Origin of the sequence: Streptomyces xylophagus, from assembly GCF_000716435.1 — a bacterium.
Classification (GTDB): Bacteria; Actinomycetota; Actinomycetes; order Streptomycetales; family Streptomycetaceae; genus Streptomyces; species Streptomyces xylophagus.
Window position 1 is genome coordinate 170,795 of sequence record NZ_JNWO01000016.1, and the last position, 56,948, is coordinate 227,742.

50 protein-coding genes, 1 pseudogene and 1 riboswitch (2 of these 52 running past the window's edge) are annotated in these 56,948 nt (G+C 71.0%); of the genes and pseudogenes, 25 read left to right on the forward strand and 26 right to left on the reverse strand.

Going from position 1 to position 56,948, the window contains the following annotated elements; translation table 11 throughout:
* The 4 genes and pseudogenes from OO70_RS32300 to OO70_RS32315 all read left to right on the forward strand — a co-directional run.
* A pseudogene (locus tag OO70_RS32300) lies at positions 1-37 on the forward strand (VOC family protein); it begins 971 nt to the left of the window's first position.
* Between the two features lie 69 nt (positions 38-106).
* The gene (locus OO70_RS32305) at positions 107-811 is read left to right on the forward strand and encodes an oxidoreductase (RefSeq protein WP_051741843.1); all 705 of its coding nucleotides are present in this window, start codon (positions 107-109) and stop codon (positions 809-811) included.
* Positions 808-1,641, forward strand: coding sequence for an EthD domain-containing protein (locus tag OO70_RS32310; RefSeq protein WP_043678929.1), 834 nt, complete (start codon positions 808-810; stop codon positions 1,639-1,641). The genes OO70_RS32305 and OO70_RS32310 overlap by 4 nt, the downstream gene beginning before the upstream one ends.
* 304 nt (positions 1,642-1,945) lie before the next feature.
* Positions 1,946-2,779, forward strand: a complete 834-nt coding sequence (locus OO70_RS32315; protein ID WP_043678933.1) for a PIG-L family deacetylase — start codon at positions 1,946-1,948, stop codon at positions 2,777-2,779.
* A 39-nt stretch (positions 2,780-2,818) separates the two neighbouring features.
* Here the strand turns inward: OO70_RS32315 and OO70_RS32320 are convergent, their stop codons facing one another.
* Positions 2,819-3,346, reverse strand: a complete 528-nt coding sequence (locus OO70_RS32320; protein WP_043678936.1) for a peptidoglycan-binding domain-containing protein — start codon at positions 3,344-3,346, stop codon at positions 2,819-2,821.
* 143 nt (positions 3,347-3,489) lie between these two features.
* Here OO70_RS32320 and OO70_RS32325 point away from each other — a divergent pair, with 143 nt between their 5' ends.
* The 8 genes from OO70_RS32325 to OO70_RS32360 all read left to right on the forward strand — a co-directional run bounded on the left by OO70_RS32325 (position 3,490) and on the right by OO70_RS32360 (position 10,254).
* A complete protein-coding gene (locus tag OO70_RS32325; RefSeq protein WP_051741845.1) occupies positions 3,490-4,539 on the forward strand; it encodes a winged helix-turn-helix domain-containing protein in 1,050 nt (349 codons plus the stop codon).
* Between the two features lie 221 nt (positions 4,540-4,760).
* Positions 4,761-5,738, forward strand: coding sequence for a metal ABC transporter solute-binding protein, Zn/Mn family (locus tag OO70_RS32330; RefSeq protein WP_043678939.1), 978 nt, complete (start codon positions 4,761-4,763; stop codon positions 5,736-5,738).
* The gene (locus tag OO70_RS32335; protein WP_234336998.1) at positions 5,735-6,646 is read left to right on the forward strand and encodes a metal ABC transporter ATP-binding protein; all 912 of its coding nucleotides are present in this window, start codon (positions 5,735-5,737) and stop codon (positions 6,644-6,646) included. The genes OO70_RS32330 and OO70_RS32335 overlap by 4 nt, the downstream gene beginning before the upstream one ends.
* Positions 6,643-7,566 carry a metal ABC transporter permease gene (locus tag OO70_RS32340; RefSeq protein ID WP_043678942.1) on the forward strand — a complete coding sequence of 308 codons (924 nt, stop codon included), beginning with the start codon at positions 6,643-6,645 and terminating at the stop codon, positions 7,564-7,566. Before OO70_RS32335 ends, OO70_RS32340 begins: the two co-directional genes overlap by 4 nt.
* Positions 7,563-8,402, forward strand: a complete 840-nt coding sequence (locus tag OO70_RS32345; protein ID WP_043678944.1) for a metal ABC transporter permease — start codon at positions 7,563-7,565, stop codon at positions 8,400-8,402. Before OO70_RS32340 ends, OO70_RS32345 begins: the two co-directional genes overlap by 4 nt.
* Positions 8,402-8,821 (forward strand): Fur family transcriptional regulator, encoded by a 420-nt coding sequence (locus OO70_RS32350; protein ID WP_043678947.1) that lies wholly within the window; start codon positions 8,402-8,404, stop codon positions 8,819-8,821. The genes OO70_RS32345 and OO70_RS32350 overlap by 1 nt, the downstream gene beginning before the upstream one ends.
* A gap of 68 nt (positions 8,822-8,889) precedes the next feature.
* Positions 8,890-9,060 carry a 50S ribosomal protein L32 gene (rpmF, locus tag OO70_RS32355; RefSeq protein ID WP_019073869.1) on the forward strand — a complete coding sequence of 57 codons (171 nt, stop codon included), beginning with the start codon at positions 8,890-8,892 and terminating at the stop codon, positions 9,058-9,060.
* Between the two features lie 6 nt (positions 9,061-9,066).
* Positions 9,067-10,254 (forward strand): GTP-binding protein, encoded by a 1,188-nt coding sequence (locus OO70_RS32360; protein ID WP_043678953.1) that lies wholly within the window; start codon positions 9,067-9,069, stop codon positions 10,252-10,254.
* On the opposite strand, the gene OO70_RS32365 is transcribed toward OO70_RS32360, so the two are convergent.
* From OO70_RS32365 to OO70_RS32380, 4 genes are all read right to left on the reverse strand, one after another.
* Positions 10,255-11,187 carry an L-tyrosine/L-tryptophan isonitrile synthase family protein gene (locus OO70_RS32365; protein WP_043678956.1) on the reverse strand — a complete coding sequence of 311 codons (933 nt, stop codon included), beginning with the start codon at positions 11,185-11,187 and terminating at the stop codon, positions 10,255-10,257.
* A 139-nt stretch (positions 11,188-11,326) separates the two neighbouring features.
* Positions 11,327-12,568: a cytochrome P450 family protein gene (locus OO70_RS32370; protein ID WP_043678959.1), complete on the reverse strand. Its 1,242-nt coding sequence runs from the start codon at positions 12,566-12,568 to the stop codon at positions 11,327-11,329.
* 12 nt (positions 12,569-12,580) lie between these two features.
* Complete coding sequence (gene asnB / locus OO70_RS32375; RefSeq protein ID WP_043678962.1) at positions 12,581-14,398, reverse strand: asparagine synthase (glutamine-hydrolyzing); 1,818 nt, start codon at positions 14,396-14,398, stop codon at positions 12,581-12,583.
* A 16-nt stretch (positions 14,399-14,414) separates the two neighbouring features.
* On the reverse strand, positions 14,415-15,758 hold the full coding sequence (locus OO70_RS32380; protein ID WP_234336999.1) for an MFS transporter: 1,344 nt from the start codon (positions 15,756-15,758) through the stop codon (positions 14,415-14,417).
* 289 nt (positions 15,759-16,047) lie between these two features.
* Here OO70_RS32380 and OO70_RS32385 point away from each other — a divergent pair, with 289 nt between their 5' ends.
* Complete coding sequence (locus tag OO70_RS32385; protein ID WP_043678965.1) at positions 16,048-16,278, forward strand: heavy-metal-associated domain-containing protein; 231 nt, start codon at positions 16,048-16,050, stop codon at positions 16,276-16,278.
* Between the two features lie 62 nt (positions 16,279-16,340).
* On the opposite strand, the gene OO70_RS32390 is transcribed toward OO70_RS32385, so the two are convergent.
* From OO70_RS32390 to OO70_RS32430, 9 genes are all read right to left on the reverse strand, one after another.
* A complete protein-coding gene (locus tag OO70_RS32390) occupies positions 16,341-17,150 on the reverse strand; it encodes an ABC transporter ATP-binding protein (RefSeq protein ID WP_043678967.1) in 810 nt (269 codons plus the stop codon).
* Entirely contained in the window at positions 17,147-18,214 is a 1,068-nt protein-coding gene (locus tag OO70_RS32395) for a FecCD family ABC transporter permease (protein ID WP_043678970.1), read from the reverse strand. Before OO70_RS32395 ends, OO70_RS32390 begins: the two co-directional genes overlap by 4 nt.
* 2 nt (positions 18,215-18,216) lie before the next feature.
* Positions 18,217-19,284, reverse strand: coding sequence for an ABC transporter substrate-binding protein (locus tag OO70_RS32400; RefSeq protein WP_051741849.1), 1,068 nt, complete (start codon positions 19,282-19,284; stop codon positions 18,217-18,219).
* Between the two features lie 95 nt (positions 19,285-19,379).
* On the reverse strand, positions 19,380-20,012 hold the full coding sequence (locus OO70_RS32405) for a sigma-70 family RNA polymerase sigma factor (protein ID WP_043678973.1): 633 nt from the start codon (positions 20,010-20,012) through the stop codon (positions 19,380-19,382).
* A gap of 154 nt (positions 20,013-20,166) precedes the next feature.
* The gene (locus tag OO70_RS32410) at positions 20,167-20,802 is read right to left on the reverse strand and encodes a hypothetical protein (protein ID WP_043678976.1); all 636 of its coding nucleotides are present in this window, start codon (positions 20,800-20,802) and stop codon (positions 20,167-20,169) included.
* A gap of 252 nt (positions 20,803-21,054) precedes the next feature.
* A complete protein-coding gene (locus OO70_RS32415; protein ID WP_043678979.1) occupies positions 21,055-23,316 on the reverse strand; it encodes a heavy metal translocating P-type ATPase in 2,262 nt (753 codons plus the stop codon).
* Positions 23,316-23,585 carry a hypothetical protein gene (locus tag OO70_RS32420; RefSeq protein WP_043678983.1) on the reverse strand — a complete coding sequence of 90 codons (270 nt, stop codon included), beginning with the start codon at positions 23,583-23,585 and terminating at the stop codon, positions 23,316-23,318. The genes OO70_RS32415 and OO70_RS32420 overlap by 1 nt, the downstream gene beginning before the upstream one ends.
* A gap of 175 nt (positions 23,586-23,760) precedes the next feature.
* Positions 23,761-25,173, reverse strand: coding sequence for a hypothetical protein (locus OO70_RS32425; RefSeq protein WP_043678986.1), 1,413 nt, complete (start codon positions 25,171-25,173; stop codon positions 23,761-23,763).
* A gap of 636 nt (positions 25,174-25,809) precedes the next feature.
* A complete protein-coding gene (locus OO70_RS32430; protein WP_043678989.1) occupies positions 25,810-26,541 on the reverse strand; it encodes a MerR family transcriptional regulator in 732 nt (243 codons plus the stop codon).
* Between the two features lie 54 nt (positions 26,542-26,595).
* Here OO70_RS32430 and OO70_RS32435 point away from each other — a divergent pair, with 54 nt between their 5' ends.
* Positions 26,596-26,883, forward strand: a complete 288-nt coding sequence (locus OO70_RS32435; RefSeq protein ID WP_043678992.1) for a hypothetical protein — start codon at positions 26,596-26,598, stop codon at positions 26,881-26,883.
* Positions 26,884-27,487: 604 nt separating this feature from the next.
* Here the strand turns inward: OO70_RS32435 and OO70_RS32440 are convergent.
* The 6 genes from OO70_RS32440 to OO70_RS32465 all read right to left on the reverse strand — a co-directional run bounded on the left by OO70_RS32440 (position 27,488) and on the right by OO70_RS32465 (position 34,227).
* The gene (locus OO70_RS32440; RefSeq protein WP_043678995.1) at positions 27,488-29,458 is read right to left on the reverse strand and encodes a potassium transporter Kup; all 1,971 of its coding nucleotides are present in this window, start codon (positions 29,456-29,458) and stop codon (positions 27,488-27,490) included.
* A gap of 292 nt (positions 29,459-29,750) precedes the next feature.
* Positions 29,751-30,425, reverse strand: a complete 675-nt coding sequence (locus OO70_RS32445) for a SecDF P1 head subdomain-containing protein (protein WP_043678998.1) — start codon at positions 30,423-30,425, stop codon at positions 29,751-29,753.
* On the reverse strand, positions 30,422-30,973 hold the full coding sequence (locus OO70_RS32450; protein ID WP_043679001.1) for a SigE family RNA polymerase sigma factor: 552 nt from the start codon (positions 30,971-30,973) through the stop codon (positions 30,422-30,424). Before OO70_RS32450 ends, OO70_RS32445 begins: the two co-directional genes overlap by 4 nt.
* Before the next feature lie 304 nt (positions 30,974-31,277).
* Positions 31,278-32,171 (reverse strand): alpha/beta hydrolase, encoded by an 894-nt coding sequence (locus OO70_RS32455; protein ID WP_043679003.1) that lies wholly within the window; start codon positions 32,169-32,171, stop codon positions 31,278-31,280.
* The gene (locus OO70_RS32460; RefSeq protein ID WP_043679005.1) at positions 32,168-32,416 is read right to left on the reverse strand and encodes a hypothetical protein; all 249 of its coding nucleotides are present in this window, start codon (positions 32,414-32,416) and stop codon (positions 32,168-32,170) included. Before OO70_RS32460 ends, OO70_RS32455 begins: the two co-directional genes overlap by 4 nt.
* 200 nt (positions 32,417-32,616) lie before the next feature.
* Positions 32,617-34,227 (reverse strand): purple acid phosphatase family protein, encoded by a 1,611-nt coding sequence (locus OO70_RS32465; RefSeq protein ID WP_043679007.1) that lies wholly within the window; start codon positions 34,225-34,227, stop codon positions 32,617-32,619.
* Positions 34,228-34,571: 344 nt separating this feature from the next.
* Between OO70_RS32465 and OO70_RS32470 the strand changes: the two genes are divergently transcribed.
* The 3 genes from OO70_RS32470 to lysA all read left to right on the forward strand — a co-directional run bounded on the left by OO70_RS32470 (position 34,572) and on the right by lysA (position 37,078).
* Complete coding sequence (locus tag OO70_RS32470) at positions 34,572-35,105, forward strand: universal stress protein (protein WP_043679010.1); 534 nt, start codon at positions 34,572-34,574, stop codon at positions 35,103-35,105.
* 197 nt (positions 35,106-35,302) lie between these two features.
* Positions 35,303-35,728: an SAV_915 family protein gene (locus OO70_RS53965; RefSeq protein WP_234337000.1), complete on the forward strand. Its 426-nt coding sequence runs from the start codon at positions 35,303-35,305 to the stop codon at positions 35,726-35,728.
* 12 nt (positions 35,729-35,740) lie between these two features.
* On the forward strand, positions 35,741-37,078 hold the full coding sequence (gene lysA, locus OO70_RS32480) for a diaminopimelate decarboxylase (RefSeq protein ID WP_043679016.1): 1,338 nt from the start codon (positions 35,741-35,743) through the stop codon (positions 37,076-37,078).
* A 17-nt stretch (positions 37,079-37,095) separates the two neighbouring features.
* Here lysA and OO70_RS32485 read toward each other — a convergent pair whose 3' ends face one another.
* Positions 37,096-38,913: an APC family permease gene (locus OO70_RS32485; RefSeq protein WP_043679019.1), complete on the reverse strand. Its 1,818-nt coding sequence runs from the start codon at positions 38,911-38,913 to the stop codon at positions 37,096-37,098.
* A gap of 198 nt (positions 38,914-39,111) precedes the next feature.
* Here OO70_RS32485 and OO70_RS32490 point away from each other — a divergent pair, with 198 nt between their 5' ends.
* From OO70_RS32490 to OO70_RS32515, 6 genes are all read left to right on the forward strand, one after another.
* A complete protein-coding gene (locus OO70_RS32490) occupies positions 39,112-40,917 on the forward strand; it encodes a methylmalonyl-CoA mutase subunit beta (RefSeq protein ID WP_043679021.1) in 1,806 nt (601 codons plus the stop codon).
* Entirely contained in the window at positions 40,917-43,103 is a 2,187-nt protein-coding gene (gene scpA, locus OO70_RS32495) for a methylmalonyl-CoA mutase (protein ID WP_407702848.1), read from the forward strand. Before OO70_RS32490 ends, scpA begins: the two co-directional genes overlap by 1 nt.
* On the forward strand, positions 43,100-44,092 hold the full coding sequence (meaB, locus tag OO70_RS32500) for a methylmalonyl Co-A mutase-associated GTPase MeaB (RefSeq protein WP_043679023.1): 993 nt from the start codon (positions 43,100-43,102) through the stop codon (positions 44,090-44,092). Before scpA ends, meaB begins: the two co-directional genes overlap by 4 nt.
* A gap of 87 nt (positions 44,093-44,179) precedes the next feature.
* Positions 44,180-44,403, forward strand: a riboswitch (cobalamin riboswitch).
* Between the two features lie 143 nt (positions 44,404-44,546).
* The gene (gene metE / locus OO70_RS32505; RefSeq protein ID WP_043679026.1) at positions 44,547-46,865 is read left to right on the forward strand and encodes a 5-methyltetrahydropteroyltriglutamate--homocysteine S-methyltransferase; all 2,319 of its coding nucleotides are present in this window, start codon (positions 44,547-44,549) and stop codon (positions 46,863-46,865) included.
* A gap of 99 nt (positions 46,866-46,964) precedes the next feature.
* Positions 46,965-47,543, forward strand: coding sequence for a histidine phosphatase family protein (locus tag OO70_RS32510; RefSeq protein WP_043679031.1), 579 nt, complete (start codon positions 46,965-46,967; stop codon positions 47,541-47,543).
* A 224-nt stretch (positions 47,544-47,767) separates the two neighbouring features.
* Complete coding sequence (locus tag OO70_RS32515; RefSeq protein WP_043679034.1) at positions 47,768-48,502, forward strand: polysaccharide deacetylase family protein; 735 nt, start codon at positions 47,768-47,770, stop codon at positions 48,500-48,502.
* A gap of 28 nt (positions 48,503-48,530) precedes the next feature.
* On the opposite strand, the gene OO70_RS32520 is transcribed toward OO70_RS32515, so the two are convergent.
* Positions 48,531-49,742: a cytochrome P450 gene (locus OO70_RS32520; RefSeq protein WP_043679172.1), complete on the reverse strand. Its 1,212-nt coding sequence runs from the start codon at positions 49,740-49,742 to the stop codon at positions 48,531-48,533.
* Positions 49,743-49,829: 87 nt separating this feature from the next.
* Positions 49,830-50,840: a DUF2278 family protein gene (locus OO70_RS32525; protein ID WP_043679175.1), complete on the reverse strand. Its 1,011-nt coding sequence runs from the start codon at positions 50,838-50,840 to the stop codon at positions 49,830-49,832.
* 202 nt (positions 50,841-51,042) lie between these two features.
* Between OO70_RS32525 and OO70_RS32530 the strand changes: the two genes are divergently transcribed.
* Entirely contained in the window at positions 51,043-51,483 is a 441-nt protein-coding gene (locus tag OO70_RS32530) for an SRPBCC family protein (protein ID WP_043679037.1), read from the forward strand.
* An 80-nt stretch (positions 51,484-51,563) separates the two neighbouring features.
* Here the strand turns inward: OO70_RS32530 and OO70_RS32535 are convergent, their stop codons facing one another.
* Positions 51,564-52,205 (reverse strand): LysE family translocator, encoded by a 642-nt coding sequence (locus tag OO70_RS32535; protein WP_043679177.1) that lies wholly within the window; start codon positions 52,203-52,205, stop codon positions 51,564-51,566.
* 112 nt (positions 52,206-52,317) lie between these two features.
* On the opposite strand from OO70_RS32535, the gene OO70_RS32540 reads away from it, so the two are divergent.
* On the forward strand, positions 52,318-54,468 hold the full coding sequence (locus tag OO70_RS32540; RefSeq protein ID WP_043679040.1) for a protein kinase domain-containing protein: 2,151 nt from the start codon (positions 52,318-52,320) through the stop codon (positions 54,466-54,468).
* 10 nt (positions 54,469-54,478) lie between these two features.
* Here the strand turns inward: OO70_RS32540 and OO70_RS32545 are convergent, their stop codons facing one another.
* Both OO70_RS32545 and OO70_RS32550 read right to left on the reverse strand, forming a co-directional pair.
* Entirely contained in the window at positions 54,479-55,630 is a 1,152-nt protein-coding gene (locus OO70_RS32545; RefSeq protein WP_043679043.1) for an XdhC family protein, read from the reverse strand.
* Positions 55,631-55,676: 46 nt separating this feature from the next.
* A protein-coding gene (locus tag OO70_RS32550) for an NCS2 family permease (RefSeq protein WP_043679046.1) crosses the window boundary here: on the reverse strand, positions 55,677-56,948 show its 3' portion. It continues 189 nt past the right edge of the window; the window shows 1,272 of its 1,461 coding nt (coding positions 190-1,461); its start codon lies beyond the right edge, outside the window; its stop codon occupies positions 55,677-55,679.

Sequence of the window (56,948 nt, forward strand, 5' to 3'; positions counted from 1 at the left end):
TCCCGCCCTCAGCGGTGCAGGTGTCCCCGACGACTGACCGCCGTTCCCACCAGCGCATCACCGCGCCCGAACGTCACCGTATCCCTGAGGTAGAGGAGAGCCGCCGATGCCCACCCCTCCGACCTGCCCGCTCCTGCGTCCCCTGCGGATCGGCACGCTCACTGTGCCGGGGCGACTCCTCAAGTCGGCGAAGGCCGGCCTGCGGGACTGGGTCGACCTGGCGCACAGCGGCGGCAGCCTCCTGATCGCCCAGCTCAACCACGGCGGCCGTCAGATGGTCAGGTCGGCCGACCCGGGCAAGGCACCGGTGTCCGCGTCAGCGGTGCGCGAGCCCGTGTACGGAACGAAACCGCGGCCCCTGCGCCGGGACGAGATCCCAGAAGTGGTGGAGACCTTCGCGTCCGCCGCGGAGCGCGCCCAGAACGTGGGGTTCGACGGTGTGCAGATCCACGCCGCGCACGGCTACCTGCTCAGCCAGTTCCTCACCCCGCACACCAACCGCCGCACCGACGAGTACGGCGGCAGCCTGGACAACCGGATGCGCCTGCTGCGCGAGGTGATCCGCGCGATACGCACCCGCGTCGGCGACGACTTCCCCGTCCTGCTCAAGCTGAACGGCACGGACATGCTCCCCCTGCGCCGAGGCGCAATGACGGCCGAGCTCGTGCACCTCGCCAGAGTTCCGGGCCGCCCGGTGTGCGAGTACCGCAACGGCTGCATCGCCCGTTTCGGCGGCAAGCCGATCGACTGCTACGTCGAGCCGATCCGCATCCGGAAGAACCACATGCTGCGACGGACGGAGCAGGCGTGAACCACATCCCGAGCGACCACGAGCCCCTTGCCACCCGCGCGGACGGCACGACCAGCGGGAGTACGACCGCTCCGGTACCGACCACCTCGGGAATTTTCCCGGTCTGGCTCCGCGAGGACCTGCCGCGAGAAGCCGCCCTCCAGTACTGGAAGGGACCGCACGCCCAGATCGTCGCGCGGCTGCCCGGCATCACCGAATACCTCCAGCATCACTTCTCCCCCACCGATCACGGCTACTGGCCCTCTTCCCCGACCGTGGGCACCGTCGTCCCGCCGAACTGGCGCTGTGACGGCATCGCCGAGGTGCGGATGGTGAGCATGGCCGGCGCGCTCACCATCCCGGTCCACATGCGAGAGGTGTACCTCGACGAGCAGAACGTCTTCGACCGGGTTCTCGGAAACCTGACCGGCCCACGAAGAGGACGCTGGTGGACCGACGGCCACGACGCCGACGTCTGCCATCGCATCGTCCTGTTGCTGCGCCGACGTCGCGGAGTGAGCCGCCGCGTGTTCCGCAGATACGTCCACGACCGCATCGGCCCCGCGCTCCATGAGGCCGGCGCGCGCGACCTGCGCACATACACCTTCCTGCCCTGGACGTCGCTTCCGCACCCCACGCCCGGCATCTCGCACGACAATCCGACCTTCCGCCGCTACCACGGTTGTGTCGTCCTCGGAACCGACAACCGCTCCGCCGTGGCCGAGATCCTGGCGTCCAAGCAGGTCTCCGATCTGGTCACCGATCAGCACACGGTCATGACAGCCGTCCACGCGTTCACCGTCGAACACACCGAGCCGGTCATCAGGACGGGCCCCCTGGACCGGCCCTGACACAGGCCACCTGTAGGAGAGAAACCGGAGCCGGCCCAAAGGACCTGTTCCGTGCCGAGAATTGCCAGGACGACAGCTCCGTCGAGCATCTGACCAGGTTGTCCGCCGACGAGGGAGCGTCCAAGCGGCCGCACCGGGAACAGCCGGTCCCGCCGGCATGGTTGCATCCTTCGGGAGACCGGCGCCGCGCGGGCGGGGAACCGGGAGACCACAAGGTCGTCCGCCCCACCAGGCCCCGGACCCGGGATCGCGGTACACCCGCCGCACACTGGGACCAAGACGTATCTCTGCAGGAGGACTGTTCATGACTTTCCGCCCTTTGACGCTCATGGCGGTACACGCCCATCCCGACGACGAGGCCACCACGACCGGAGGGGTCCTCGCGCGGTACGCGGCGGAAGGCATCCGCACGGTTCTCGTGACCTGTACCGACGGCGCTTGCGGTGACGGACCGGGAGGTGTCAAGCCTGGCGATCCCGGGCACGACCCGGCGGCCGTCGCCCTGATGCGCCGTCAAGAACTCGAGGCGAGCTGCGACGTCCTGAAGATCAGCGATCTGGAAATGCTGGACTACGCCGACTCCGGAATGATGGGCTGGCCGAGCAACGACGCCCCCGGATCCTTCTGGCAGACCCCCGTGCCGGAAGGCGCCGCCCGGCTCGCGGACCTCATGCGGCACTACCGGCCCGATGTGGTCGTCACCTACGACGAGAACGGCTTCTACGGCCACCCCGACCACATCCAGGCCCACCGCATCACCATGGCGGCGCTGGAGATGACCGCGCTGACACCGAAGGTGTACTGGACCACGATGCCCCGCTCGGGGATGCGGCAGTTCGGCGAGATCATGCGCGAGTTGTACCCGGACATGCCCGAGCCCGATCCCGCCGAGGCCGCCGCGATGGCCGAGATGGGCCTCCCCGACGACGAGATCACCACGTGGGTGGACACCACCGCGTTCAGCGGCCAGAAATTCGACGCGCTCGCCGCACACGCCAGTCAGGGCGAGAACATCTTCTTCCTCAAGATGGGCAAGGAACGGTTCGGCGAGCTGATGGGCATCGAGACGTTCCTACGGGTCCGGGACACCACCGGCGCGGCCGTCCCCGAGAACGACCTCTTCGCCGGACTGCGCTGATCCCGCGCCCCACCGGCCGCGACAACGCATTGTCCGCGGCTACGAGCAGGTCCGGTAGTTGTATCCGGCGATACGGCCGGCGCCGGTGCCGTCCAGGAAGTGGTAGTAGCCGTCGCTGTCGCGCGTGACGTCGATGATGAACTCGGTGCCGATGTACCGGGCCACGGTGCCATCGAATCCGTTGGACGAGTTGCGCAGCCAGTTGCCGGCCGCGGTCCAGGTGTTCTGCCCGGCCGAGCCGTCGCTGGTGACCTGGAACTTGGTCTGCCACCTCGCGGTCGCGGCCTTGGTGGTGGGCCCGAAGTCACCGTCGATGTCGGCGGCAGTGAGTTCGCCGTCGGCCCACAGGACCTTCTGCCACAGGCAGGTCGCGTTGGACGCGGTGTTGTGGCTGGTGTCCACGATGCCCTCGTTGTCCCAGTCGTCGGTGAAGACCCCCGCACCGTAGACGTAGGCCAGGCCGCTGTACGTACCGCTCGCCGACGCGGGGCTGGCGCTCAGGGCGATGACTCCGGCGGTCAGGGCCGCGATGGTGCCGGCGGTCGCCTTGGCTCTCTTCGAAAACACGCGAGTTCCTCCTGGTTCGGGCGGTCGAACGTCGGATTCGGCCACGGCGCCTTCTTGGCCTGGCGGAACCTTGGCAGGGTCTCGTCAACGGCGACACACTCTTGCGCCTGAGCGCAAATGTGGAGCTCTCCGGGGGGAATCGCGTGCTCCGTATTCACTTCACCGAAGTCGACCTCGCCCGCATCCGCGTCGCCGCGGAGCCCGACCCGATGTGGGAAGTGCTCTCGACACTCCACCGGCTGCAGTCCCGCGGCGGCCGTTGGCAGTTCGCGGCCTGGCACCGGACGATCCGGGCCGACCTGAACGCGGCCGGACTGGCCCGGCCCGTGCGCAAGGTTCTGTTCCCGCTGTATCCCTTCGGGCCGTACCTGCCCGACTTCCTGACGCCGCCGGAGTCCGAGGGCGGGATCACCTCGGCCCTCGACGGCATCCTCCGTATGCCCGGGCGGGACGTGCGCGCCGAGTTACGGCTCCTGGACCGTGTCTCTCCGGTGCCGTCCTGGGCGCTGCGGCTGGATCAGGCGGCCGAGCGCCGGGAGTTCACCGAGCTGATCCGCCGGTACCACGAGGTGGCCGTCGCGCCGTTCACGGAACGCATGGCCGGCGGGATCGTCGCGCACCGCGCCCTCCTCGCCCGCGCGCTGCTGACCAGGGGCGTGGAGGGGCTCCTGTCGAGCCTGGGGCCTCGATTCCGCTGGCACCCGCCGGTCCTCGAAGTGGACTACCGGACGGACCGCGATCTCCATCTGCGCGGACGCGGGATCAGGATCGTGCCGACGTACTTCTCGTGGGGAACGCCGGTCGCCCTGGCCGACGACGACCTGCCGCCCGTTCTCTCGTACCCGCTCAACCACCCGACGGCACCCGAGGGAATGCTCCCCGCGGACCACGTGCCACTGGGCGCGCTGCTCGGGGGCACGCGCGCGCGGGTCCTGCGGTGCGTCGCCGACGGGCTGACCACGGGAGAACTCGCGCAGGTCGCGGGGATCTCACTGTCCGCCGCCAGCCGGCACGCCTCAGTGCTCCGCGACGCCGGGCTGACGACCAGCCGACAGATCGGCCCGACGGTCCTGCACACACTGACCCCGCTCGGGGCCGCGCTGCTTCGGCAGGCACGTGGCGTGGGGCGCGAGAACGGCGGCGCCCCTCAGGGCCTGCCCGGGCGCGAGGGACACCGAACAGCACGACCGTGACCGCCGCCGCTGCTGACTCCCGTCCGCGGAAGGTCCGCCGCCCGTGCCAGACACCGGAGCAGGCCGAAAGTCTGCACAGAGCCAAGGATCGGTAATGATTTTCATTATTGGCCCCCAGGTCATGGTGGTGACAATCGTTTCCATCTACGGTCGGAGGTGTTCCGCTCCACAGGACCCCGCCCCCGTGCGAGGTCCCCCAGCCCGTCAAGGAGAACCCCGTCGTGCGCACTGCCGGCACCTCCATATCCCGATCCCGCCCCGCACGCCTCGCCGTCGGAGGCTCGGCCGCTGTCGCGGTGCTGGTCGCTGTCAGCGGCTGCTCCACCGCCTCCACTGCCTCTTCCGACAACGCCGCCGACGCCGGGTCGACCACAGGAAGCAAGACCGTCAAGGTCGTGGCGGCGGAGAACTTCTGGGGCAGCATCGCCTCTCAGCTCGGCGGCGCTCACGTGCAGGTCAAGAGCATCATCAACAACCCGAACGCCGACCCGCACGACTACGAACCGACCGCGGCCGACGGCCGGTTGGTGGCAGGCGCGCAGTACACGATCGTCAACGGCATCGGGTACGACGCCTGGGCGGACAAGCTGCTGTCGGCCAACCCCGAGAGCGGCCGTACCGATCTGAAGGTCGGCGACCTGGTGGGCATCAAGCCGGGCGGCAACCCGCACCGCTGGTACTCGCCGGACAACGTCCACCAGGTGATCGAGAAGATCACCGCCGACTACAAGAAGCTGGACCCGGCCGACGCCGCCTACTTCGACGCGCGGAAGACGGCCTTCGAGACCAAGACCCTGGCGCCGTACAACACGCTGATCGCCGACATCAAGGCCAAGTACGCGAACACGGCGATCGGCGCCTCGGAGTCCATCGTGACCCCGCTCGCCGAGGGCCTGGGACTGAAGATGCTCACGCCCGAGTCGTTCCTGGACGCCATCAGCGAGGGCACCGACCCGACGGCCAAGGACAAGCAGACGATCGACCGGCAGATCAGCGAGAAGCAGATCAAGGTCTACGTCTACAACAGCCAGAACGCCACCCCGGACGTACAGGCCCAGGTGAAGGCGGCCAAGGCCGAGGGCATCCCGGTCGCGACCGTGACCGAGACCCTCACTCCGGCCGGAGCCTCCTTCCAGGCGTGGCAGGTACGGCAGTTGCAGGGCATCGAGAAGGCCCTGGGGCAGGCGACGGGCAGGTGAGCACCGTGAAACCGGTGACCCGGCCGGGCGACCCGGTCCGGTACCGGGTCCCCGGACAGGCGGCAGAGCCGCGCTTCCCCGTCGTATCGTTGCGCGGCGCCGGTGTGCGCGTCGGTGACCGCACCCTGTGGTCGGGGGTCGAACTCGACGTCGGCGCCGGGGAGTTCGTGGCCGTCCTCGGTCCCAACGGGGTCGGCAAGTCGACCCTGGTCAAGATGCTGCTCGGCATTCTGCCTCCCGCCGCCGGTGAGGTCAGGGTGCTGGGCGAGGCGCCCGGCCGAGCCGGTCAGCGCATCGGCTATCTGCCGCAGCGCCGCAGTTTCGACGCGAGCCTGCGCATCCGCGGCATCGACATCGTGCGGCTCGGCCTGGACGGCGACCGCTGGGGCGTTCCGCTGCCGGTGCCCGCCCGGTTCAGTGCCCGGCGCCGGGCGGCCCGGGACCGTATCGCCGAGGTCGTCGAACTGGTCGGGGCGAGCGCGTACGCACACCGGCCGATCGGTGAGTGTTCGGGCGGTGAGCAGCAGCGGCTGCTGATCGCCCAGGCACTCGTCCGGGACCCCGAACTGCTGCTGCTGGACGAGCCGTTGGACAGTCTCGACCTGTCGCACCAGGGTGCGGTCGCCGCACTGATCGGGCGGATCTGCCGGGAGGCCGGCGTCAGCGTCGTCATGGTCGCGCACGACGTCAACCCGATCCTGCCGTGGCTGGACCGGGTGGTGTACATCGCGGAGGGCGGCGCGGTCGCGGGCCGCCCGCAGGAGGTCATCACCACCGAGACGCTGTCGCGGCTGTACGGCGTGCCGGTGGAGGTGCTGCGCACCAGCGACGGCCGGCTGGTGGTCGTCGGCCAGCCCGAGGCGCCGGCCGTCCACACCGACCGGCACGCCGAGGGAGGCAAGCCGTGAACTGGGCCGACGCGAGCGCCGGTTGGTCGTGGAACCCGGTGACCGACCTGCAGCAGATCTGGGCGTTCCCCTTCATGGTCAACGCCTTCCGGGCCGGTACGGTCGTGGCCGTACTCGCCGCCGTGATGGGCTGGTTCATGGTGCTGCGGCGGCAGAGCTTCGCCGGACACACCCTGGCCGTGGTCAGCTTTCCCGGCGCGGCCTTCGCGACGCTGCTGGGCATCGGCGCGGGCTTCGGCTACTTCGCGTTCTGCGTCGGCGGCGCCCTGGTGATCGCCGCGATCCCGCGTGCCGGACAGGGCGGCAGCGGCCAGGAGTCGGCGCTGACCGGCACGGTCCAGGCGTTCCTGCTGGCCTGCGGATTCCTCTTCGTCGCCCTGTACAAGGGCTTCCTCGGCGGGGTCAACTCCCTGCTGTTCGGCAGCTTTCTGGGCATCACCACCCTCCAGGTCGCCGTGCTGACGATCGTGGCGGCGGCGGCACTCGGCGCGCTGACTGTCATCGGGCGGCCCCTGCTGTTCGCCTCCGTCGACGAGAACGTCGCCACCGGACGCGGGGTGCCGGTACGCGCCCTGTCCGTGGTCTTCCTCGTCCTCCTCGGGACGGCGACCGCCGAGGCCAGTCAAATCACCGGCACGCTACTGGTGTTCGCCCTGCTGGTGATGCCGGCCGCCGCCGCACAACAGCTCACCGCGCGGCCCGCCTTGAGCCTGGCGCTGTCGGTGCTCATCGCCCTCGCGGTGACCTGGACCGGACTGATCGCCGCCTACTACTCGCCGTACCCGATCGGTTTCTACGTGACGACCTTCGCCTTTTCCGTCTACGTCCTGGCCCGCGCGACCCGCGCTCTCAACACAGCCGTGGGCAGGCACCGGTTCGCGGGAGCCGGCGCGGGAGCGGGAGCGGGGGCTGTCGCATGAGCGCCTTCACGCACCCGTACTTCGTGCACGCACTGCTGGCCGGCACCGCGATCGCCCTGGCGGCCGGTCTCGTGGGGTACTTCCTGGTGCTGCGCGCCCAGGTGTTCACCGGCGACGCGCTCAGCCACGTCGCGTTCACCGGGGCGCTCGCGGCCCTCGCGCTCGGCTACGACCTGCGGCTGGGACTGTTCGCGGCCACCGTACTGTTCGCGGTGCTGCTCGGCGCGCTGGGCCGCCGCAGCCGCACCGACGACGTCGCCATCGGCAGCGTCTTCTCCTGGATCCTGGGCCTGGGCGTCTTCTTCCTCACCCTGTACACCACGTCCCGCAACACGGGGAACGGCACCGCCGGGGTGAACGTCCTCTTCGGCTCGATCTTCGGCCTCTCCAGCAGTCAGGCCGAACTGGCGGCCGTCGTCGCGGGTTTCATCTGTCTCGCCGTGCTCGCGATCGCCCGCCCTCTCCTCTTCGCCTCCGTCGACGAGGCGGTGGCGGCGGCCCGCCGCGTACCCGTACGCCTGTTGGGCATCGCCTTCCTGATCCTGGTCGGTGCCTGTGCGGCCGAGGCGGCCCAGGCGGTCGGTTCACTCCTGCTGCTCGGTCTGCTCGCGGCACCCGCCGGAGCCGCGGCGCGGCTCACCGACCGGCCGTACCACGCCCTCGCCCTGTCCGCGGGACTCGCGGTGGCGGAGATGTGGGCGGGCCTCGCCCTGAGCTACTACGTTCCCCAACTGCCGCCCAGTTTCGCCATCATGGCCGTCGCCACGGCCGTCTACGCGGTCGCGCTCATCGGCGTACGCCGGCCCCGCGCCCGCCCCGGTCTCGCGGAGGCGTGATGAGCGAACCGGCCGACGACCTGGACCTCATCGGCCGCCGCACCGCCCAACGCACCAGCGTCGTAGGGGCGTTGATCGACCACGGCGGCTTCGTCGGCGCCCGCGCCCTGCACGACGCACTGAGAACTCAGGGCGCGCGCGTGGGCCTCAACACCGTCTACCGCACCCTGGCCGCCCTGGTGGAAGCCGGCCGCGCCGACGTCGTACGCGACCGGGGTGGTGAACGCCTCTTCCGGCACCGCGCGTTCCCCGAGCATCAGCACTATCTGCTGTGCCGCGCCTGCGGGTTGAGCACCCCGGTCGACTCCGAGACGGTCGAGACCTGGGCCGCGCGGGTGGCCGACATCTCCGGTTTCGCGGAGGTCGAGCACACCGTCGAACTCACCGGTCTCTGCCCGCGGTGCCGGGCAAGTTCATAATGGGATTCATTTTCATGTAGATTCACTGCAGCTCACCGGCAGCCATCGCAATCGTCCAGGAGGACCCCATGGCAGTTCCCAAGCGGAAGATGTCCCGCAGCAACACCCGTCACCGCCGCGCCCAGTGGAAGGCGACCACGCCGGCGCTCGTGCCGATCACCATCGACGGCGTCCCGTACCTCGTGCCCCAGCGGCTGGCGAAGGCCTACGAGCGCGGGCTGCTGCGCCCCGAGGGCTGACCGTTCATGTCCTACGGCTCTCACGACCGGCTGCCCGTCACCGTCCTGTCCGGATTCCTCGGCGCGGGCAAGACCACCCTCCTCAATCACGTCCTCGGCAACCGCGAGGGACTGCGCGTCGCCGTCATCGTCAACGACATGAGCGAGGTCAACATCGACGCCGCCCTGGTGCGCGGCGGCGAGGCGGCCCTGTCCCGCACCGAGGAACGCCTGGTCGAGATGACCAACGGCTGTATCTGCTGCACCCTGCGCGACGACCTGCTGGAGGAGATCGACCGGTTGGCCCGCGAGGGCCGCTTCGACTACTTGCTGATCGAGTCGTCCGGCATCTCCGAACCCATGCCAGTGGCCGCGACCTTCGCCTTCGCCCGCGACGACGGCGCCACCCTCGGGGAGATCGCCCGTCTGGACACCATGGTCACGGTCGTGGACGCCGCCAACTTCCTGCCCGAACTGGCCGGCGGCGACGAACTCGTCGAACGGGGCCTGGACCAGTACGAGGACGACGAACGCACCGTCAGCGACCTGCTCATGGACCAGATCGAGTTCGCCGACGTCATCGTCCTCAACAAACTCGACCTCGTCGACCAGGAGTCGGCGGACCGGCTGCGGGCGACCCTCACCCGCCTCAACCCGGCCGCGCGCGTCGTCCCGGCCGTCCACGGCCGCGTGCGGGTCGCCGACGTACTGGGCACCGGCCTCTTCGACCTGGAACGCGCCCAACAGGCCCCCGGCTGGGTGCGGGAGCTCAACGGCGACCACATCCCCGAGACCGAGGAGTACGGCATCTCCTCGACCGTCTTCCGCTCCGAACTGCCCTTCCACCCGGGCCGGTTGTGGACCTTCGTGACCGAAGGACTCGACAGCGGCGCACACGGACAGATCCTGCGCTCCAAGGGCTTCTTCACCCTGGCCAGCCGCCCACGGGTGACGGGCCTGTGGTCCCAGGCAGGCTCCGTCGCCCGCTTCGAACCCTCCGCCGCGAACGACCCCGACAGCCCCGACTGCCAGGAACTGGTCTTCATCGGCACACACCTGCGCACGGACGCCCTGCACGCGGCACTGACCAACTGCCTCATGGCCTACGGCGAGAGCCTCCCGCCCGTCGACCCGTTCCCCGCCTGGGACACCTACGGCATCGACGACACCTGCGCGCACGAACACCCCGACCTCGTGGCGCCTGCCCAGTCGTGATCAGACCTGCTCGAAATGACTGGGTCTGCCGTCGCTCTCGATCACGCGACCCCACTGAGCCGCCTTGTCCCGGGGCATGAGCGTCCAGGTCCCGTCCGTGCGGCGCAGGGCCGCCGAGTGCCACGGCGTGGTCCAGGCATCGGGCGCGTCGAGGAGCCGGATGCCGAACTTGGGTGCGCCGACGGGCTGGGGGTGGATGGACAGGCGTACGGCGTGGGGGTGGTGGTCGGCGATGAGGTCGCCCCAGGCGCGGCTGCGCTGGATGACGCCGTACGCCCGTTGCCGGCAGGCGCGTTGCAGCGCTGAGCGGGTGCCCCGGTGGTCGGCGGTGTCCTCCACGAGGAAACGGGTGATCCCCCGGTACAACGCGAGAGCGTGGTCGTCGGCGCGGATCTCGGTGCGCAGGGCGTCCAGCGGCGGGGCGTAACGCCCGTGGACGTGGGCGCGTTTCGCGTCGTGCGGAAGGTCGCCGAGGACGTCGCGCAGGTCGAAGACGGACAGTCTCGACAGGTCCAACTGTCCTATCAGCAGGCGGAGTTCGTCTGCGTAGGCGTCGATGTGCCCGTCGGGGACGCCGATGAGGTCGCCGAAGATGTGGCCGTCGGAGCAGATCGTCATGCGGGCGCCGGGTGGGTAGACGCGCTCGATCTCCGTGCACAGCGTGTTGAGGAAGGTGAGGGAGAGGCGCTCGCCCATGTCGGGGAGGTGGCCGAGGACCTTGGCGGGGTTGGGGGATTTGCAGGGGAAGCCGGGGAGGGTGAAGGCGATGGGGGCACCTGCGCGGACGAACTCGGTGATCTGGCCCAGTTGTTGAGGGAACGCCTCGGCGGAGGCGTGAGCCCGGTCGGTCGTGCGGTGGTGCGGCAGGAGCAGGTTCAGGATCGCGGCGCCGGTGCTCGTGGGGAGGGTGTCCGGCGTGGTCGTCAACGGCATGTCGTTCCTCCGGGAGGTGTGCGGGCATGACGGCATGGCGCCGGGGCGGTTCGTGGCCGGGCGCCGTAGGGCGGGTGGGGCAGGTCAGGCGGAGCCGGGGCGGGTGCTTTCGCCCGCCCCGGTCATCCGGGGGCCCGGGTCAGAGGCGTCGGTCGTAGCCGACGGGGAGGTGGTTCGTGCCGCGGCCCAGGACGGCCGGGATCCACTCGATGTCCTTGTCTGCGACGGCCAGTTGGAAGCCGGGGAGACGGGCGAGGAGGGTGCCGAGCGCGGTCTGGAGTTCGGCGCGGGCGAGCGCGGCGCCGGGGCAGAAGTGGATGCCGTGGCCGAAGGCCAGGTGGGGGTTCGGGGAGCGGTCGAGGTCGAGGGTGTCGGGGTCCGGGAAGCGGCGCGGGTCGCGGTTGGCCGCGCACAGGGAGACGATCACCGAGTCGCCTGCCGGGACTTGGGTGCCGTGCAGGTCGCTGTCCTGGTCGAAGAAGCGCCAGGTCGTCAGCTCGAAGGCGCTGTCGTAGCGCAGGAGTTCCTCGACCGCGCGGGGCAGGAGCGTCGGGTCGGCGCGCAGACGGGTCAGCTGGTCCGGGTTGCGGAACAGGGCGATCAGGGCGGTCGTGATCTGGTTGGTGACCGGTTCCTGGCCGGCGACCAGGAGCTGGAAGATCATCGAGTCCAGTTCCTCCTGGGACAGTTCGCGGCGGTCCCGGGCCACGACCAGGCGGCTGAGCAGGTCGTCCTCCCCGTGCTCACGCTTGTGGGCGACGACCTCGGCTATGTAGCTCTGCAGGCCGTGCAGGCGGGCTTCGTACACCGGGCGTCCCGGATCTGTCGGGCCGACCGGCTGGACGACCTTGCCCCAGTCGCGGTCGAAGCGGGCCGCCAACTCCTGCGGCAGGCCGATGACTTCGGCGAGCACCTGGAAGGGGAAGCGGGCGGCGAAGCCCGACACGAGATCAGCGGGGCCGGACGAGGGAAGGTCGTCGACCAGCGCGTCCGCCAACTCCTGGAAACGGGGCCGGAGTTCCTCGATCCGGCGGGGCGTGAACGCGTCGGTCACGAAGCGCCGCATGCGGGTGTGCTCGGGCGGGTCCTGGTGGAGGAGGTGGACCTGGAGCTGGGAGTGCTGCGGCTCCGGCATGATCGAGGCGCGGGCTCGCCAACTGTCGTTTCCGCGCTCGTGGTTCTTGCCCAGGCGGTCGTCGTTGAGGGCGGAGTGGGCGGCTTCGTAGCCGGTGACGAGCCATGCCTGTACGCCGCTGGGGAAGAGGACCCGGTGAACCGGGCCCGCCTCGCGCATCTCCTCGTAGAGGGGATAGGGATCGGCCTTGTAGGGGCAGCCCATCAGCGGTACGGGCTCGGCGGCCAGGGGCTCTTGGACGGTCATGAACGAGGCTCCTCAGAGGGCGAGTTCGGGCTGGTGGTGGTCGAGCCAGAGGGCGAGGTCGACGACGCGCTCCAGCCGTAGGCGGTGGCCCCACTGCAGTTGGTCGGGCGGGGTGTCGAGGCAGGGCTTGATGCGGGTCTCGTCGGCGAGGGCGCGGACCTGTTCGGTGGCGAGGGCGTCGCGGGCCAGGTTCTGGAGGCCGCGGTTGTAGTCGGGGTGGTGGGTGGCGGGGTAGTGGTTCTTGGGGCGCCACAGGACCGACTCGGGCGCCAGGCCGGTACCGGTCGCGCGCAGCAGGCTCTTCTCCCGGCCGTCGTGACTCTTCAGTGCCCAGGGGGTGTTGAAGGCGTACTCGACGAGCCGGTGGTCGCAGTACGGGACGCGGACCTCCAGGCCCTGCGCCATGCTCAACCGGTCCTTGCGGTGCAGGAGTTGGCGCAGCCAGCGGGTCAGGGAGACGTGCTGCATCTCGCGCTGCCGGTGTTCGGTGGGCGTCTCGTCGTCAAGATGCGGTACGGCGGCCAGCGCGGTGCGGTAGGTGTCGGCGCGGAACTCCCCCATGCGCAGGTCGAGTTCGGGGTTGAGCGGCATCGCGGCCTCGTCGCCCGTCACCAGGAGCCAGGGGAAAGTGTTCGCGGCCAGAGCCTTCGGACTGTGGAACCAGGGGTAGCCGCCGAAGACCTCGTCCGCCGCCTCGCCGGACAGGGCGACGGTCGAGTGCCGCCGTATCTCGCCGAAGAGGAGGTACAGCGAGGTGTCCATGTCGCCGACGCCGATCGGCGAGTCGCGGGCCACGACGACCGCCTTGCGGTGCTCGGGGTCGAGCAGGGTGAGCGGGTCGAGGACGACGGTGCTGTGGTCGGTGCCGATGAATGCGCCGGCCTCGGTGGCGTACGGGGTGTCGTGGCCGGTGCGCAGCACGTCCCCCGTGAACCGTGCCGCCTGGTCGCTGTAGTCGACGGCGTACGAGCGGATGCGGGCGTCCGGGCCTTCGCGCAGGCGGAGTTCGTCGGCGAGGAGGGCGGTCAGGACGGTGGAGTCGAGGCCGCCGGAGAGCAGGCTGCACAGGGGGACGTCGGCTTCAAGTTGGCTGCGCGCGGCCGTTCCGACCAGTTCGCGGATCCGCTCGACGGTCGTGTCCTGGTCGTCGCCGTGGGCACCCGCCTCCAACTGCCAGTAGCGGCGCTCCCGGATGCCGTCCCGGTCAAGGACGAGCAGGCCGCCGGGCTCGACCTCGCGTACGCCGGACCACACGGTCGGCCCGGTGGTGAAGACCAGGCTGTACGCCTCCCGGAGGCCGTCGGCGTCCACGCGGGGCCGTATCTCCGGGTGCGCGAACAGGGCCTTGGGCTCGGACGCGAAAGCGAGGCCGCCGTCAACTGCCGCCCAGTACAAGGGCTTTACGCCGAGCCGGTCGCGCACGAGCAGCAGTCGCTGCTCGCGTTCGTCCCAGACGGCGAAGGCGAACATGCCGTCCAAGTGCTCGGCCATCGCCTCGCCCCACTCGGCGTAGGCGCGCAGCACCACTTCGGTGTCGCTGCGGGTGCGGAACTCGTGCCCCAACCCGCGCAGCTCCGACCGCAGTTGGTGGTGGTTGTAGACCTCACCGCTGTAGCTGAGCACCACGTCGGACCCGTCGGTCATCGGCTGTACGCCGCCCACGAGGTCGATGACGGACAGGCGTCGGTGGCCGATCGCGGCGCGCTCGCCGAGCCACACGCCTCCGGCGTCGGGGCCGCGCGGGGTGAGGGTGGCGGTCATGGCCTCGATGACCGGGGCCCTGGTGCGGGCGTCGTGATGGAAGGACACCCAGCCGGTGATTCCACACATGAGGAGAACTCCTGGGTCAGTGGTGGGCGGCGGGCGCCGCGTCGGTCGTCTTCTCGGGCTTGCCGGGCACGGGCGTTGACCTCGCGCCGGACAGGGCGAGCAGGGGTACGGCGAGACAGGCGGCGGTGGCGGCCAGGGCGAGCCCCGCCCGTGCGCCGCCGGCCAGCGCCCAGGCGGTGGTGGCCAGGGCCGGGCCGAGGGTGAAGCCCAGGCTGCGGGCGAGCTGCATCGCCGAGCCGAGGGTCGCCGTCCGGTCGGGTGGGGCGGCGCCCATGACCAGAGCCTGGGTCGGACCGCCGTACAGCCCCATGCCGATGCCGGCCAGCGCCAGCCGCCAGGCCACGTCCGCCGCCGTCCAGCCGCCACCGAGCGGGACGAGCAGGAGCAGGCCGGCGGCGGTGAGCGCGGCGCCGGTGACCGCGACGGGCCAGGCACCCCACCGGTCGGCGAGGCGTCCGCCGAACGGGCCCGCCAGGCCCATGCCGAGCGGGAAGGCGAGCACGGTGAGGCCGGTCGTTGTGGCGCTCAGCCCGTCGTCGCGCTGGAGGTGCAGGGCGACGACGTAGTGCATGGCGGCGAATCCGGCCGCGAGGCTCAGCACCGCCCCGTGGGCCGGGAACAGTCCCGTTGTGCGCAGTACGCCGGTCACCGGACGCCCGCCGGGCCCGCGCAACCACCGCCACAGCGGCGGTACGGCGGCCGGGGCGAGGAGCAACCAGGCTGGGTCGTCCGCCGCCAGCGTCAGCGCCAGAAGCAGGGTCGCGACGCCGGCGGCCACCAGCAGCGCGTCGGTCATGGACCGGCGATCGGGTGCGCGCAGTCCGCCACCGTCCCTCGGCATCGCCTTCCAGGCGACGGCGAGGGCGAGCACGCAGAACGGGATCTTGACCAGGAAGACGGCACGCCACCCCAGATGGTCGAGCAGCAGTCCGCCCACCGCCGGTCCGGTGACCGCGCCCAGTGGGCCGAGTGTCGCGGGCACGCTCATCGCCCGCGCCCTCGACTCCGGTCGAACCGAACGGATCGCGAGCACCGGCATCAGCACGAACAGCACCGCCCCGAACGCGCCCTGCGCGAGGCGGGCCGCGATCAGCCAGGCCGCCCAGGGGGCGATGGCGGCAAGCGCGCTGCACAGACCGAAGCCGGCGGTCGCGGTCAGCACCGCTGCGCGCAGACCCACGCCGTCCAGCCAGCGGCCGACCGGTAACAGCAGGGCCACGACGGGGAGTTGGTAACCCAGTACGGCCCATTGCGCGGTCGCGGCGGACACGTGCAGACCGTCGGCGATGTCCGCCAGGGCCACATTGACGATGTTCATGTCGAGCATCGCGATGAACGACAGCACGCCTGCCAGCGCCACCAGCAGCCAGCGGTCCTCCTGTGCCGGGCCGACGGATGGGCGGCCGGGCCGACGGATATGCGGCCGGGCTGTTCCGAACCGGGACTTCGGTGCGTCACCTCTGTGCCCCTCCCCTCACGGGTGGGCTGCCGGACAGCAGCCTCGTCCCACAAGTCGGGGGAAATCCGGGGTGAGTTCCCGGGCGGCGGCCGGCAAAAGCGGTGAGCGATGTCCGGGCGGGCGAAGGGAACTCCGCGCCTCACCCGGCCGACTACTGAAGGACAACCCCTCAGGACAACAGGAGTTCCCCATGGCCCAGAAGCAGGCGGCTCAGAAGCACTACACCGTCACCGGCATGACCTGCGAACACTGCGCGGCGAGCGTCAGGGAGGAGGTGTCCGAGGTGACGGGCGTGAGTGAGGTCGTGGTCGACGTCGCGGCGAACGCCGTCACCGTGCACGGCACGGACCTCGACGACGCGCGGCTGCGCGGCGCCATCGTCGAGGCCGGGTACGCCGTCGCCGACCCGGTCGCCGCCTGACCTGACCGGGCGAGCCGGGACGGGCAGGACGGCACCACCCCCGTCGTCCTTCCCGTCCCGGCTCACACTCCGGTCTCCACCGCCTCGGTCAACTCCGCCTCGGCGGGCGCCCGATGGTCGAAGGCGATCAGCGGGTCCCCGGTGAGCGGATGGTCGATCACCGCCGCCCGTACCCCGAACACCTCCGCCATCAAGCCCGGCGTGAGCACCTCGCGCGGCGGTCCGGAGGCCACCACTGCTCCCCCGTGCAGCACATGCAGCCGGTCGCAGACCGACGCGGCGGCGTTGAGGTCGTGCAGCGACACAAGGGTCGTACGGCGCTGGAGGCGCAACAGGGCGAGCAGCTCCACCTGGTGGCGGATGTCGAGGTGGTTGGTCGGCTCGTCCAGGACCAGGACGTCCGGGTTCTGCGCGAACGCCCGTGCCAACAGGACGCGTTGACGTTCGCCGCCGGACAGGGCCGTGAAGCGGCGTCCGGCGTGGCCGGCCATGCCGACGTCGGCGAGGGCGCGGGCGACGATGTCCCGGTCGATGGCGTCCTCGCCCGCGAAGGCCCGCTTGTACGGGGTGCGGCCCATGGCGACGACCTCACGCACGCTCAACTCGAAGTCGCTCCCCCGCTCCTGCGGCAGTGCGGCCACATGTCGGGCCGACTGCACCGGAGTCAGCTCCCGCAGATCGGTGCCGGCCAGCAACACCCGTCCGGCCGTGGGCCGTAGATGCCGGTAGACGGTGCGCAGGAGGGTGGACTTGCCGCTGCCGTTCGGGCCGACCAGGCCGGTGATCTCGCCCTCGGCCGCCATCAGACGGGCGCCCGCCACGACCGTACGGCCGGCGTACGCGACATGCAGGTTCTCGATGTCGATCCTCAACTGTCGCTCCCCAGACGCCGATCGAGCAGATACAGCAGGGCCGGAGCCCCCAGCAGCGAGGTCACCACGCCGACCGGCAGCTCCTGTGTGTCCATCGCCGTACGGCAGACGATGTCGACCACCACCAGCAGGACTGCGCCGAACAGCGCGGAGAGGGGCAGCAGTCGGCGGTGGTCGCCGCCGACGACCAGGCGGCAGACGTGCGGCACCATCAGCGCGACGAACGCGATCGCGCCGGAGACCGCCACCAGGACGCCGGTCAACACGCTGGTGACGGTGAACAGTTCGCGCCGGAGCCGGGTGACGTCGACGCCGAGTCCGGCCGCGGTCTCGTCGCCCATGAGCAGGGCGTTCAGCGCGCGGGCGCGCGCCTGGAGACACAGCCAGGCGGCCGGTACGGCGACGGCTGGCACGGCGAGCAGGGGCCAACTCGCCCCGCTGAGGCTGCCCATGAGCCAGAACAGCACACTGTGGGTCTGCTGCTCGTCCCCCGCCTGGAGGACGAGGTAGCTGGTGAAGCCGGACAGGAACTGGCCGATCGCGACTCCCGCCAACACCAGCCTCAGCGGGGCGAATCCGCCTCCCCGGCGGGCGATCGCCCACACGAGCGCGAAGGTGGCCAACGCTCCGACGAAGGCCGCGCCGGACAGCCCGAGTCCGAGCGCACCACCCGCTCCCAGGCCGAGCACGATCGCCGCGACCGCGCCCAGCGAGGCGCCGTTGGAGATGCCCAGCAGGTACGGGTCGGCGAGCGGATTGCGTACCAGCGCCTGTACGGCCGTACCGACGAGACCGAGACCGGCGCCGACCAGGGCGGCCAACAGGGCGCGTGGGAGCCGGAGTTGCCAGACGATGAGGTCGTTCGTGCCCGGGCGGGGCGCCTCGCCGGAGAGGCGTCGCCACACCACGCTCCACACCTCGCCGGGCGGGATGGACGTCGAGCCCCGGGCGACGGCGGCCGTCAGTGCCGCGAGCAGTGCCACGGCGAGGACGACGGCGAGCGGGCCGGCGCGCAGGCTGCGTGACTCCGGATGCGTCTCGGGCCGTACCAGCAACGAGGCCACCGTCAGCCGACCTTGCCCGGGTAGAGGGTCTTGGCGATCTCCTCGACCGTGTCGGCGTTCTCGACCCCGGCGATGGTGGTCGGCTCGGAGCCGATGCGCAGGAAGTGGTTCTCCTTGACGGCCGTCAGGCCCTTGGTCGCCGCGTTGGACTTCAGCCACTTCTCCGCTTCGGTGAACGCCTTGTCGTTCGCAGCGTCGCTCCCCCGGTTGCGGACCGCGAGCTGGATCCAGTCCGGGTTCTTGGCGATCACGTCCTCCCAGCCGACCTGCTTGTAGTCGGCGTCGCAGTCGGCGAAGACGTTGCGGGCACCGGCCAGGGTGATCACCGCATTGGCGACCTGGCGGTTGCAGACGACGGTGGGCTGCTTGGTGCCGGAGTCGTAGTCGAAGAAGAAGTAGGTCGGGCGGTCGCTCTGCGCCGTGGCGCCGACGGCCTTCTGGACCGCGGCCACCTTCGTCTTCATCCCGGCGACGAGTTCCTTCGCCTTGGTGCTCGTGCCGGTGACCGCGCCGAGGGAGGTGATGTCGGCCTCGACGGCGGACAGGTCGGTCACCGCGCTCTTGCTCTGCGCCGCGCAGGCAGTGGACTTGAGGTAGATGTGGCTGATCCCGGCCGCCTTGAACTCCTCGGCGGTCGGCGCGTCGCCCATGCCGTTGCCCATGCCGCCCATCGACGCGAACGTGTCGATGTACAGGTCGGCGCCCGAGCCGAGCAGCTTCTCCTTGGGGATCACGCTCTCGCTGAGCACCTTCACCTGCTGCGCCTGCGCGTCGAGCGCACCGGTCAACGTGCCCTTGCCGGGCGGGAATCCGGTGCCGATCACCTTGTCGCCGGCACCGAGGCGGAGCAACAGTTCCAGGCTGGAGGCGTTGCTGGTGACGATCTTCTTGGGGGCGGCGGAGAACGTGGTCCTGGCGCCCGCGCAGTCTGTGACGGACACCGGGTAAGCCCCCGCGACGGCCTTCCCCGCGCTCACGTCGGCCGTCCCCTTCGCCCCGTCGCCGCAGCCCGCCGCCAGCAGACCGCCGAGCACGACGGCCGCCGTACCACCCCACACACGAGAACGCATCGCAAGTCTCCAGGTTTCACTCGGTACTTGGGCGACCGTCCGTCACCCGGTCCAGTAGTCGGGGTGAACTCGCCGTGAGTTCCCGCCACTTGGCGTTACACCGGCACGCCTTGCCGCGCTGGGGCCGTCAGTTCGGCCTCCTCGGCCAACAGCTCCGTCAGGGTCGCCCGGGCCCGGGCCACGCGGGAGCGGACCGTGCCGATCGGGCAGTCGCTCGCCTCGGCCGCCTCCGCGTACGGCAGGCCCAGCATCTGGGTGAGGACGAAGGCCTCGCGGCGCTCGTCCGGCAGCGAGGCCAGCAGGTCGAGCAGCGCGACGCCGTCGTCGAAGCCGGGCAGGTCGAGCGGCTGGGCCAGTTCGATCGCCAGCTGCCAGTCCGGTACGTCGGACAGGCGGGGCCGGGCGGCGGCGTACCGGTAGCTGTCGATGACGGCCCGGCGGGCGATCGACAGCAGCCAGGTGCGCGCCGAGGAGCGGCCCTCGAACCGGTGCAGGCTGCCGAGCGCGCGCAGGAACGTGTCCTGCGCCAGGTCGTCGACGGCCTGCGGATCGCCGCAGAGATGAGCCACGTACCGCTGGACGTCGCGTTGCAGCGCACGGACGAAGTGGTCGACCGCGTCCGCGTCACCGCTCCGGGCGGCGAGCGCCCACGCGGTGATCGCCTCGTCGAGGGATGCCGACTTCGTATCGCCTTTGCCGCGCGCAGCGGGCAGGGCAGGAGTGATCACCTGGAGTCCTTCTCAGTCATCCGTGATCCGGACCGAGGCACGCGGAATCGCGGGCGGTCCGGTGAAGTGGGGTGAGACGGCCCTACGGCGCTTGCGCGGACGTACGGCCGTGGCCCGGGGCACGCCTCACGGCGGCCTCGGGGAACCGGCTGTCTCAGACGACAGCGGTCCGAGCGGGCGGCCCCCGAGAGGTGATCGCGTGGACCAGGAGGAGCAGTCGCGGCGCGCGGTCCGAGGGGAGACGGCGTCGGCGGACGCGCGGGCGGTCCGCGGGTGCGGGCAGGGCGAGCAGCAGTCGCAGTGGAGCCACCAGCCGGCCGGCCATGGCGCGCAGGATGCGGAACGCGGCCTTCTCGCCGTGGGCCAGCCAGAGCCCGCACAGCACCGCGGCGAGCACGTGGGCGACGAGCATGCCGGTCGAGGACGTGTCGCCGGCCGACGAGCCGGCCGTGGGCATGGAGTCCATGTGCCCCATGTCCATGGAGTCCGCCCGCATCGCGCCCATGTTCATGGTCGCGGCGGCCGTCTCACCGGACGCCGACTGGGCGAGCGAGGACGCCGAGTGGAGCAGCGCCTGGGTGGCGAGCACGACCGTCACGATCAGCGGGAGCCCGCGCTCACGGCCCGTCAGGCACCAGCCCGATACACCGGTCGCGACGAGTCCGGCGGCCAGTGCCCACGCGGGCACGCGGTTCCCGGACATCATGACGTGGCCCAGGGAAGCGAGCAGCACACAGACAGCCGCGAACACCGCGGACCGTACTGCGCGAGAACACCACCCTGGCCTCATGGCGCCTCATCCTTGCATCAGGGCGTCGCCCGTCATGTGTGGGTACGCAAACCCACAGCCCACCACACTCAATCCACAGCGTGTGACACAGGCCACAACAACAGGCGGGAACTCGACGGCGATCCCGTCCGACTTCTGCTGGAGAGGGGGCTTGGACGCTTGCGCCACCGGGACGATGAGCCCCTTCCCCCTCGGCGGCGAAGTTTCCACCCGCGCCTTGAATATAATTCGCAAACGCGAACGCACTGACGTCTATCGTACGGTCCCGGTCGCGGCCCCCGTCGGCCGCCAGGCGCGCAGCCGCAGGCTGTTGGCGACGACCAGCACCGAGCTGACCGACATGGCGGCCGCGGCGAGCATGGGGTTGAGCAGGCCGACCATGGCGAGCGGCACGGTCACGACGTTGTAGCCGAAGGCCCACACGAGGTTGACGCGGATGGTGGCCAGGGTGCGCCGGGCCAGTCGTACGGCGTCCGCGAGGGCTTCGATGTCGCCGCGTACGAGGGTCACGTCGGCGGCGCCGATCGCGACGTCGGTGCCGGTGCCCATGGCGATGCCGAGGTCGGCGAGGGCGAGCGCGGCGGCGTCGTTCACCCCGTCACCGATGACGGCGACCCGGTGGCCCCGCTCCTGCAACTCCCGTACGAGGTCCGCCTTGTCCTCGGGCGAGCAGCGCGCGTGCACCTCGTCGATGCCCAGCGCCGACGCGACGGCCTGGGCCGGTGACTCCCGGTCGCCGGTGGCCAGCACGGGCCGGACTCCGAGGCGCCGCAACCGGTCCACGGCGCGGTAGCTGCCGGGGCGTACGACGTCACCGATCTCGATCAGCGCCTCGGTCACGCCGTCCACGCACACCAGTACCGGGGTGTGCGCGGCGGCCTCCGCGGCGGGCAGGGCATTCGCGAGAGCGTCGGGCAACTCGCCGTCCAGGGCGAGGACTTCGACCAGCCGCCCCTCGACACAGCCTCGCACCCCCTTCCCCGGCAGGGCGCCGAACTCGCTCACGTCCGGCAACGCCCGTTCGGGCAGGGCGCGTTGGGCGTACGCGACGATCGCCCGGCCGAGCGGATGTTCCGAGCCCCGCTCGACCGCGCCGGCCAGCCGCAGCACCGCGTCCTTCCCCAGCCCGTCCGGTACGGCGGTGAACTGGGCGACGGTCATGTGCCCCGAGGTGAGTGTGCCGGTCTTGTCGAGGACGACGGTGTCGAGATGCCGGAGCCCCTCCAGGGCCTGCGGACCGCTGACGAGGACGCCCAGTTGGGCACCCCGGCCGGTCGCGGCCATCAACGCGGTCGGGGTCGCCAGGCCCAGCGCGCACGGGCAGGCCACGACGAGCACGGCCACGCACGCGGTGAGCGCGGCCTGCGGATCGGCCCCGGCACCGAGCCAGAAGCCGAGCGCGGCGACGGCCAACGCCAGCACGACGGGGACGAAGACGCCCGCGACCGAGTCGGCCAGCCGCTGCGCCTTCGCCTTCCCGGCCTGTGCCTCGGTCACCAGCCGGGTGATCCGGGCGAGTTGGGTGTCCGCGCCGACGGCGGTGGCCCGTACGAGAAGCAGCCCACCGGAGTTGACGGCACCGCCGACGACGGCCGAGCCCGGCCCGACCTCGACCGGCTCGCTCTCCCCGGTGACCAGGGACAGGTCCACGGCCGAACTGCCCTCCGTCACCTGCCCGTCGGTGGCGACCCGCTCGCCCGGCCGTACGACGAAGACCTGACCGGCCCCCAACTCCTCGATGGGGACGAGCCGTTCGACACCGTCTTCACGCACCGACACTTCCTTGGCGGCGAGTCGCGCGAGCGACCGCAGCGCCGCCCCGGTGCCGCTCCGGGCCCGCGCCTCCAGGAAACGGCCGACGAGCACGAACAGCGGTACGCCGACGGCCGCTTCGAGATAGATGTGGGCCACGCCGTCCGAGGCCGAAGGCACCAAGGTGAACGGCATCCGCATCCCGGGATCGCCCGCGCCCCCGAGGAAGAGCGCGTACGCCGACCAGCAGAAGGACGCCACGACACCGAGGGACACCAGCGTGTCCATGGTCGCCGCTGAGTACCGCAGCCCGCGCACCGCCCGCACATGGAAGGGCCACGCGCCCCACACGGCGACCGGTGCGGCGAGTGCGAAGCACAGCCACTGCCAGTCGCGGAACTGCAGGCCGGGCACCATCGACAGAACGAGCACGGGCACCGCGAGCACCGCCGTGACGAGGAGCCGCTCCCGCTCCTGCCGCGCCTGCTCGGACTCCTCGTCGCCGTCGGCGCGTTGCTGCTTCTTCGGCGGCGCGGGAAGGGCCGCCGTGTAGCCGGCCTTCTCGACCGCCTCGACGAGTTCCGCGGGGCCGATCTCCGGCGGATGGCTCACCCGGGCCCGCCCGGTGGCCAGATTGACGGTCGCCGTGACACCGTCCAGCTTGCCGAGCTTCTTCTCGACACGCCTCACACAGGCGGCGCAGGTCATGCCGCCGACGGTCAGATCGGTCGTCACGAGGACGGCCGCCGAGTCGGTGCCCATCAGTGGCCTCCGCCGTGCATGTCCATCTCGCCCATCTCGCCGATGTCTTGCGTGTTTCCCGTATGGCTGCTTCCGCTGCTTCCGCTACTGGTCCCGGTGACGCCGGTGCCGTGCATGCCGGGCGCGACGGGTCCTACGCCGGACCCGACCGCGTACGAGGCGGCGAAGACCAGCGTCAGCAGCAGGAGGAAACCGCAGAGGGCGGGAGGGGGTGCCAGTCTCCCGAGCACCGCGCCGGCGCCCGAGTCGGATTGTCGGGAGTCGTCCATCACCGGTCTCCAGTTCGCGTCGTACGGCAGGGGGCGGAACACGTGGCATCGAGCCGCACCACTTCAGGAGTCGGACGGGAGGGGTACCGAGTTCCGGCACGGATTTGTGGCGCGCGTCACGCGAAGGGCGATCGCAGCCTGGAGGGAGGGTGGGAGGCGGTCGGCCTGAAGCACCTCAGCGGAACTCGGCCAGCCGCGGCCGCAGTCCGAGGGCGGTGAGCGCGGCGGCTGCGAGGAGGGCGCCGAGTGCCCAGGGCAGCAGCCGGGTGACGTCCGAGCGGCCGTGCGCGACGAACCCGTCGAAGTGCCGCTCGTTGATGGCGGTCACCTTGTCCAGCGCGTCCATCCAGGCTTCGAAGTGCGCGTTCGACGTGCCCGGCTCCCAGCCCATGCAGAACTCCACGGCCTCGCGCTCCTTTCCGGCGGCCAGCAGCGCCCGGATCTCGCGGTCGTCGCGCTGGTAGACGGCGTACGTCTCGACGGTCTTCTCTGCCGCGGCCCGCTCACCGGCGAAGGTGATGTTGTCCAGCTCGCGCCGGAACTCGCCGGTGAAGCGTGGGTCTTGGTGGTCGGTCCGGTACTCCCGCCAGGTGACGGCGAGTTGGGCGTCGTAGGTGTCGAGGGTCGCGCCCCGGATGCCGTACAGCTCCTGGGACTTGGTGAGGAACGACCGCGCGTACTGGGGGCGGCGTTGGGGGTCGAGGAGGTAGCGGCTCTCGTCGGCGTTGGCGTCGTAGGCGATCGCGCGGGCGCGGGAGAGTGCGACGACGGAGTCGAAGGCGTCGCGGCGGGCGCCGTGCAGGTTCTCCCTGGTGGCGGAGAGCAGTTGGGTGCCGAGGAGGACGGCGAGGAGGGTGCAGACGGTGGCGGCGAGCAGGATCGGGGTCAGGGTCCGCTGGAAGCGGCGGGAGAGGTACCACTGCAGGAGACCGAGCACCGCGAGCAGCAGCACACCGAGCGCGACGACCGCCATGAGCTGGGCGGAGAGCGCGGAACTGGCCGCCGTGTACGCCGAGTTGAACACGGCGTTGTTGGAGGACACCAAGTCCCGTGCCTCGGGCAGGAGTTGCCGCTGGAGCAGGTCGGTCGCCCGGCGGTAGTCGGTCAGCGCGGCGGTCCTGCCGCCGGTGTGGTCGTCGTTCTCCAGGGCGCGGCCGACGAGTTCCTGGTACTCGGCGAAGGAGTCGGTGAGGGACTCCACGGTCCGTTCGTCGGCCCGGTCGCCCTGCGCGGCCACGGCGAGGGTGCGCAGGTCGTGCCCGATCTCGTCCCGGGAGTCGCCGTAGAACCCGGTTGCCTTCTCGTACGGCGTCTGCAGTCGCCCCGTGCCCGCGTCGCCGTTGGACAGCAGGAGGTTGGCGACCTGGGCGTCCATGTCGTTGAGGGCGAGTTCGAGGTCGGCGGCGCTGGTGGTGCGGGGTGCGTCGCGGCCGGCCACGGTGTTCCAGGTGCCGGAGGCGGCGAGGCCGGCCAGGGTGAGGAGGACGGCCAGGGCGGTGGCGAGCAGGACCGTGGCCGCGCGCAGAAGGCGCAGCCGCGCGGGCACGGTGGCCCAGTAGCGGCGGCGCAGAGCGGCCCGCGCGGCCACGGTCCGATGCCGCAGGCGGTGCCCCGGGGCGCCCGGCCGCGACCCCCCTCCCGGCCGCTGACCGGGGTCGCCCCCGGGCGGGACGACCGCTTCCCCTTGTGGCGGCGCGGCGGCCTCCGGCTGAGGTCTCCGCGATGTTCCGGCCGTGATGGTCACGGTCCCTCCCTGCCACGCCACGGACGGTCGTCCGTCCCCCGTGCCGATCAGTCTGCGACCGGATCAGGCCGGGAATGACGCGCGTTGACACGCTCCTGACGCGTTCTCAGGCGGGCTTGACGGGACCTTGACGCCGTCGCGGACCGGCCCCGTATGAGAGCCGCAAATTCCTTGCTGAGCAGGGGTGTTCCGGGCTTGGCCGGTACTAGATTCCCTCACGGCCCCCGAGGAGGCGCGCGGGTGTCGGCGGCCTCACGGTTGCTGGAGTCCCCCGCCGGAGCGGCTCCCGGCGGCCGGGTGCCTGCCGGAGGGGCGGGCACCGGCGCACGGCATGCCATCGGCGTCCCATGCCGATGTCCGTGCGCCACCGTGCGGTCAGGCCGCCCTATGGCAGCAACAGGCAGTGTCCGCACCGCAGTTCGCGGCGCGCGGTGGCTGGTTTCCGAACGCGGCCGGGGGTGGGCGTCCGAACGCGCCGGGTCACGGCTCCAGTTGGGCGCGGATGAGCGTGTCGAGTCGCCGCCATGCCGGGGACGAGGCGTTGACCGTGCCCTGGATGAGGGCGGGGATCTCGGAGCCCGTGTCCAACTCGGGCGGTTCGTCGGGGCCGTAGCGCTCCCGGTGTGCCTCGGCGATCCGGTGGGCGAGGGCGTCGATGCGGGGATCGGCGGCGGCGAGGTCGTGCGCGCGGTCGTAGTCGAGGAAGAGCTGTCGTAGCGCCGGGTCGGTCAGGGTCTCGGCCTGGTCGTGGAACAGGGTGATCGCGTGGTCCGGATGGGTGGCGAACACGAGGATCCACAGGTCGCGTTGCAGGTCGACCCAGCGCGGGGTGAACCCCCAGAGGGCCAGGTCCTCCAGGTGGGCGCCGACCTCGGTGGGCAGGAGGGTCAGTTCACCGGCGGCGAGTCGGCGCAAGCGCCCCCGCATCGCCTGCAAGCCGTGGATGCGGGCGGTGAGTTCGTCGTCGATCTCGCGCAGCGCCTGCTGGAACTCCTCGTCGGCCGCCGATCTCAGGTCCCGGATACGGGCCAGGGGAACGCCGGCTTCGGCGAGCGTGCGGATCTTGATCAGGTCGATGGCGTCGTGCGCGCCGTAGCGGCGGTAGCCGGACGCGTCGCGGTCGGGCTCGGGGAGCAGCCCCTTGTCGTGGTAGACGCGGATGGTCTTGATCGACACCCCGACATACCCGGCCAGCTGCCCGATGGTGATCACACGGTCATGGTCCCACTTGACCTTGCCCCTGGGGCAGGGGCGCAGGATGGCGGCATGGCGAAGACGAATGTGGACCGGGAGACCCTGCGCGAGCTGGCCGACGAGGGCAACGAGACCGCTCTGGACCGGCTGGCCGACCTCGCCGACGAGACCGGCGACCTCGGTGAGCTGAGCGAGCTGTTGGACGAAGGGTCCCTGCGTGCCGGGTTCCTGCTCACCCGGCGTGCGGTGGCGGCGAGGGATCTGCGCGAGCTGCAACGGATCTCCGACGCGGGGTACGAAGAGGCCGGGGGCGAGCTGGAACGGCTGCTGACGGCACCGGGCGACGGGGGTCAGGACTGAACGATCCAACCGGCCGCGCCCATCGATTTCACCCGGTAACTGCCTTGCCCACGGCGGGCCTCGCCCTGGTGGTAGGGCCTGGACCGGTGGACCGTCGTGCGTGGCACGGGTGCAACCAGGTGCAACTGACGGACGAGGAACGGGAGTTCATCGGGCCCTACCCCTCGATCGACGAGTACGGCCGTACCCCGAGCGGCTGCGGCAGCAGCCCCCCGTTCGTGGGCATCGAGCTCGTCGACCGCCGACCTCGCCGGCGCCCGGCCTCCGCCGAATCGCTCCCACTGTCGGGTACCGGCCCGCTGTCCGGTCAGCCCGCCACCTCAACTCCCCCATCCCGCCCGCCCCGACACCCCCGGCTCCCCCGTCCCGCCCGCCCTGTAGGCACCCCGTCAAGAACCCGACGGCGCGGCGTCAAAGTGGCGACGAGACAGGGGTGTCCCGCGTTCGAGGCGTAAGACTGGCCCTCGCGGACAGAGCGGCGCGGGCCTCTCCGCGGTGCGAAGGGGACTCGACGCAATGTCCGCCGCCGCTCCACGGGCGAAGCCCCGTTCATCGACCTCGACGGCGATCCCGGCGATCACCGTCAGCCGGGACCGGCCCTTGTCTACACCTCGATGTGCGAGCCCATGATGACCGTGCGGTCGCGGGGAAGGCCGAAGTGCTCGGCGGCGTCGGCGGTGATGTAGGAGGTGGTGATGAACAGCCGTTTGCGCCACGGTGCCATCGTCCGTGCCTTGCCGGGCCGCAGCTCGATCTTCGACAGGAAGTAGGACGCCTGCTCGATCTGCAACGGCCCCTCGGTCTCGGCCGGGTCGAGCAGGGCCAGCGTGCCGGGGATGTCCGGTGTCTCCATGTAGCCGAACCGGGCGGTGACATGGACGATCCCGTCGTCGGCGTAGCCGAGGCCGTCGACGACGATGCGCTGGTCGGCAGGGACACGGGGTACGGGCTCGGTCTCGATGGAGAGGATCACGACCTGCTCGTGCCGCACATGGTTGTGTTCCACGTTGGCGCGCATGGCCAACGGCGCGGTCTCCTTGCCCCGGTTGAGGAAGACGGCCGTGCCGGGGACCTCGATCACCGGCCTTTCCCCGCTGCGGAGTTGGTCGACGAACTCGCGCAGGGACCCTTCGTGCTCGGCTCGTTCCGCGGTGACGAGTTGACGGCCGCGCTGCCAGGTCGTCATGACGGTGAACGCGGTGAGGCCGATCAGCAGCGGCAGCCACGCGCCGTGCACGAGCTTGGTCAGGTTGGCCGCCACGAACAGCAGGTCGACGGTGAGCAGAAGGGTCGCGCCGGTCACCAGCAGCCACACGGGCGTGGCCCACTTCGCGCGGGCGACGTAGAAGAACAGCAGGGTGGTGATGGTGATGGTGCCGGTGACCGCCATGCCGAAGGCGAAGGCCAGGGCCGTGGAGCTGCGGAACGCGAAGACCAGAGTGAGGACCGAGACCATCAGCAGCCAGTTGATCCAGGGGACGTAGATCTGGCCGATGGTGGACTCGGAGGTGTGCGCGATCCGGAGTCTCGGCAGGTAGCCGAGCTGGGCGGCCTGGGCGGCGACCGAGTACGCGCCGGTGATCACCGCCTGGGAGGCGATCACCGTGGCGGCCGTGGCAAGTAGGACCATCGGCCAGCGCCCCCAGTCGGGGACGAGGAGGAAGAACGGGCTGCTGATGTTGGCCGGGTCGTCGAGGATCAGCGCGCCCTGGCCGAGGTAGCTCAGGACGCAGGCGGGGAAGACGAGGAACAGCCAGCCGCGGGTGATGGCGCGGCGGCCGAAGTGCCCCATGTCCGCGTAGAGCGCCTCCGCGCCGGTGACCGCGAGCACGACCGCGGCGAGCGCGAAGAAGGCGGTGCCGAAGTGGCCGAAGAGAAAGCCCAGCGCGTAACTCGGCCACAGCGCCCGGAGGATGGCCGGGTGGTCGGCGATCCCGACGACTCCGCACGCGCCGATGGCCGTGAACCAGAGGATCATGACCGGCCCGAACACCCGGCCCACCGCGGCGGTTCCCCGGCTCTGCACCAGGAACAACAGCACGATGATCACCGCCGTGACGGGCACGACCGCACTGCCCAGCGACGGCTCGACGACCTTGAGCCCCTCGACCGCGGACAGCACCGAGATCGCCGGGGTGATCATGCTGTCGCCGAAGAACAGCGACGCTCCGAAGATGCCAAGTCCGGCCAGTACTACGGCGGTTCGCCCACCGTGCTGCGAACCCCAGCGCCGCAGCAGGGTGATCAGCGCCATGATGCCGCCCTCGCCCTCGTTGTCGGCGCGCATCGCCAGCAGCACATAGGTGACCGTGACGATGACCATCACCGACCAGAAGACTAGCGACACCACCCCGTACACGTTCTGTGTGCTGACCGGGACCGGGTGCGGGTCACTCGGGTTGAACACGGTCTGCAGGGTGTAGATCGGGCTCGTCCCGATGTCACCGAAGACCACACCGAGCGCACCGATCACCACCGCGAGCCGCACCGCGTCCCGCGCGCTCCCCCGGGGCGCCTCCGGCAGCCCCGGCGCGGATGCTCCGGCCGCCTCGTCCCCGTCCCCACGATCCGCCATGGTGATCCTCCTCCTCGCGGACCGCGATGCCGCGCGCCCGGTGCGTCGGGGCGGACACTACCCACACCCCGGCGCAGCGGAAGGTCTCACAGACGTCGCCGATGTACGTGTCGGGGTTTTCGTAGTGGCCGAAGTGGCCGCCCTTGTCATGGGCGTTGACGTTGATCACGTTGAACGTGCCGCGGGTGGCCAAGCCTTTGGCGGTCATCCCTCGGTTCATGACCCATCACCCCACCCTGCTGGACTCGGAGGTCCAGTCATCACACCGGGACGCGAGGGTCAACCCTCCAGGTCATCCGCCAGCCCCCAGGCGGAGGGCCAGGTCGTGGGCGGTGGTGCTGGTGAGGCTGCCGACGACGGCGATATGGCCCTCGGTGAGAGGGGCGGCCACGGAGGGCACGCTCCAGAGTTCGCCGTCGATGACGACGGCGAACTCGTTGCGTGGGGCCGGGGCCGTGGCGAGGGTGCTGGTGAGGTCGGCGAGGCGGGTGCGGTCGGCGGGGCCGAGAGTCAGGTCCACCTCCCATTCGCCGTGGTAATTGCGAGCCTTCGCGGAGACGGCCCGGACGTCGGTCATGCCCTTGGTCCGGTCGACCTGGACGCAGTACGCCGGGCTGCCCTCGGTCGCGCGCAGGGTGTAGCCGTCGCCGCCGGGGGCGCAGGCGCGCTCCGTGGCCGAGGTGACCGGCAGGATGGAGAGCCGGGCCGCCTTCTCGGTGTTCCCCGCGGCGGGCCGCTCCAGGTTCACGTGCGGCATCGCGCCGTCCGCGACGGCGACTCCGCCGACTGCGACCACCGCGGCGACGGCGACGCCGACTCCGGCGCGGGCCAGCCGCTGCCGCCGCCGGGCGACCCGCAGCGCACCGTCGGCCAGGCCGACCAGGTAGGGACCGGCGGCGTCACCCCCGCCCTCCTGGACATGGGTGTGCAGGGCATCGTGCAGGGGGTGTTCGGTCGGGTCGTTCATGCGACGGCGCCCCTTCCGGAGGCAGCGGAGGGGGATGTGGTGGTCGATGGCTCCGCCTCGGCGAAGAAGGCGCGGAGGGAGGTCAGGGCCTTGTGGGTCTGGCTGCGGACCGTGCCCTGGGTGATGCCCAGGATCTCGGCGATCTCCGCATCCGGCCTGTCCTCGAAGTAACGCAGCACGACCACCGCGCGCTGCCGCTTGGGCAGCCGCCGCAGCGCGGCCATGATGTCGTGGCGCTGGACCACGGTGTCGGCCCAGTCGACGGCCTGCCCGGGCGAGTCCGGCAGCGCGTCGGTGACCGTCTCCCTGCCCCAGCCGAGCAGCCGGAAGCGGTCCACCTGGGCGTGGTAGAGCGCCCGGCGCACATAGGTCTCCGGCTGCTGCCGGTCGCGCAGCTTCGACCAGCGCCGGGCGGTGGACGCGAGCGCGGTCTGGAGCAGGTCGCGGCCCTGCTCCCAGTCCCCGGTCAGCAGGTACGCCGTGTGCAGCAGCGATCTCGACCGCGCCGCCACGAATGCGCGGAACTCGCGTTCCTCGTCGGCGTTCAAAGTGCCCTCCCTTGTTCCCCCGTAAAGACGGGTGCGGAAGGGAGTTCGACTGCCCTGCCGGACAGACTTTCTCAGCTACGGCCCTGTCTGCGGCCGCCGACGCCGTGACGACGAGTCCGGTGACCGTCCCGAACCCCGCCGTTCTCACGGCCTGACCCGGCGGCAGCAGCACCGACTGCGCCCAACTCTTGGCGCCGGGCAGCCCAGCTCACCGGCATCACGCAGGCGCCGACCGGCGCGGCGGCGACACGCGGTCCGTGACGGCCGCTGGGCCAAGCATGGCTATCCTCTGGGCCACGCGTGGCTATCCGGTGAGCCGCGCGGTCAGGAACCGTCCGGCCCTGTCCAGCGCGGCGGTCGCCTCGTCGAGGAGGGGGCCGTAGGCCTGGAAGACGTGCGGTACCCCGGGGGTCACGTCCAGGGTGACCTCGACGTCCGCCGCGGCGGCACGCTGGGCGAGGCGTACGGCGTCGTCGAGGAGGACCTCGTGGGTGCCGACCTGGATGACGAGGGGCGGCAGGCCGGAGAGGTCGGCGAAGACCGGGCTGATGAGGGCGAGCGCGGGGTCCTGGCCCGCCGTGTAGTCGGTGACCCGGGGTGCGAGGAGTTCCCGGTTGAGCAGCGGGTCGGCGTCCCGCTTGGTGTCGATGCTCGGTCCGGCCAGGGTGAGGTCGGTGTACGGCGACATGACGTAGGCGGCGGCCGGCAACGGCAGCCCGTGGTCGCGGGCGTTGACCAGGGTGGCGACCGCGAGTCCACCGCCCGCCGACTCGCCCGCGAAGACGATGTCCGAGGCGGCGACGCCTTCGCCGAGGAGGGCTTCGTAGGCTGCCAGCGCGTCGTCCACGGCGGCCGGATACGGGTGCTCGGGGGCGAGCCGGTAGTCGACGGAGAAGGCCTTGGCACTGGTCCGGCGGCCGACCTGCGAGGCCAGCCCTGCGGCGCTGAAGGCGTCCCCCAGGACGTAGACACCGCCGTGGAAGTACAGGACGACGTGCCGGGGTTCGACCCCGTCGACCGTGATCTCGGCGACGGGGACCCCGCCCAACGTGCCTGATTTCACGGTCACTTCGGGAGGCAGTGGCTGCGCCGACGTCAACTCGTGCAGCCGGCGCCGCTGTTCCTCGACGGTACTGCCGACGGGGAAGGCGGACTGGCGCAGGATCGCGTCGAGGGTCTGTTGCTGCTCGGTGCTCACGGAGCATCTCCCTTCGGTGGGGGCTGGTTCGGTCGCACACTCACTCTGCGGACTTCGAGGAGATCCAGGCCGAGGCACTCGATCTCGGAGAGGACGCCGAAGAGCGCCGCGGCGTCCGGCAGCAGCCCGGTGAGCACGGTGTCGGCGCCCTGCTGCTCCGGCTCGAACGCCGGGAACGCCGTCAGCAGGGTGGGGCCGAGATGGCCGTGGACCCGGATCTCGTACAGGACGGGATCGTCACCCATGCGCTCATGGTCGCGAGGGAGCAGGTGAATCCGCGTCACTGGATTCCGGTGACGCGGATGACGTTCAGGCACGGCGGATGACGTTCAGGCACGGCCGCCTCGCGCCGGAGTGGTCGCCCCACGACTTCCGGCCGCGCCCGTCGGAGTGAGCGGGAAACAGCCGGAAGTCCCCCCAGGAATGCCGGTTTTACCGGAGTTGATTACTTGCTGTAGCCGTCGGAGCGCTTGCGGTGGAGGGTGAAGTTCTCGAACACCGACAGGTCACCGTTGGGCTTGTTCACGTTGTAGTAGGTCACGTGCATGCGGGTGGTGTCGCCGGCGTGCCGGCCGGGGTCGACGGTGAAGGCGGCGAAGCCGTAGGGGTGTTCGGTGTCGCGGACGCCGATCCAGACGGCCTCCTCCTTGGTGTAGGTGGAGGTGCGCTTGCCGTTGGAACCCGGGGTCGCCGACACGGACGTGATCACCTTGCCGGTGCCGTCCTTGAAGAAGCTCTGGTTGGTGGTGCCCGAGACGCCACCGCCGCCGAGGATCATGTGGACGGTGCCGAGGCCGGTGTCGATGTTGTCGGTGGCCGTGGAGATGGGGTTGGGGGTCAGGGTCTCGGTGCCGCTGACGACTCCGCGGACGGCCAGCGAGCGCTCGTAGTTGTGCTCGTGGCCGCACAGGACGAGGTCGACGCCGTAGCGGTCGAAGAGAGGGCCGTACTTCTGGCGCAGGCCCAGGTCGGCGCCGTTCGCGTCCGTGGAGCTGACCATCACCTGGTGCATGGCGACGACCACCCAGTCGATGTCGCGCGAGGACCGGGCCGCCTTCAACTCCTTCTCCAGGAAGGAGAGTTGGCGTCCGCCGGAGTAGCCGTTGATGTAGACGTCGCCGCCGTCCTGGAGGCAGTTGTCGTCGTTCTGCAGCACGATCACCCGGACCGAGCCGGTCGTGAACGCGTAGTAGAGGCCCGCGAGTTCGGCGTCGGTCTCGGTGGACGGGAGGGAGAAGTAGGTCTGGTAGGCGCCGAGTCCGATCGGGCCGTTGGCCTTCTCGATCTCGTGGTTGCCGGCCGCGGGCATCCAGGGGCGGAAGCGGGCCGAACGGGTGTTGTTGGTGAAGAAGTTGTTCCAGGTGCGGACCCGGTCGACGTCCAGGTTGGCATAGCAGAGGTCGCCGTTGAGCAGGTGGAAGAGTGGGGCGACCTGCTCGATGCCGGTGACGATGTCCTTCGTCGCGGGGGTGGAGTTCGCGTCGAGCCCCACCGTGCCGTTGGCCGCCCAGGTCACCTGCGGGGCGGACTGGTCGCCGAAGCTGGTGAAGGTGAGCGGCTTCCGTCCGCGCGGGGCGGTGCGGAAGGTTCCGCTGTCGGGCGTCGCACCCTCGTGGGTGGCGAGGTAGAGGTAGTCGGTGTCCGGGGTGAGCTTGTTCAGCGCGGCGTGGTGGACGTAGACGGTGCGGCTGGAGGTGCCGTCGACGTAGGTGACGGTGCGGGCCTTGGCGCTGGAGCCGAAGCCGTGCTCCAGCGTGCCGTAGCGCACGACGGGTCTGGTCACCGGTTTGTCGGTGATCCACGAGACCGTCATCTGGGTGCGCGGGTCCGCCCCGAAGGTGAGGTGCAGGCCCTGGACCGGGGACGCTCCGGAGGAGTCCGCGGTCAGGTGAAGGGCCGGGGCGGCGAGCGGGGCGGCCTGCGCCGTGCCTGCTCCCAGCAAGGGGGTGACGGCGGCGCCGGCGCCGGCCGTACCGAGGAGGCCCAGCGCGTGGCGCCGGCTGACCCCCTCGGACGACTGCGTGGACCCGTCCGATGTCTCGGTCTGTGTGGTCATGGTGCCCTCCCTGGCGAGCAGTTGAGCTGACAACGTCCGCACCCTGGCGCTTCCCAGCGGCCCCTGAGTGAACAGTGCGTTGCCAGACGGAATTCGCGACGCGAGGGGCGGGCCGCGGGGGAGATTCTTGCCCCGGCCTTTGCCAGGGGCCGCCACTTCGTTGACACGGGCGGGTCGTCGGGCGGGAGTTGAGGAATCATTTCCGGCCACCGGCGACACGGCGTCACGGGCGCGTCAAGAATCCGCCCTCCGGCGTCAGACGGGCGCCAACACGGCGATACGTCCTCTCTTTCCGGCACTTCGATGGAGGACAGGAGTCCGTGTACGGCGAGGAGTGAGCGACGATGAGCGGTGGCGGGCGGCGGCGTGCCGTGGTCGGGGTGAGCGGTTCGCCGGGGAGCCTGGCGGCGCTGCACCGGGCCGTGCAGGAGGCCCGTCGGACCGACGCCGAGCTGCTGGCCGTCCTCGCCTGGGAGCCGCCCGGCGGTGAACTCGCCCACGGGCGCTCGGTGTTGGCACTCCCGCTGACCGACCTCCGCCGCGATGCCGCCGAACGACTCCTCACCGTCCTCGACACGGCCTTCGGCGACACGGGTCCCGGGGTCCCCTTCCAGGGCCTGGTCGTCCGCGGTACGGCGGGCCGCGCCCTGGTCGAGACCGCCGACCGCCCCGACGACCTCCTGGTCATCGGCGCGGGCCCGCGAGGCCCCCTGCGCACCCTGTTCCCGTCCGTCACCCGCTACTGCGTCACCCACGCCGCCTGCCCGGTACTGACGGTGCCGCCGTCGCCCCTGGAGAGCGAGCTGGCCTCGCTGCACCGGCGCATCTCGCTGCGGTGGGCGGTGGACGCGCGGGAGCTGACGGAGGGCGGGGGCTGACCGGCCGAGCCGAGCCGACGGCACACCTCCGGCCAGCCGTCCCCCACCCCCGTCAGCACGGCGTTATAGGTGCGGCGCAACCCGTCAAGCATCCGTCAGTGAGGCACCCGCACCCCGATCCCGCGGGCATAGCTTCGAGGAAGCGCCTGGTCGAACCGGCCGGGCCGCGCACATCGCCCCGTACAAGGAGCCGCACGATGTCTCCAGTGTCCGCAGTCGAGCACACCGAGGACCCCGAGCCCGCCGAACCCGTCCCGGCCGGACTTCTCCACGTCCCCGTCCGGTCGGGTCCCGCGGGCTGCACGGCCCGCTTCTTCCGCACCCCCCTCGGCGGCCGTACGGCCGTCGGCTTCACCTCGGCGGCCCGGCTCGCCGCCACTCTCGGCAGCGAGCAGGCCAGTATCAGGCTCTCCGAACCCGTGCTGCGCGCACTCGCCGCGCCCCTGGGCGTCACTGCCCTCACCGTCGACCCGTCGCTGTCCGCCCCGGCGGCCGACCGCACCGCGGCCACGGAACGCGAGCGTGAGAACTCCTGGCGCCGCTGGCACCCCCAGCACATCGGTGCCCTGCGGGTGACCGGCGCCGCCGCCGTCGTCGCCTGTCTGAACCTGCTGATCGGCTGAGGAGACCCACCCATGTCCATCCTGGACGCCCCCCTCGTACAGATCGCCGCCCCCGACGACCTGTCCGTCTGGCCCCGCTCCACCCGCCCCGCCCCCGACGGGGACGTCTCCGTCGGCGGGGTCTCGCTCGCCGAGGCCGCCGACCGGTTCGGGACACCCGTCTACGTCCTCGACGAGCAGGAGATCCGCGAACGCTGCCGTACGTACCGCACCGCGTTCCCGGACGCCGACGTCGTCTACGCGGCGAAGGCGTTCCTGTGCCGGGCCATGGCCCACTGGGTGCAGGAGGAGGGGCTCGGCCTCGACGTGTGCTCCGCCGGCGAACTCGCGCTCGCCGTCACCACCGGTTTCCCGCCGGAGCGGATCGTGCTGCACGGCAACGCCAAGAGCCCGGAGGACCTGCGCACCGCCCTGCGCCTCGGCGTCGGCCGTATCGTCGTCGACAGCACCTCGGAGATCGCCCGGCTGGCCGCGATCACGCCCGCCGGCACCCGGCAGAAGGTCATGGTGCGGGTGGTGCCCGGCATCGCGGCCGGCGCCCACGTCAAGGTGCGCACGGGCACCGACGACCAGAAGTTCGGCCTGTCCATCACCGACGGCTCCGCGCAGCACGCCGTGACCCGCATCCTCGACCAGCCGCACCTCGAACTCGTCGGCCTGCACTGCCACATCGGCTCGCAGATCGCCACGACGAAGCCGTACGTCGCCGCAGTGCGCCGCATCGTCGGGCTGTTGGCCCGCATCCGCGACCAACACGGCGTCACGCTCCCGCAGTTGGACATCGGCGGCGGGCACGCCATCGCCTACCGCCCCGGCGAGGAACACCTCGACATCTCCGCCCTCGCCCGCCGCGTCCGCGCCGAACTCGAGGACGGCTGCGCCCGCACCGGACTCCCCGTGCCCCGGCTCACCCTCGAACCCGGTCGGGCGATCGTCGGTCCCGCGGGCGTCGCCGTCTACCGTGTCCTGGCCGTCAAACGCACCGGTGACCGCAGCTTCGTCGCGGTCGACGGCGGCATGAGCGACAACCCCAGGCCCGCGCTGTACGGCGTCCGCTACGCACCCCGCCTCATCGGCCGCCCCGCCACCGCCCCATCCCGCCCGGTCACCGTCGTGGGCCGGCACTGCGAGGCCGGCGACATCCTCGCCGACAACGTGCCGCTCCCCGGCGACGTACGCCCCGGCGACCTCCTCGCCGTACCGGCGGCCGGCGCCTACCACCTGTCCATGGCCTCCGGTTACAACCTCGTCGGCCGACCCCCGGTCGTCGCGGTCACCAACGGCATCGCACGCGTCCTCGTACGCCGCGAGTCCCTGGACGACATGAGCCGCAGGGACATCGGACTGTAATCACCCGCAGGTCGTCGTCACAGGCTCAACCTGTACGGCACCACACACACGACGACATCCGTACGGGCCCGCAGCGCCGCCGCCAGCAGCAACCCGCGCTGGTTCTGCAGGATCTGGTAGCGGCGGTGGCGGGGCTCCACCTCCGGGATGAGGACGACGATCTGCCGGCCGCTCTCCGCCGCCCGCCGCACATAGTCCACGAGCGGCTGCACCAGCGAGCGCTGCGGACTGTCGATGACGTCCAGTGGTACGCCCGGCTCCCAGCGGTCCCAACTCTCCCGCAGTGCACGGGCGTTGGCGGGATCTCCGTGCACGGCGACCGCGACGACCTCGTGGCCGAGGGCGCGGGCCGCGGACAGCGCGCGCTGGGTGACCTTGCTGACCTGGCCGACCGGCACGATGACGAGGGAGTCGGTGACGCGGCGCAGCGGCGGCGGCACCTCGCCGAGCCCGACCTCCCGGGCGACGGTCGTGTAGTAGCGCTGGATGCGGGCGAACAGGAGCATCAGCAGCGGGATGGCGACAACCACCACCCACGCCCCTTCGAGGAACTTGCTCGCCAGCAGCACCACTCCGGCCACGCTGGTCAGCAGCGCGCCGACGCCGTTGAGCACAGCACGACGCAGCCAGCCGGGCGGACGCTCCCGCGCCCAGTGCCGTACGAGTCCGATCTGGCTGATGGTGAAGCCGATGAACACACCGATCGCGAACAGCGGGATCATCCGATGCGTGTCGGCGTCCACGGCGATCAGGAGGAGCGCGGCGAGCAGGGCCAGGGCCGCAACTCCCCAGCGGTAGACGGGGCGTTCGGTGCGCAGGCCGAACAGGTGCGGCAGCCGGTGGTCCTTGGCGAGCAGGCTCATCAGCACGGGCAGACCGCCGAAGCTGGTGTTCGCGGCGAGGGCGAGCGCGAGAGTGACGACGAGGTTCGTGGCGTAGTACGGCCAGCCCGTTCCGTAGGCGTCGGCGGTCAGTTGGGCGAGTACGGTCACGCCGCCGCGCGGGGCCACATGGTCGCGCCGGATCAGCACCGCGAGCCCGACGAGCATCAGCCCGAGCAGCGCACCCAGCATCAGTTCGGTGCGCTGCGCCCGCCGGACGCGTGGTTCACGGAACGCCGGTACGCCGTTGGCGATGGCCTCCACACCGGTCAGCGCGGAGCAGCCGGAGGCGAACGCCCTCAGGAGCAGCAGGACGCCCAACGCCTCGGTGGCGTGGGCGGGTTGGGCGGTGCCGACGATCGCCGCGGGGTGCGAGCGCACCAGGCCGAGGACGACGATGCCGAGGATGGCGACGACGAACAGCGCGGTGGGCAGCATCAGTACACGTGCGCTCTCGGCGACGCCCCGCAGGTTCACGGCGGTGAGCAGGGCGAGCCCGACGAGACAGAGCTCCAGCAGATGCGAGCCGAGCGAGGGGAAGGCGGAGGCGAGGCTGGCCGCGCCCGCCGCCAGACTGACCGCCACCGTCAGCACGTAGTCCACGACGAGACTGGCCGCCGCGAGGTAACTCGTCCTGGGCCCCAGGTCCTTCTTCGCCACCGCGTACGCGCCACCGCCGTCCGGGTGAACGGCGATGACCTGCCCGTACGACACGACGAGCACCGCCAGCAGCCCGGCGATGACCAGGGTCACCGGCAGGGTGGCGTTCACCGCGCTCGTCCCGGCGGTGATCAGCACGAGCACGATCGCCTCGGGCCCGTAGGCCACCGAGCTGAGCGCGTCCAGGGACAGCGCGGCCAGCCCTTCGAGGCTGGTCAGGTGGCTCCGGTCGCCCTCCCCCGGCCGCAGCGGAACCCTGGGCCGCAGTTCGCGGCGGGCCAGACCGAACGCCATGGGTGACCTCGCGATGCAGGAGGTGGGGGCTGTTTCGAGGTCAGTGTGACCGTCCCCCGGCGCACGGGACGCGAAGGACTCGCCCACGTCTCCCGCGCCTACCAGAACCCTGTCGGAGTGGTCTAGACCGCCCGGGGAGGCCAAGGTCACAGCCGCGTCCTCTGCTGCTCACCTGCACGTTTGCCCTAGCATCCGAGCATGACGGTCCTGCCTGACGACGGGCTCTCGCTGGCCGCCGAGTTCCCTGACGCGACCCATGAGCAGTGGCAACGCCTGGTGGCAGGCGTACTGCGCAAGTCGGGCAAGGAAGTCTCGGACGCGGCAGCGGAAGACGCCCTGTCCACCTCGCTGGAGGACGGGCTCCGCGCCCGTCCCCTGTACACCGCGGACGACTCCGCACCCGAGCCCGGCCTCCCCGGTTTCGCCCCCTTCGTACGGGGTGGCCGCGCCGAGGGCAACACCCTCGGCGGCTGGGACGTACGACAGCGCCACACGACCGCCGACGCCGCCTCGGTCCTCGCGGACCTGGAGAACGGCGTCACCTCACTCTGGCTGCTCGTGGGCGAGCAGGGCATCCCGGTCTCCTCGCTCGACCGGGTCCTCGCCGGCGTCTATCTCGACCTGGCACCCGTCGTCCTCGACGCGGGGCCCGAAGTCGCCTCCGCGGCAGCCGAGTTGCTACGGCTGTACGAGGCGCGCGGCGTCGACAGGCAGGCGGCGCGCGGCAACCTGGGCGCCGACCCGCTGGGCTTCGCGGCCCGCACCGGGGACGAGCCCTTCGACTTCGCGCCCGTCGCCGCGCTCGCCCGGCGCTGCGCCGAGGAGTACCCGGGGCTGCGCGCGCTGACGGTGGACGCGCTGCCGTACCACGAGGCCGGCGGTTCGGCGGCGCAGGAGTTGGGCGCCTCGCTGGCGACCGGTGTCGCCTATCTTCGCGAGCTGACCGAGGCGGGACTGACCGTCGAACAGGCCGTCTCCCAGGTGGAGTTCAGGTACGCGGCGACCGCCGACCAGTTCCTCACGATCGCCAAGTTGCGCGCGGCGCGCAGGCTCTGGGCACGGGTGGCCGAGGTGTGCGGGGCGCCGGGCGGGCAGGTGCAGCACGCGGTGACCTCGCCGGTGATGATGTCCCGCCGTGACCCGTGGGTGAACATGCTGCGGACGACGGTCGCGACGCTGGCCGCCGGGGTGGGCGGCGCCGAGTCCGTCACCGTGCTGCCCTTCGACCACGCGCTGGGTCTGCCGGACGCGTTCGCGCGCCGGATCGCCCGCAACACCTCGACGATCCTGGTCGAGGAGTCGCATCTGTCCCGGGTGATCGACCCGGCGGGCGGCTCCTGGTACGTGGAGCGACTCACGGACGAACTCGCCCACGCAGGCTGGGAGTTCTTCCAGCACATCGAGCAACAGGGCGGCCAGGCAGCCGCGTTGAGCTCCGGCAGCCTCCGCGACGACCTCGCCACCACCTGGGCGACCCGCAGCGCGAAGCTCGCCAAACGCCGCGAACCCATCACGGGCGTAAGCGAGTTCCCGAACCTCGCCGAACGCCTCCCGGACCGCACCCCCGCCCCCGTCGCCCCGTCCGGCGGCCTGCCACGCGTGCGCCGAGACGAGGCCTACGAAGAACTGCGCGCCCGCTCCGACGCCCACCTCGCGGCGACCGGCTCCCGCCCCCGTATCTTCTTGGCGGCGCTCGGCCCGGCCGCCGCGCACACCGCCCGCCTCGCCTTCGCCTCGAACCTCTTCCAGGCGGGCGGCATCGAGCCCGTCACCGAGGGCGAGTTCGCGGACAGCGGGGCCACTGAGGCCTGCCTGTGCTCGAGCGACGCGCTGTACGAGGAGCAAGCGGCTGTGGTCGCCGGGGAGTTGAGGTCGGCCGGTGCCGGGCATGTGTACCTCGCGGGCCGTCCCGGGCAGTACCCCGGAGTCGACGCCTACGTCTTCGCGGGCTGTGACGCCGTAGCCGTACTGTCCGCCACCCTCGACCGCATGGGAGTGTCCTGATGGCAGCGATGGGGCGCATCCCCGACTTCTCCGGGATCGAGCTGGGGGCTCCGGCCGCCGAAGCCGGTACCGACGAGTGGCGCGACGCCGTCAAGAAGGCGGCCGGCGGCGACGACCTGCTCTGGGAGACCCCGGAGGGCATCGCGGTCAAACCCCTGTACACGGGGCAGGACTTGGAGGGCCTGGACTTCCTGGCCACCTACCCGGGCATCGCGCCGTATCTGCGCGGCCCGTACCCGACGATGTACGTCAACCAGCCCTGGACGATCCGCCAGTACGCGGGTTTCTCCACGGCCGAGGAGTCCAACGCCTTCTACCGCCGCAACCTGGCGGCCGGCCAGAAGGGCCTCTCCGTCGCCTTCGACCTGCCCACGCACCGGGGTTACGACAGCGACCACCCGCGCGTGACCGGTGACGTCGGCATGGCGGGCGTGGCGATCGACTCGATCTACGACATGCGCCAGCTCTTCGACGGCATCCCGCTCGACAAGATGACCGTGTCGATGACGATGAACGGCGCGGTACTGCCCGTACTCGCCCTCTACATCGTGGCGGCGGAGGAACAGGGCGTACCGCCCGAGAAGTTGGCCGGGACCATCCAGAACGACATCCTCAAGGAGTTCATGGTCCGCAACACCTACATCTATCCGCCGAAGCCGTCGATGCGGATCATCTCCGACATCTTCTCCTTCACCTCGCAGCGGATGCCCCGCTACAACTCGATCTCCATCTCCGGCTACCACATCCAAGAGGCGGGCGCGACGGCCGACTTGGAGCTGGCGTACACCCTCGCGGACGGCGTGGAGTACATCCGGGCGGGCCGGGAAGCAGGCATGGACGTGGACGCGTTCGCCCCCCGGCTCTCCTTCTTCTGGGCGATCGGCATGAACTTCTTCATGGAGATCGCGAAGATGCGGGCGGCCCGCCTCCTGTGGGCCAAGCTGGTCAAGCAGTTCGACCCGCAGAACGCCAAGTCCCTCTCCCTGCGCACCCATTCACAGACCTCGGGCTGGTCACTGACCGCGCAGGACGTCTTCAACAACGTGACACGCACCTGCGTAGAGGCGATGGCGGCAACACAGGGTCACACGCAGTCGCTGCACACCAACGCCCTCGACGAGGCCCTCGCGCTCCCCACCGACTTCTCGGCGCGCATCGCCCGCAACACCCAACTCCTCATCCAGCAGGAGTCCGGCACCACCCGGGTCATCGACCCGTGGGGCGGCAGCGCGTACGTCGAGAAGCTCACCTACGACCTCGCGCGCCGGGCCTGGCAGCACATCGAGGAGGTCGAGGCGGCGGGCGGGATGGCAAAGGCGATCGACGCGGGCATCCCCAAGCTGCGCATCGAGGAGGCGGCGGCCCGCACCCAGGCCCGCATCGACTCCGGACGCCAGCCGGTCATCGGCGTCAACAAGTACCGCGTGGAGACCGACGAGCAGATCGACGTCCTCAAGGTCGACAACTCCTCGGTCCGCACCCAACAGATCGAGAAACTACGGCGGTTGCGCGCAGAGCGCGACGAACAGGCCACCCAGGACGCCCTCCACGCGCTGACCCGCGCGGCCGAAGGCACCGGCAACCTCCTGGAGTTGGCGGTGAACGCGGCCCGCGCGAAGGCCACGGTCGGTGAGATCTCCGACGCGCTGGAGAAGGTGTACGGGCGGCACGCGAGCCAGATCCGTACGATCTCCGGTGTGTACCGCACCGAAGCCGGCGAGTCCCCGTCCGTCGAGCGCACCCGCGCCCTCGTGGCCGAGTTCGAGGAGTCCGAGGGCCGCCGCCCGCGCATCCTGGTCGCCAAGATGGGCCAGGACGGCCACGACCGCGGCCAGAAGGTGATCGCCACCGCCTTCGCCGACCTGGGCTTCGACGTCGACGTCGGCCCCCTCTTCCAGACCCCCGGCGAGGTGGCCCGCCAGGCCGTGGAGGCGGACGTGCACATCGTCGGGGTGTCCTCGCTGGCAGCAGGGCATCTCACCCTCGTACCGGCGTTGAAGGAGTCCCTCGCCGAGGAGGGCCGCGAGGACATCATGATCGTGGTAGGCGGAGTCATCCCCCCACAGGACGTACCGACACTCCTGGAAATGGGCGCGGCGGCCGTCTTCCCGCCCGGGACGGTGATCCCGGACGCGGCCTACGACCTGGTACAGCGGCTGGCCACCGACCTCGGGCACACCCCGTGATCGATGTCGACACCTATGTGAAGGGCGTACTCGACGGCAAGCGGGCCCTGGTGGCCCGCGCCATCACCCTCGTCGAGTCGACCAAGCCCCAACACCGCTCCATGGCACAGGAGTTGCTGACCGAGCTCCTCCCGCACAGCGGCAAGGCGCGACGGATCGGCATCAGCGGGGTCCCGGGCGTGGGCAAGTCCACGTTCATCGACGCGTTCGGCACCCTGCTCACCTCACTCGGATTCCGGGTCGCGGTGCTGGCCGTGGACCCGTCGTCGACTCGCACGGGTGGTTCGATCCTCGGCGACAAGACCCGCATGGAACGCCTGGCCGTGGACCCGGCGGCCTTCGTACGCCCCTCCCCGACGGCCGGCACGCTGGGCGGGGTCGCGAAGGCCACCCGGGAGTCGATCGTGGTGATGGAGGCGGCGGGCTACGACGTCGTACTCGTCGAGACGGTAGGCGTAGGCCAGTCGGAAACGGCGGTCGCCAACATGGTCGACTCCTTCCTCCTGTTGACCCTGGCCCGCACCGGCGACCAGTTGCAGGGCATCAAGAAGGGCGTCCTGGAGTTGGCGGACGTGATCGCGGTCAACAAGGCGGACGGCCCGCATGAGCGCGATGCGAAGAGCGCGGCGCGCGAACTGGCAGGCGCGCTGAGGCTGATGCATCCGGTCGACGCCGCCTGGACGCCGCCGGTGCTGAGTTGCAGCGCACGAGAGGGAACAGGCCTGGACACGGTCTGGGAACGCCTGGAACAACACCGGTCCCTGCTGGATTCCACCGGCCGCCTGGCTGCCAAGCGCAGCGAGCAGCAGGTGGATTGGACATGGACGATGGTCCGCGACGACCTCCTGGGCCGCCTGCACTCGGATCCGACGGTACGCGCGCTGGCTCCGACCCTCGAACGCCAGGTACGAGAGGGCGAGTTGACAGCAACCTTGGCGGCAGAGGAAATCCTCCGAGCCTTCGAATCCCGGGGACCCCAACCCACCTAGGGGTGCGGGGCTGTATCGATTTGCGGCTCCGCCGCGTGGGCGCGCCCAGCCCCCACCGGCGGAAAGCCAAAACTCAACCCACCCGCTACGCTGACCCTCGCAGCTGGTTCGCCCCGTCAGCCAGACGGACGCGTCGCAAGAGGGAACCCGGTGAAACTCCGGGACTGCCCCGCAGCGGTAAGCAGGAACGACCGCCGTCATACGCACTGGGCCCACAACAGGACCTGGGAAGCGACGGCCAGTAGGTGTCCCCCGGTTCAACAGGGGACGTGCCCGCAAGTCCGAAGACCTGCCAACTGCCCACGTACGGAAGAAGATCCCGTACGCGGAATCCCGGTGACCTCGTGGGCGGGTCGGCGTACATACCGGCGGTCACCATCCCCGGCATGACGAACCTTCGCGCTCTCGACCCGCAACCGGGATCTCAGGGAGACATCTCGCGAAGGAGAGTTCCGTGACAACAAAGCCCGCAGCCGCGGCAGCACGGCCCACCGTGTACGGCTACCCCCGTCAGGGCCAGAGCCGGGAACTGAAGAAGGCGATCGAGGGCTACTGGAAGGGCCGCGTCGACGCCGACACCCTCCGGACCACCGCCGCCGACCTGCGCCGCACCAACTGGCGGCAACTGACGGACGCCGGCATCCACGAGGTACCGACCGGCGACTTCTCGTACTACGACCACGTCCTGGACACCACCGTCATGGTCGGCGCCATCCCCGAACGCCACCGCACCGCCGTCGAACTCGACGCCCTGGACGGCTACTTCGCGATGGCACGCGGCACGCAGCACGTGGCGCCACTGGAGATGACGAAGTGGTTCGACACCAACTACCACTACCTGGTCCCCGAGTTGGGCCCGGACACCGTCTTCACCACCGACTCGACCAAGCAGGTGGCGGAACTGCGGGAAGCCCTCGCCCTCGGTCTGAGCCCACGCCCGGTGCTGGTCGGCCCAGTCACCTACCTCCTGCTCGCCAAGCCCGCACCCGGCGTCTCCGCGGACTTCGATCCGCTGACTCTCCTTGACCGGCTGCTGCCCGTGTACGCCGAGGTCCTCGCCGACCTGCGCGCGGCGGGCGCGGAGTGGGTGCAACTCGACGAGCCCGCCCTGGTCCAGGACCGCACCCCGGCCGAACTGAGCGCCACCACCCGCGCCTACCGCGATCTCGGCGCCCTCACCGACCGGCCGAAGCTCCTGATCGCCTCCTACTTCGACCGGCTCGGCGACGCACTGCCGGTACTGGCCAAGGCACCCGTGGAGGGCCTCGCGCTCGACTTCACCGAGTCCGCCGCCGCCAACCTGGACGCCCTGGCGGCGGTAGGCGGTCTACCCGGCAAGCGGCTGATCGCCGGTGTGGTCAACGGCCGCAACATCTGGGTCAACGACCTCACCAAGTCCATTGCCACACTGGGCACGTTGCTCGGTCTTGCCGACCGCGTCGACGTGACCGCCTCCTGCTCGCTGCTGCACGTTCCGCTCGACGCGTCCGCCGAGCGGGACATCGAGCCGCAGATCCTGCGCTGGCTCGCGTTCGCCCGCCAGAAGACGAACGAGATCGTCACGCTCGCCAAGGGTCTGTCCCAGGGCACCGACACCATCGCCGCCGAACTCGCCGCCAACCGTGCCGACTTGGCCTCCCGTACCGGCTCGCCCCTCACCCGCGACCCCGCCGTAAGGGAACGCGCCGCAGCCGTCACGGAGGCCGACGCCCGCCGTACCCAGCCGTACGAGAACCGGGCCGCCGCGCAGCGCGCGCACCTCGGTCTGCCGCCGCTGCCGACCACCACCATCGGCTCGTTCCCGCAGACCGCCGAACTGCGCACCGCACGGGCCGACTTGCGGGCGCGGCGGATCGACACCGCCGGGTACGAGGAGCGCATCAGGGCCGAGATCCAGGAGGTGATCTCCTTCCAGGAGAAGACCGGCCTGGACGTCCTCGTGCACGGTGAGCCCGAACGCAACGACATGGTCCAGTACTTCGCCGAGCAGCTGACGGGCTACCTCGCCACGCAGCACGGCTGGGTCCAGTCCTACGGCACCCGTTACGTCCGCCCGCCGATCCTGGCCGGCGACATCTCCCGCCCGGAACCGATGACGGTGCGCTGGACGACGTACGCCCAGTCGCTCACCTCGCGGCCGGTCAAGGGCATGCTCACGGGGCCGGTCACCATGCTCGCCTGGTCCTTCGTCCGTGACGACCAGCCGCTCGGCGACACGGCCCGGCAGGTCGCGCTCGCCCTGCGCGACGAGGTCAACGACCTTGAGGCGGCCGGGACTTCGGTCATCCAGGTCGACGAACCCGCCCTGCGCGAGACCCTCCCCCTGCGCACGGCGGACCGGGAGGACTACCTCACCTGGGCCACGGAGTCGTTTCGACTCACCGCCGGCGGGGTGCGGCCGGAGACCCAGGTCCACACGCACATGTGCTACGCCGAGTTCGGTGACATCGTCCAGACCATCGACGACCTCGACGCGGACGTCATCAGCCTGGAGGCGGCCCGCTCGCACATGCAGGTGGCCCGGGAACTGGCCGAGCACGGTTATCCGCGCGAGGCCGGGCCCGGTGTGTACGACATCCACTCCCCCCGTGTGCCGAGCGCGGACGAGGCTGCGGCCCTGCTGCGCAAGGGACTTGAGGCCATCCCCGCGGAGCGGTTGTGGGTCAACCCGGACTGCGGTCTGAAGACCCGCGGCTGGCCCGAGACCCGGGCGTCCCTGGAGAACCTGGTCGCCGCGGCCCGTACGGTCCGCACGGAGCTGGCCGGTTCCTGACCGGACGGCGGGGCGGCCGGAGGACACCCTCCCGGCCGCCCCGCCGTGCCGTGCGCGCGAGACGATGTCCACCACAGCCCGGACAACTGGAGCGACCACGTGACCAGCCGCATCACCCTGATCTCGCCGGCGATGAACCAGTCCCTGCGGGAGACCCGGTTCGACGACGACGGCCCGCTCGACGCAAACGGTACGGCCCGCGCCGAGGCCGCCGCGGGGTCGCTCCGCTCGGCTGACCGGGTGCTGGTCTCGCCCAGCGTGCGGTGCGGTGAGACGGCGTCCGCGCTGGGCCTCGCGGCCGTGGCGGAGCCGGAGTTGGCGGGGCTGGACATGGGGCGTTGGCGGGGGCTGACCCTCGACGAGGTGATGGCGCGGGAGCCCGACGCGGTGATGGCCTGGCTGACGGATCCGGATGCGGCGCCCCACGGCGGGGAGTCGGTGCGGGCGCTGTGCGAGCGAGCGGTGCGGTGGCTGGAGGCCGCGGCCGGGTTCGAGGGCAGGACCCTCGCCGTGGTCGAGCAGGAGTTCGTACGGGCCGTTGCGGTCACGGTCCTCGACGCGCCCGGGCCCGCGTTCTGGCGGCTCGACGTGGCCCCGCTCACCGCGACCGATCTCAGCGGACGGTCCGGGCGATGGAATCTGCGGCTCGGGCGGGAACTGGGGGGCGAGGACCGCTAGGCGCTCCGCTGGATCTGCGGTTCCCTGTCTGCGGGTTGGTGGGGGCTGGTCGCGCCCACGCGGCGGAGCCGCATATCGACACAGCCTCGCGCCCCTATAGGGCGCTGCACCATCGCCGGCTATACACGCCGTATATACTCGCTGTGTATAGTCCCGGCATGCCATCTCTGACTGCTCTGCGTAAGAAGAGGAAAAGAACCCCGGCCGGGTTGCGTGCCGTCGGCATGTTTGTCGTGGCCGCGTCGCTGGCCCTGGCCTTGGGCGGCTGCACCGAGCTCGACACGACCGCGCCGGCCGCCGCGCGCGCCGAGGGCGCCTCGGCCACCGCGCAGGCCCGTTTCGGGACGGTCGACTGCCGGGAGGTGAAGTGCATCGCGCTGACCTTCGACGCCGGGCCGAGCGAGAACTCGGCGCGACTGCTCGACATCCTGAAGGAGAAGCAGGTCCCGGCGACCTTCTTCCTGCTCGGCAAGCGGCACATCGAGAAGTACCCGGAGCTGGCCGCGCGCATGGCCGCCGAGGGTCACGAGGTGGCCAGTCACACCTGGGACCACAAGATCCTGACCCGAATATCGCCCGCGCAGATACGCGACGAACTGGAACGCACGGACGACGCGATACAGCGGATAACCGGGAAGCGGCCGACGCTGATGCGTCCGCCGCAGGGCCGCACCGACGACACCGTGCACAGGATCTGCCGTGAACTGGGCCTCTCGGAGATCCTGTGGAGCGTGACCGCCAAGGACTACGCCACCACCGACTCCGCACTGATCACCAAGCGCGTCCTCGCCCAGGCCACCCGCGACGGCATCATCCTGCTGCACGACCTCTACCAGGGCACCGTGCCCGCCGTCCCCGGCATCATCGACGCGCTGAAGGAGCGCGGGTACGTGTTCGTGACCGTGCCCCAGCTGCTGGCGCCCGGGAAGGCGGAGCCGGGAAAGGTGTACCGGCCCTGAGTCACCCGGCTCAACAGGCCTGCCCTTGTCACCAGTTCAGGTGGAGGGCGTACGGGGAACGGTGGATCATCGTCGGCCGCATGGTGACCGGACGATCCTCCGCCAGCCGCAGGCCGGGCAGGCGGCGGGTCAACTCCTCCAGGGTGAGCCGGAGTTGCTCGCGGGCGAGCTGGGAGCCCGGGCAGCTGTGCACGCCGAAGCCGAAGGCGAGGTGACGGCTCGGAGTGCGGGTGATGTCGAAGGTGTCGGCACGTGCGTACCGCGTCTCGTCCCGGTTGGCGGCGCCGAAGGCGATGAACAGCGTTGCCCCGGCGGGAAGTTCGGTGCCCGCGAGCGTGACGGGCCGGGTGGTGATCCTGCGGAAGCCCTGCAGCGCGGTGTCGTAGCGGGCCGCCTCCTCGATCGCCGCGGGGATGCGCTCGGGCTCGGCACACAGCAGCTCCCACTGACCCGGGTGACGGAGCAGATGCAGGACAGTAGTGCCGATGAGCGCGGTGGTGGTGAGGTGACCGGCGATGAGCAAGTTCTGGAGGTGGGCGACGAGTTGGTGCCGATGCTCCAGGGTCAGGTCGCCGTCGGTGACCGAGGTGATCAGTTCCGTGCAGAGGTCCTGGCGGGGTTGTGCGTGCCGCTCCTGCACGAGGCGGTCCAGGGTCTGCTGCATCGCGACGACGTCCTCGGCCGCGGCGATCTGCTCGTCCTCCTCCAGGGGGCGGAAGAGCAACTCCTCGGCGCGGTGGCCGCCGTGGACGACCCCGGGCACATCGGCGGGGTCGAGGCCGACGATCCTGCCGATGACCTCGCCGGGGAGCCGCTTGGCGTACGCCGACATCAGCTCGACGTGCCCGTCCTTGGCGAACGTGTCGACGAGGGCGGCGGCGCGCTCGGCGGCGTAGGGCAGGACGGCCGTGACGCGGGCCGGTGAGAGGCCGCGGACGATGGGTGCGCGCAGTTGCTGGTGTTGTGCGCCGTCCGCGGTGACGACGACGGGCCGCCCGCCGAAGCCGCCGCCGAGGACGGCGAGCGCGGCGGGCGACGGCAGCACGTCGGGCAACAGAGCCACCGCCGAGGAGAAGTCCTCGGGGCGGCGCAGGACTTCGCGTACGTCGGCGTCCCGGGCGACCAGCCAGGCGTCGAGTTCGGCGAGGCGGGTGAGCCCCTCGATCTGCCGCACCCGGGTGTAGAGCGGGTACGGGTCGCGCTGCAACTCGTCGAGCCTGGCGTGCAGTTCGCGGTCCACGGGACGCCCTTCGGCCGGTGGTGCGGTGCGGGTCGGGCTCATGGTGCCGTACGCGCACGCGGTTCGGAAGGGAGGTTCCGGGCAGGGTCAGAACACGACGGTCCAGCCCTCCCGTGCGGCCTGCTCGGCGGTGTACGAGACGCCGTGCACCTTCAGGCCGCCCGCGTCGAGGAGGGTGATCTCGCCGCCCTTGTTGCCGAGTTGGACGCCGTCGGTGAGCGGGACGAGCAGGGTGGCGCCCGGGGCGAGAGTGCCGGGCGGTACCGCGCAGGAGTGGCCCAGCTGGTCCCGGACGCGCCAGCCGGTCGGGTCGAGCGGATCGGGCGAGGCGTTGAGGAGGGTGACGCTCTCCGCCTCGGGCGCCGGGCCGCGAGGGTTGACCAGGGCCGCCACGATCCGGACGGGCTGTCCGCCGGGCTCGTTGCGCGAACCGTCGGTGCCTTCCAGGGTGTGGCCGGTGGTGTCGTCGGTGTGCCAGGACTGGCTCTGGAAGGCGAGGAAGATGCCGACCCAGCGCGACTGCGCCGGGAAGTGGATCAGGATGCCGCCGTCCTGCCAGACCCCGTCGTCGCCGCTGAAACGGCGGCTGTTGCCCTGGTTCATGTGGATGTCGTGGACGCCGTTGCCCGGTAGGAACCCGAACACCTTGTCCTTGACGGTGGGTTCGGGGCCGAAGCGCTCGCCGAAGACGTACAGCCGGGCGTCCGGGTCGTCGACCGCGCGTCGTACGTAGTGGTCGAGGAGGTCGGCGAGGTCGTTGTCGGGGCCGCTCGCGTCCGGCGGCAGGGTGCGCAGCTGCGCCGGGTCGAAGAGGTTGCCGCGCACGAAGTCGAGGTTCGGGCCGCCGGGTCCGGGCAGCAGGGTGTTCCAGCCGCTCGGGAGGCCCTCCAGCCGGGCCGTGACCGGGTGTTGGAAGTCCTCACTGACGAGGTAGAGCAGCTCGGAGGGCTTCTCCGCGGACAGGACGTTGACGGCGGCTCGGAAGTGCGTTCCCGAGTCGTCCGTGAGATGGATCTGGTAGTGCGGTGTACCGGCGGCGCCCTCGCGCCTCGTGTCGACCGCCCGTGTGATCAGTACGCCGTAGGCCTTCAGTGGCATGACGACCAACTCCCCCTGCGGGCAGGCGGGATGCCCGCCCATGGGACACAGCGTAGGGGGGAGGCGCCCGCTCCGGCCGGGGCGCGGGGAAACTGGGGGCGGCTGTCCGGTGTACATCTCCGGACCTATGAACCGCTAGGCCAAGGGTGTGAGCCACCGGCGAATTTACCGCCGATCAATAAGCGTTCTCTACGATCCCTACATGGTCAACTTCCGTCTCGAACGCACGGCACCGCTTCCCCTTGAGGAGGCGTGGCGCCGGTTGACGGAGTGGCCACGCCACGCCGATGTGGTCCCGCTGACCCGGGTCACCGTGGTCACTCCCCCGCCGACCGGCGAGGGCACGGTCTTCGTGGCCCGCTCGGGTCTCGGCCCGTTCGCCTTCGACGACCGCATGGAGGTCACCGTGTGGCGCCCGCCGTCGGACGACGAGCCGGGCCTCGTCCGGTTGGAGAAGCGCGGGCGGGTCGTCCTGGGCTGGGCGGAGATCGAGGTCCGGCCGGGGCCGGGGGGCCGTAGCCGCGTGGTCTGGGAGGAGGAGCTGCTGGTCCGCTTCCTGCCGCGCCTCTTCGACGGGCCGCTGCGGTGGGCGGCACGGTCGATGTTCGGGCGGGCGGTGAACGGGCTGCTGAGGCGGTCGTAGCGGAATCGGTCCTTACGACGTCCGTCCTTATGACATCCGTCCCTACGACGCCCGCCCCTACGACGTCAGTCCTTGCGGAGTCAGTCCTTGCGGCCGGTCACCGCGACCGTCACGCCCAGGCCGATCATCGTGAGGCCGCCCGCCCCGCCGACCGCGGAGAGCCGGCGCGGGGAGCGTGCGAACCAGTCCCGGGCGGTGGCGGCGACCAGCCCCCACACGCTGTCGGAGATCACGGCGATGAGGTTGAAGACCAGGCCGAGCAGCAGCATCTGCGCCGTCACATGGCCCTGGTCGCGGTCCACGAACTGGGGCAGTACGGCGGCGAAGAACACGATGGTCTTGGGGTTGGCCACCCCGACCGCGAACCCCTCCCACAGGGTGCGCAGTCCGGAGTGCGGGGCCGCTTCCTCCCCGGCGAACGCGGCGCGCAGCGACCCGCGTTGGCGCCACGCCTTGATCCCGAGGTACACGAGGTAGGCGGCGCCGGCGAGCTTCAGGGTCGTGAAGACGAGCACCGAGCGTTCCACCAGCGAGCCGATGCCGAGCGCGACGGCCACGACGAGGAGGTAGGCGCCGAGCGTGTTGCCCACCACGGTGGTCAGCGCGGCGCGGCGGCCGTGTGCCAGCGCCCGCCCGATCACGAACAGCACGCTGGGGCCGGGGACGATGATCAGCAGGAAGGACAGGGCCGCGAAGGCGACGAGTCGGTCGGTGGACACCATGGGGCCATGGAAGACGGGGGCGCCCCGGGCCCGCAACTCAATAACGAACGCTCTAGTGTGATGGCCCTGAACGGCCCATGCAGGCAAGGGAATCAGGAAAGGTGACCGGCGCATGTCGCTTCGCCCCGGGGACACGGAGTCGATCGGCGGCTATGCGCTGGTGGACCGGCTGGGCAGCGGCGGGATGGGCGTCGTGTATCTCGGACGGTCCGCCTCCGGACGTCAGGTCGCGGTCAAGGTCGTGCACGCGCAGTACGCGCTGGACGAGGAGTTCCGGGCCCGTTTCCGGCAGGAGATCGCCGCCGTTCGCCGGGTGAGCGGAGCGTTCACCGCTCCCGTCGTGGACGCCGATCCGGACGCCGAAGTCCCCTGGATGGCCACGCTCTACGTGCCCGGCCGCACCCTCGCCGAAGCCATCGAAAAAGACGGCCCGTTGGGCGGGCAGGCGCTGCGCACCCTGGCGTTGGGGCTGGTCGAGGCGCTGCGGGACATCCATCAAGCCGGTGTCGTGCACCGGGACTTGAAGCCCAGCAACGTCCTGCTCGCCGAGGACGGGCCCCGGGTCATCGACTTCGGCATCTCCCGCGCCGCCGACAACCAAGCCCTCACCGTAACCGGTCGGTTGATCGGGACTCCGCCCTTCATGTCCCCGGAACAGTTCGCCGCGCCCCGGGACGTCACCGCCGCGTCCGACGTCTTCTCGCTCGGCTCACTGCTGGTGTACGCGGCCACCGGCAACCGCCCCTTCGACGGCGCCAGCCCGTACCTGACGGGCTATCAAGTCATGCACGAGCAGCCCCGCTTGGACGGAGTGTCCGAACCGCTGCGGAGCATCGCGGAACGCTGCCTGGACAAGGACGCGGCGGCCCGGCCCCAACTGGCCGAACTCCACGGCATGTTGCTCGCCCTGTCCGATTCCACCGCCACCACCGCGGCGGATCCCCCGCGAGGGGCGGTCCCCCGCCCGGTGGGCCCTACGGCCGTCCCGGGCAGCAAACGCCCGCGTCGAAGACGGCGACTCCTCGTCGCTCTCGGCACACTGATCGCCGTCGCGGGGCTCAGCCTCACGGCCCTGCACTGGTCGTCGGACGACACGAACCTGGGCCCGTACGACGCGCTCTCGCCGTCCGCCTCCACCGCCGCCGTGGCGCTGCCCGCGGGCTGGAGGACCTGGCGGACGAGTCTGCTCACCTCCCAGACCGGCGACCCCCTCGACTACACCCAGTCCGGCTGTCTGGCGGGCGGCAGTACCACCGTGTACTGCGCCGGTACCGGCGCCACGGTCACCGCGCTGGACGCCGCCTCGGGCCGGGTCCGCTGGCGGTCGGGCACCAGCCCCGAGACATCGCTCCCCATCGGCGTCCGGGACGGGCACGTCTACACCTACGTCAAGCCCGACTCGAACGACACCTTCATCACCCGGCGCCTGGTCGCCCTGGACGCGAAGACCGGCACCCGGCTGTGGATCCACCCGATCAGGGACGACACGGACCCCGTCCTGTTCGACGGCGGGATCCTGGCGATGGACACGGACGCGACGAAGTTCGTGGCCTACGACGCGTCGGGCCGCCAGCTGTGGAGCGCGCCCATCTGGTCGAACCTCGGGAACTCCTGCACTCCGACGGTGCTGGGCGGCGCCCCGTACGCCCTCTGCACGGTCGAGGACGATCCCTCCCAGGGCGATTTCGTCCTGGTACGCCTCGACCCCGCCACCGGCACGCAGCGGAAGATCGCCGAACTCCCCACGGGGGCTTGGCCGTTGGGCGTCGACAAGGGCCGGTTGCTGTTCCTGGCGCCGAAGTTGGCGCCGGAGGTCTTCGGCAGCTCCCCGGACCAGCTGTACACCGCCCTGGACCGGGTGAACCCGAGCACCGGCGCGATCGAGCGGATCGCCCTGCCGGCCGGCACGCGCGGCACGGCCACCCTGGTCAAGGACGTGATCTACCTCGTCCGCCCGAACGGCACGGTCACCGCCGTCCGCGCGGCCGACGGCACGCGGCTGTGGCAACGGGAGACGGACACCGAGAACCTGTCGACGCCGGTGTTCTCGGCGAAGTTCGACAGGCTCTACTTCTCGAACCAGTTCGGCCGGCTGCTGGCCCTGGACCGGAGCACCGGAGCCGTCAAGTGGCGTACGTCCGCACTGGCGAACGCCGGCGACTCGACGGACGACACCGCCCCGTACGTCCTGCTCGTCAAGGACGCGCTCGTGGCCGTGGCGGGCGACACGGCCTTCTCCGTACGACCGCCCGCAACGCGCTGACCCGCGCCGTTCAGGCCACCGATCCGATCCGCCCCACCGTCGCCGACGTCCCGTCGTGGTGGATCGGCGTGTGCGCGCCGGTGAGTGAAATGCCGCTGCCGCCACGCCTGTTGGCGACGATCTCCGAGGCGATCGACAGGGCCGTCTCCTCGGGGGTGCGGGCGCCGAGGTCGAGGCCGATCGGGGACCTCAGCCGCGCCAACTCCAGCTCCGTGACGCCGACTTCGCGCAGGCGCTCGTTGCGGTCGAGGTGGGTGCGGCGGGAGCCCATCGCGCCGACGTACGCGACCGGGAGGCGCAGGGCGAGTCGGAGCAGCGGTACGTCGAACTTGGCGTCGTGGGTGAGGACGCACAGGACGGTGCGCGCGTCGACGTCCGTGCGCTCCAGGTACCGGTGGGGCCACTCGACGACGATCTCGTCGGCGTCGGGGAAGCGGGCCGGTGTGGCGAAGACGGGGCGGGCGTCGCACACCGTCACGTGGTAGTTCAGGAACTTGCCGATGCGGACCAGTGCGGAGGCGAAGTCGATCGCGCCGAACACGATCATCCGGGGCGGCGGGACCGAGGACTCGACCAGGACCGTGAGCGGGGCCCCGCAGCGGGAGCCCTGCTCGCCGATCTCGACGGTGCCGGTGCGGCCCGCGTCCAGACAGGCGCCGGCTTCGGCGGCGACCGTGCGGTCCAGTTCGGGGTGGGCGCCGAACCCGCCGTCGTAGGAGCCGTCGGGGCGTACGACGAGTGCGTGGCCGAGGAGTTCGGCCGGGCCGGAGATGATCCGGGCCAGTGCCGCCGCCTCCCGTCGGGTGGCGGCGGACAGTGCGGTGGTGACCACCGGGCGGGCGGGGTCCGCCGCCCGTACCGGTGTGACGAGGATGTCGATGACTCCGCCGCAGGTCAGGCCGACGGCGAAGGCGTCCTCGTCGCTGTAGCCGAAGCGCTCCAGGACGGTTTCGCCGTCCGCCAACGCCTGTTGGCACAGTTCGTAGACCGCGCCTTCCACGCAGCCGCCGGAGACCGAGCCGATCGCCGTGCCGTCGGTGTCCACCGCGAGGGCGGCGCCGGGCTGGCGGGGTGCGCTGCCGCCGACGGCCACCACGGTGGCGACGGCGAAGTCGCGGCCCTGCTCGACCCACCGGTGCAGCTCTTCGGCGATGTCCAGCATCTCGGTCTCCTAACGGGGTTGCGGGGAAGGGCAGTTGGGGCGGGGGCTAGTGCACGCCCAGCCAGCTCTCCACCGGGTGGAGGGCGAAGTACACGAGGAAGATGACGGTCAGGCCCCACATGAAGGGGCCGATCTCCCGTGTCTTGCCCTGGGCGGTCTTGATGGCGACGTACGAGATGACTCCCGCGGAGACGCCCGCGGTGATGCTGTACGTGAACGGCATCACAACTACCGTCAGGAACACGGGGATTGCGGTGGCGCGGTCGGCCCAGTCCACGTGCCGGGCGTTCATCAGCATCATCGAGCCGATGACGACCAGGGCGGCGGACGCCACCTCCTGCGGGACGATCGCGGTGAGCGGGGTGAAGAAGAGACAGGCCGCGAAGAACAGGCCTGTCACCACCGAGGCGAGGCCCGTGCGCGCGCCCTCCCCTACCCCAGTCGCCGACTCGATGAAGACGGTCTGGCCGGAGCCGCCCGCCACGCCGCCGATCGCGCCGCCGGCACCGTCGATGAACAGCGCCTTCGACAGGCCCGGCATCCGGCCCTTGGCGTCGGCGAGTTGGGCCTCGGTGCCGACGCCGATGATGGTGGCCATCGCGTCGAAGAAGCCAGCCAGCACGAGGGTGAACACGATCATGCCGACCGTCATCGCGCCGACCTTGCCCCAGCCGCCGAACTCCACATGGCCGAAGAGCGAGAAGTCGGGCATGGACACCGCGCTGCCGTGCAGCTCGGGGGCTGCGCCGCTCGCCCACTGCTTGGGGTCGATGACCCCGGCGGCGTTCAGGACCGCGGCGACGACCGTGCCGCTGATGATGCCGATGAGGATGGCGCCGGGCATGTTGCGGGCCTGGAGCATGAAGATGAGGAGCAGGGTGCCGGCGAACAACAGGACGGGCCAGCCCGCGAGTTCACCCGCCGGGCCGAGGGTGAGCGGGGTCGCCTTGCCCTGGTGCACGAAGCCCGACTTGTAGAAGCCGATGAGCGCGATGAACAGGCCGATGCCCATCGTGATGCCGTGTTTCAGCGCGAGCGGAATCGCGTTCATGATCATCTCGCGCAGCCCGGTGACGACGAGCAGCATGATGACCACGCCGTACATCACGCACATGCCCATCGCCTGCGGCCAGGTCATCTGCGGGGCGACCTGCGAGGAGAGCACACCGGAGACGGAGAGCCCGGCGGCGAGGGCCAGCGGCACCTTGCCGACGAAGCCCATCAGGAGGGTGGTGAAGGCCGCCGCGAACGCGGTCGCGGTGATCAGCCCTTTCTGGCCGAGCGTGTCCCCCGCGACGTCCTTGCCGGACAGGATCAG

What these genes read in the sequence shown, in the direction of transcription:
- OO70_RS32490 (WP_043679021.1), top strand. Translation starts at nt 39,112, where the DNA reads ATGACGGTCCTGCCTGACGACGGGCTCTCGCTGGCCGCCGAGTTCCCT.
- OO70_RS53965 (WP_234337000.1), top strand. Translation starts at nt 35,303, where the DNA reads ATGTCTCCAGTGTCCGCAGTCGAGCACACCGAGGACCCCGAGCCCGCC.
- OO70_RS32365 (WP_043678956.1), bottom strand. Translation starts at nt 11,187, where the DNA reads ATGCCGTTGACGACCACGCCGGACACCCTCCCCACGAGCACCGGCGCC.
- OO70_RS32440 (WP_043678995.1), bottom strand. Translation starts at nt 29,458, where the DNA reads ATGGCGGATCGTGGGGACGGGGACGAGGCGGCCGGAGCATCCGCGCCG.
- asnB (WP_043678962.1), bottom strand. Translation starts at nt 14,398, where the DNA reads ATGTGTGGAATCACCGGCTGGGTGTCCTTCCATCACGACGCCCGCACC.
- OO70_RS32545 (WP_043679043.1), bottom strand. Translation starts at nt 55,630, where the DNA reads ATGCTGGACATCGCCGAAGAGCTGCACCGGTGGGTCGAGCAGGGCCGC.
- lysA (WP_043679016.1), top strand. Translation starts at nt 35,741, where the DNA reads ATGTCCATCCTGGACGCCCCCCTCGTACAGATCGCCGCCCCCGACGAC.
- OO70_RS32435 (WP_043678992.1), top strand. Translation starts at nt 26,596, where the DNA reads ATGGCGAAGACGAATGTGGACCGGGAGACCCTGCGCGAGCTGGCCGAC.
- OO70_RS32345 (WP_043678944.1), top strand. Translation starts at nt 7,563, where the DNA reads ATGAGCGCCTTCACGCACCCGTACTTCGTGCACGCACTGCTGGCCGGC.
- OO70_RS32400 (WP_051741849.1), bottom strand. Translation starts at nt 19,284, where the DNA reads ATGCGTTCTCGTGTGTGGGGTGGTACGGCGGCCGTCGTGCTCGGCGGT.
- OO70_RS32460 (WP_043679005.1), bottom strand. Translation starts at nt 32,416, where the DNA reads ATGGGTGACGATCCCGTCCTGTACGAGATCCGGGTCCACGGCCATCTC.
- OO70_RS32535 (WP_043679177.1), bottom strand. Translation starts at nt 52,205, where the DNA reads ATGGTGTCCACCGACCGACTCGTCGCCTTCGCGGCCCTGTCCTTCCTG.
- scpA (WP_407702848.1), top strand. Translation starts at nt 40,917, where the DNA reads ATGGCAGCGATGGGGCGCATCCCCGACTTCTCCGGGATCGAGCTGGGG.
- OO70_RS32465 (WP_043679007.1), bottom strand. Translation starts at nt 34,227, where the DNA reads ATGACCACACAGACCGAGACATCGGACGGGTCCACGCAGTCGTCCGAG.
- OO70_RS32315 (WP_043678933.1), top strand. Translation starts at nt 1,946, where the DNA reads ATGACTTTCCGCCCTTTGACGCTCATGGCGGTACACGCCCATCCCGAC.
- OO70_RS32385 (WP_043678965.1), top strand. Translation starts at nt 16,048, where the DNA reads ATGGCCCAGAAGCAGGCGGCTCAGAAGCACTACACCGTCACCGGCATG.
- OO70_RS32515 (WP_043679034.1), top strand. Translation starts at nt 47,768, where the DNA reads ATGTTTGTCGTGGCCGCGTCGCTGGCCCTGGCCTTGGGCGGCTGCACC.
- OO70_RS32485 (WP_043679019.1), bottom strand. Translation starts at nt 38,913, where the DNA reads ATGGCGTTCGGTCTGGCCCGCCGCGAACTGCGGCCCAGGGTTCCGCTG.
- OO70_RS32420 (WP_043678983.1), bottom strand. Translation starts at nt 23,585, where the DNA reads ATGGACGACTCCCGACAATCCGACTCGGGCGCCGGCGCGGTGCTCGGG.
- OO70_RS32305 (WP_051741843.1), top strand. Translation starts at nt 107, where the DNA reads ATGCCCACCCCTCCGACCTGCCCGCTCCTGCGTCCCCTGCGGATCGGC.
- OO70_RS32445 (WP_043678998.1), bottom strand. Translation starts at nt 30,425, where the DNA reads ATGAACGACCCGACCGAACACCCCCTGCACGATGCCCTGCACACCCAT.
- OO70_RS32540 (WP_043679040.1), top strand. Translation starts at nt 52,318, where the DNA reads ATGTCGCTTCGCCCCGGGGACACGGAGTCGATCGGCGGCTATGCGCTG.
- OO70_RS32360 (WP_043678953.1), top strand. Translation starts at nt 9,067, where the DNA reads ATGTCCTACGGCTCTCACGACCGGCTGCCCGTCACCGTCCTGTCCGGA.
- OO70_RS32370 (WP_043678959.1), bottom strand. Translation starts at nt 12,568, where the DNA reads ATGACCGTCCAAGAGCCCCTGGCCGCCGAGCCCGTACCGCTGATGGGC.
- OO70_RS32470 (WP_043679010.1), top strand. Translation starts at nt 34,572, where the DNA reads ATGAGCGGTGGCGGGCGGCGGCGTGCCGTGGTCGGGGTGAGCGGTTCG.
- OO70_RS32525 (WP_043679175.1), bottom strand. Translation starts at nt 50,840, where the DNA reads ATGCCACTGAAGGCCTACGGCGTACTGATCACACGGGCGGTCGACACG.
- rpmF (WP_019073869.1), top strand. Translation starts at nt 8,890, where the DNA reads ATGGCAGTTCCCAAGCGGAAGATGTCCCGCAGCAACACCCGTCACCGC.
- OO70_RS32350 (WP_043678947.1), top strand. Translation starts at nt 8,402, where the DNA reads ATGAGCGAACCGGCCGACGACCTGGACCTCATCGGCCGCCGCACCGCC.
- OO70_RS32530 (WP_043679037.1), top strand. Translation starts at nt 51,043, where the DNA reads ATGGTCAACTTCCGTCTCGAACGCACGGCACCGCTTCCCCTTGAGGAG.
- OO70_RS32410 (WP_043678976.1), bottom strand. Translation starts at nt 20,802, where the DNA reads ATGAGGCCAGGGTGGTGTTCTCGCGCAGTACGGTCCGCGGTGTTCGCG.
- OO70_RS32415 (WP_043678979.1), bottom strand. Translation starts at nt 23,316, where the DNA reads ATGGGCACCGACTCGGCGGCCGTCCTCGTGACGACCGATCTGACCGTC.